This is a genomic window from Bacilli bacterium, assembly GCA_035326105.1.
Classification (GTDB): domain Bacteria; phylum Bacillota_I; class Bacilli_A; order RFN20; family CAG-826; genus UBA7706.
This window is the reverse complement of sequence record DAOKYO010000002.1, coordinates 519,043-576,713: the sequence shown is the minus strand read 5'-3', so window position 1 is coordinate 576,713 and position 57,671 is coordinate 519,043. Positions and strand designations below refer to the sequence as shown.

The 57,671-nt window shown below is 41.7% G+C and carries 56 protein-coding genes, 7 tRNA genes and 2 pseudogenes (2 of these 65 only partly in view); 59 read left to right on the top strand and 6 right to left on the bottom strand.

The window, feature by feature from the left end:
• A protein-coding gene (locus PKC96_07220; protein ID HMM01096.1) for a hypothetical protein crosses the window boundary here: on the bottom strand, window positions 1-245 show its 5' portion. The gene continues 334 nt to the left of window position 1, outside the view; 245 of the gene's 579 nt are visible here — the first part of the coding sequence; it begins with the start codon at window positions 243-245; its stop codon lies off the left edge, out of view.
• A gap of 333 nt (window positions 246-578) precedes the next feature.
• On the opposite strand from PKC96_07220, the gene PKC96_07215 reads away from it, so the two are divergent.
• The 3 genes from PKC96_07215 (at window position 579) to PKC96_07205 (ending at window position 2,338) form a co-directional block, all read left to right on the top strand.
• On the top strand, window positions 579-1,442 hold the full coding sequence (locus tag PKC96_07215; protein ID HMM01095.1) for a hypothetical protein: 864 nt from the start codon (window positions 579-581) through the stop codon (window positions 1,440-1,442).
• A gap of 104 nt (window positions 1,443-1,546) precedes the next feature.
• The gene (locus PKC96_07210; GenBank protein HMM01094.1) at window positions 1,547-2,050 is read left to right on the top strand and encodes a hypothetical protein; all 504 of its coding nucleotides are present in this window, start codon (window positions 1,547-1,549) and stop codon (window positions 2,048-2,050) included.
• Between the two features lie 87 nt (window positions 2,051-2,137).
• Window positions 2,138-2,338 (top strand): helix-turn-helix domain-containing protein, encoded by a 201-nt coding sequence (locus PKC96_07205; protein ID HMM01093.1) that lies wholly within the window; start codon window positions 2,138-2,140, stop codon window positions 2,336-2,338.
• A gap of 98 nt (window positions 2,339-2,436) precedes the next feature.
• On the opposite strand, the gene PKC96_07200 is transcribed toward PKC96_07205, so the two are convergent.
• The gene (locus PKC96_07200; GenBank protein HMM01092.1) at window positions 2,437-2,829 is read right to left on the bottom strand and encodes a metal-dependent transcriptional regulator; all 393 of its coding nucleotides are present in this window, start codon (window positions 2,827-2,829) and stop codon (window positions 2,437-2,439) included.
• Between the two features lie 395 nt (window positions 2,830-3,224).
• Here PKC96_07200 and PKC96_07195 point away from each other — a divergent pair, with 395 nt between their 5' ends.
• From PKC96_07195 to PKC96_06945, 51 genes and pseudogenes are all read left to right on the top strand, one after another.
• A complete protein-coding gene (locus PKC96_07195; GenBank protein ID HMM01091.1) occupies window positions 3,225-4,577 on the top strand; it encodes an FAD-dependent oxidoreductase in 1,353 nt (450 codons plus the stop codon).
• A 288-nt stretch (window positions 4,578-4,865) separates the two neighbouring features.
• Window positions 4,866-5,237: a NifB/NifX family molybdenum-iron cluster-binding protein gene (locus tag PKC96_07190; protein ID HMM01090.1), complete on the top strand. Its 372-nt coding sequence runs from the start codon at window positions 4,866-4,868 to the stop codon at window positions 5,235-5,237.
• Entirely contained in the window at window positions 5,234-6,064 is an 831-nt protein-coding gene (locus PKC96_07185; GenBank protein HMM01089.1) for an ATP-binding protein, read from the top strand. Before PKC96_07190 ends, PKC96_07185 begins: the two co-directional genes overlap by 4 nt.
• Window positions 6,061-6,921 (top strand): ATP-binding protein, encoded by an 861-nt coding sequence (locus PKC96_07180; GenBank protein HMM01088.1) that lies wholly within the window; start codon window positions 6,061-6,063, stop codon window positions 6,919-6,921. The genes PKC96_07185 and PKC96_07180 overlap by 4 nt, the downstream gene beginning before the upstream one ends.
• 20 nt (window positions 6,922-6,941) lie before the next feature.
• Window positions 6,942-7,166: pseudogene (locus tag PKC96_07175) on the top strand (NifB/NifX family molybdenum-iron cluster-binding protein).
• Between the two features lie 6 nt (window positions 7,167-7,172).
• Window positions 7,173-7,331 (top strand): hypothetical protein, encoded by a 159-nt coding sequence (locus PKC96_07170; protein HMM01087.1) that lies wholly within the window; start codon window positions 7,173-7,175, stop codon window positions 7,329-7,331.
• Window positions 7,332-7,343: 12 nt separating this feature from the next.
• On the top strand, window positions 7,344-7,571 hold the full coding sequence (locus PKC96_07165) for a DUF5320 domain-containing protein (protein ID HMM01086.1): 228 nt from the start codon (window positions 7,344-7,346) through the stop codon (window positions 7,569-7,571).
• 99 nt (window positions 7,572-7,670) lie between these two features.
• The gene (locus PKC96_07160) at window positions 7,671-8,000 is read left to right on the top strand and encodes a DUF5320 domain-containing protein (protein HMM01085.1); all 330 of its coding nucleotides are present in this window, start codon (window positions 7,671-7,673) and stop codon (window positions 7,998-8,000) included.
• 133 nt (window positions 8,001-8,133) lie between these two features.
• Window positions 8,134-9,060 (top strand): radical SAM protein, encoded by a 927-nt coding sequence (locus tag PKC96_07155; GenBank protein HMM01084.1) that lies wholly within the window; start codon window positions 8,134-8,136, stop codon window positions 9,058-9,060.
• 23 nt (window positions 9,061-9,083) lie between these two features.
• Complete coding sequence (locus PKC96_07150; GenBank protein ID HMM01083.1) at window positions 9,084-9,947, top strand: ARMT1-like domain-containing protein; 864 nt, start codon at window positions 9,084-9,086, stop codon at window positions 9,945-9,947.
• A gap of 39 nt (window positions 9,948-9,986) precedes the next feature.
• A complete protein-coding gene (locus PKC96_07145; protein ID HMM01082.1) occupies window positions 9,987-10,457 on the top strand; it encodes a DUF134 domain-containing protein in 471 nt (156 codons plus the stop codon).
• 102 nt (window positions 10,458-10,559) lie between these two features.
• Window positions 10,560-10,754 carry a hypothetical protein gene (locus PKC96_07140; GenBank protein ID HMM01081.1) on the top strand — a complete coding sequence of 65 codons (195 nt, stop codon included), beginning with the start codon at window positions 10,560-10,562 and terminating at the stop codon, window positions 10,752-10,754.
• A 93-nt stretch (window positions 10,755-10,847) separates the two neighbouring features.
• Window positions 10,848-12,224, top strand: coding sequence for a thioether cross-link-forming SCIFF peptide maturase (gene scfB, locus PKC96_07135; protein HMM01080.1), 1,377 nt, complete (start codon window positions 10,848-10,850; stop codon window positions 12,222-12,224).
• A gap of 19 nt (window positions 12,225-12,243) precedes the next feature.
• Window positions 12,244-12,651 (top strand): iron-sulfur cluster assembly scaffold protein, encoded by a 408-nt coding sequence (locus PKC96_07130; GenBank protein HMM01079.1) that lies wholly within the window; start codon window positions 12,244-12,246, stop codon window positions 12,649-12,651.
• Window positions 12,644-13,483 carry an Mrp/NBP35 family ATP-binding protein gene (locus PKC96_07125; protein ID HMM01078.1) on the top strand — a complete coding sequence of 280 codons (840 nt, stop codon included), beginning with the start codon at window positions 12,644-12,646 and terminating at the stop codon, window positions 13,481-13,483. The genes PKC96_07130 and PKC96_07125 overlap by 8 nt, the downstream gene beginning before the upstream one ends.
• The gene (locus tag PKC96_07120; GenBank protein HMM01077.1) at window positions 13,476-13,913 is read left to right on the top strand and encodes a thioesterase family protein; all 438 of its coding nucleotides are present in this window, start codon (window positions 13,476-13,478) and stop codon (window positions 13,911-13,913) included. Before PKC96_07125 ends, PKC96_07120 begins: the two co-directional genes overlap by 8 nt.
• A gap of 66 nt (window positions 13,914-13,979) precedes the next feature.
• Window positions 13,980-14,423 carry a CGGC domain-containing protein gene (locus tag PKC96_07115; protein HMM01076.1) on the top strand — a complete coding sequence of 148 codons (444 nt, stop codon included), beginning with the start codon at window positions 13,980-13,982 and terminating at the stop codon, window positions 14,421-14,423.
• 15 nt (window positions 14,424-14,438) lie between these two features.
• Entirely contained in the window at window positions 14,439-14,930 is a 492-nt protein-coding gene (locus PKC96_07110; protein HMM01075.1) for a flavin reductase family protein, read from the top strand.
• A 209-nt stretch (window positions 14,931-15,139) separates the two neighbouring features.
• Window positions 15,140-15,688 carry a thioesterase gene (locus PKC96_07105; GenBank protein ID HMM01074.1) on the top strand — a complete coding sequence of 183 codons (549 nt, stop codon included), beginning with the start codon at window positions 15,140-15,142 and terminating at the stop codon, window positions 15,686-15,688.
• Window positions 15,689-15,693: 5 nt separating this feature from the next.
• Window positions 15,694-16,497: a ZIP family metal transporter gene (locus PKC96_07100; protein HMM01073.1), complete on the top strand. Its 804-nt coding sequence runs from the start codon at window positions 15,694-15,696 to the stop codon at window positions 16,495-16,497.
• A gap of 59 nt (window positions 16,498-16,556) precedes the next feature.
• Window positions 16,557-16,633 (top strand) — tRNA-Arg (locus tag PKC96_07095).
• Window positions 16,634-16,817: 184 nt separating this feature from the next.
• Window positions 16,818-17,147: a DUF1801 domain-containing protein gene (locus PKC96_07090; protein HMM01072.1), complete on the top strand. Its 330-nt coding sequence runs from the start codon at window positions 16,818-16,820 to the stop codon at window positions 17,145-17,147.
• Window positions 17,148-17,247: 100 nt separating this feature from the next.
• Window positions 17,248-17,333 (top strand) — tRNA-Leu (locus PKC96_07085).
• 6 nt (window positions 17,334-17,339) lie between these two features.
• Window positions 17,340-17,415, top strand: a tRNA-Thr gene (locus PKC96_07080).
• 136 nt (window positions 17,416-17,551) lie between these two features.
• Entirely contained in the window at window positions 17,552-18,481 is a 930-nt protein-coding gene (locus PKC96_07075; protein ID HMM01071.1) for an L-lactate dehydrogenase, read from the top strand.
• Window positions 18,482-18,639: 158 nt separating this feature from the next.
• Window positions 18,640-18,715, top strand: a tRNA-Val gene (locus PKC96_07070).
• Between the two features lie 185 nt (window positions 18,716-18,900).
• Entirely contained in the window at window positions 18,901-19,590 is a 690-nt protein-coding gene (locus tag PKC96_07065) for a tyrosine-protein phosphatase (protein ID HMM01070.1), read from the top strand.
• A 103-nt stretch (window positions 19,591-19,693) separates the two neighbouring features.
• Window positions 19,694-20,716, top strand: a complete 1,023-nt coding sequence (locus PKC96_07060) for a hypothetical protein (protein ID HMM01069.1) — start codon at window positions 19,694-19,696, stop codon at window positions 20,714-20,716.
• Between the two features lie 84 nt (window positions 20,717-20,800).
• Window positions 20,801-20,874: transfer RNA gene (locus PKC96_07055), tRNA-Gly, on the top strand.
• 414 nt (window positions 20,875-21,288) lie between these two features.
• Window positions 21,289-22,248, top strand: a complete 960-nt coding sequence (locus PKC96_07050) for a hypothetical protein (GenBank protein HMM01068.1) — start codon at window positions 21,289-21,291, stop codon at window positions 22,246-22,248.
• 14 nt (window positions 22,249-22,262) lie between these two features.
• A complete protein-coding gene (locus PKC96_07045; protein HMM01067.1) occupies window positions 22,263-22,889 on the top strand; it encodes a class I SAM-dependent methyltransferase in 627 nt (208 codons plus the stop codon).
• Window positions 22,890-23,084: 195 nt separating this feature from the next.
• Entirely contained in the window at window positions 23,085-23,585 is a 501-nt protein-coding gene (locus PKC96_07040) for a phosphatidylglycerophosphatase A (GenBank protein HMM01066.1), read from the top strand.
• Window positions 23,582-24,385, top strand: a complete 804-nt coding sequence (locus PKC96_07035) for a DNA integrity scanning protein DisA nucleotide-binding domain protein (protein ID HMM01065.1) — start codon at window positions 23,582-23,584, stop codon at window positions 24,383-24,385. Before PKC96_07040 ends, PKC96_07035 begins: the two co-directional genes overlap by 4 nt.
• Before the next feature lie 10 nt (window positions 24,386-24,395).
• Window positions 24,396-25,730, top strand: a complete 1,335-nt coding sequence (gene glmM / locus PKC96_07030; GenBank protein ID HMM01064.1) for a phosphoglucosamine mutase — start codon at window positions 24,396-24,398, stop codon at window positions 25,728-25,730.
• Window positions 25,731-26,336, top strand: coding sequence for an NUDIX hydrolase N-terminal domain-containing protein (locus PKC96_07025; protein ID HMM01063.1), 606 nt, complete (start codon window positions 25,731-25,733; stop codon window positions 26,334-26,336).
• Window positions 26,337-26,343: 7 nt separating this feature from the next.
• Window positions 26,344-28,068, top strand: a complete 1,725-nt coding sequence (locus PKC96_07020) for an alpha-glucosidase (protein HMM01062.1) — start codon at window positions 26,344-26,346, stop codon at window positions 28,066-28,068.
• Complete coding sequence (locus PKC96_07015; protein ID HMM01061.1) at window positions 28,068-28,637, top strand: helix-turn-helix domain-containing protein; 570 nt, start codon at window positions 28,068-28,070, stop codon at window positions 28,635-28,637. The genes PKC96_07020 and PKC96_07015 overlap by 1 nt, the downstream gene beginning before the upstream one ends.
• A 78-nt stretch (window positions 28,638-28,715) precedes the next feature.
• A pseudogene (locus tag PKC96_07010) lies at window positions 28,716-29,453 on the top strand (ATP-binding cassette domain-containing protein).
• A gap of 1,068 nt (window positions 29,454-30,521) precedes the next feature.
• Window positions 30,522-31,928: an extracellular solute-binding protein gene (locus PKC96_07005; protein ID HMM01060.1), complete on the top strand. Its 1,407-nt coding sequence runs from the start codon at window positions 30,522-30,524 to the stop codon at window positions 31,926-31,928.
• Between the two features lie 81 nt (window positions 31,929-32,009).
• The gene (locus PKC96_07000; protein ID HMM01059.1) at window positions 32,010-33,599 is read left to right on the top strand and encodes a sugar ABC transporter permease; all 1,590 of its coding nucleotides are present in this window, start codon (window positions 32,010-32,012) and stop codon (window positions 33,597-33,599) included.
• Window positions 33,600-33,679: 80 nt separating this feature from the next.
• Window positions 33,680-34,633, top strand: a complete 954-nt coding sequence (locus tag PKC96_06995; protein ID HMM01058.1) for a sugar ABC transporter permease — start codon at window positions 33,680-33,682, stop codon at window positions 34,631-34,633.
• Window positions 34,634-34,637: 4 nt separating this feature from the next.
• Window positions 34,638-36,281, top strand: coding sequence for an alpha-amylase family glycosyl hydrolase (locus tag PKC96_06990; protein HMM01057.1), 1,644 nt, complete (start codon window positions 34,638-34,640; stop codon window positions 36,279-36,281).
• A gap of 5 nt (window positions 36,282-36,286) precedes the next feature.
• On the top strand, window positions 36,287-37,759 hold the full coding sequence (malQ, locus tag PKC96_06985; GenBank protein ID HMM01056.1) for a 4-alpha-glucanotransferase: 1,473 nt from the start codon (window positions 36,287-36,289) through the stop codon (window positions 37,757-37,759).
• A 20-nt stretch (window positions 37,760-37,779) separates the two neighbouring features.
• Complete coding sequence (gene pulA / locus PKC96_06980) at window positions 37,780-40,608, top strand: type I pullulanase (protein HMM01055.1); 2,829 nt, start codon at window positions 37,780-37,782, stop codon at window positions 40,606-40,608.
• 205 nt (window positions 40,609-40,813) lie between these two features.
• Complete coding sequence (locus PKC96_06975) at window positions 40,814-42,280, top strand: InlB B-repeat-containing protein (GenBank protein HMM01054.1); 1,467 nt, start codon at window positions 40,814-40,816, stop codon at window positions 42,278-42,280.
• Between the two features lie 115 nt (window positions 42,281-42,395).
• Window positions 42,396-45,227 (top strand): type I pullulanase, encoded by a 2,832-nt coding sequence (gene pulA / locus PKC96_06970; GenBank protein ID HMM01053.1) that lies wholly within the window; start codon window positions 42,396-42,398, stop codon window positions 45,225-45,227.
• Window positions 45,228-45,229: 2 nt separating this feature from the next.
• Window positions 45,230-46,252 carry an RDD family protein gene (locus PKC96_06965; GenBank protein HMM01052.1) on the top strand — a complete coding sequence of 341 codons (1,023 nt, stop codon included), beginning with the start codon at window positions 45,230-45,232 and terminating at the stop codon, window positions 46,250-46,252.
• Window positions 46,253-46,330: 78 nt separating this feature from the next.
• Entirely contained in the window at window positions 46,331-46,852 is a 522-nt protein-coding gene (locus PKC96_06960; protein ID HMM01051.1) for a hypothetical protein, read from the top strand.
• A 121-nt stretch (window positions 46,853-46,973) separates the two neighbouring features.
• Complete coding sequence (gene deoD, locus PKC96_06955; protein HMM01050.1) at window positions 46,974-47,684, top strand: purine-nucleoside phosphorylase; 711 nt, start codon at window positions 46,974-46,976, stop codon at window positions 47,682-47,684.
• Window positions 47,685-47,722: 38 nt separating this feature from the next.
• The gene (locus PKC96_06950) at window positions 47,723-48,364 is read left to right on the top strand and encodes a hypothetical protein (GenBank protein HMM01049.1); all 642 of its coding nucleotides are present in this window, start codon (window positions 47,723-47,725) and stop codon (window positions 48,362-48,364) included.
• On the top strand, window positions 48,361-49,404 hold the full coding sequence (locus tag PKC96_06945) for a hypothetical protein (GenBank protein ID HMM01048.1): 1,044 nt from the start codon (window positions 48,361-48,363) through the stop codon (window positions 49,402-49,404). The genes PKC96_06950 and PKC96_06945 overlap by 4 nt, the downstream gene beginning before the upstream one ends.
• Here PKC96_06945 and PKC96_06940 read toward each other — a convergent pair.
• The 3 genes from PKC96_06940 to PKC96_06930 all read right to left on the bottom strand — a co-directional run bounded on the left by PKC96_06940 (window position 49,394) and on the right by PKC96_06930 (window position 51,761).
• Window positions 49,394-50,485 (bottom strand): hypothetical protein, encoded by a 1,092-nt coding sequence (locus PKC96_06940; GenBank protein HMM01047.1) that lies wholly within the window; start codon window positions 50,483-50,485, stop codon window positions 49,394-49,396. The two genes, PKC96_06945 and PKC96_06940, sit on opposite strands and share 11 nt — an antisense overlap.
• 3 nt (window positions 50,486-50,488) lie before the next feature.
• A complete protein-coding gene (locus PKC96_06935) occupies window positions 50,489-50,971 on the bottom strand; it encodes a hypothetical protein (protein HMM01046.1) in 483 nt (160 codons plus the stop codon).
• A gap of 716 nt (window positions 50,972-51,687) precedes the next feature.
• Window positions 51,688-51,761, bottom strand: a tRNA-Gly gene (locus tag PKC96_06930).
• 113 nt (window positions 51,762-51,874) lie between these two features.
• On the opposite strand from PKC96_06930, the gene gltX reads away from it, so the two are divergent.
• From gltX to PKC96_06915, 3 genes are all read left to right on the top strand, one after another.
• Window positions 51,875-53,539, top strand: a complete 1,665-nt coding sequence (gene gltX / locus PKC96_06925) for a glutamate--tRNA ligase (GenBank protein HMM01045.1) — start codon at window positions 51,875-51,877, stop codon at window positions 53,537-53,539.
• A gap of 23 nt (window positions 53,540-53,562) precedes the next feature.
• A tRNA-Glu gene (locus tag PKC96_06920) sits at window positions 53,563-53,639 on the top strand.
• A gap of 187 nt (window positions 53,640-53,826) precedes the next feature.
• Window positions 53,827-54,189, top strand: a complete 363-nt coding sequence (locus PKC96_06915) for a hypothetical protein (GenBank protein ID HMM01044.1) — start codon at window positions 53,827-53,829, stop codon at window positions 54,187-54,189.
• Window positions 54,190-54,349: 160 nt separating this feature from the next.
• On the opposite strand, the gene PKC96_06910 is transcribed toward PKC96_06915, so the two are convergent.
• Window positions 54,350-55,327: a magnesium transporter CorA family protein gene (locus PKC96_06910; protein ID HMM01043.1), complete on the bottom strand. Its 978-nt coding sequence runs from the start codon at window positions 55,325-55,327 to the stop codon at window positions 54,350-54,352.
• A 134-nt stretch (window positions 55,328-55,461) separates the two neighbouring features.
• Between PKC96_06910 and PKC96_06905 the strand changes: the two genes are divergently transcribed.
• Together PKC96_06905 and PKC96_06900 are read left to right on the top strand one after the other, a co-directional pair.
• The gene (locus tag PKC96_06905) at window positions 55,462-56,712 is read left to right on the top strand and encodes a hypothetical protein (protein ID HMM01042.1); all 1,251 of its coding nucleotides are present in this window, start codon (window positions 55,462-55,464) and stop codon (window positions 56,710-56,712) included.
• 347 nt (window positions 56,713-57,059) lie between these two features.
• Window positions 57,060-57,671: the 5' end (the start) of an anaerobic ribonucleoside triphosphate reductase gene (locus tag PKC96_06900; GenBank protein ID HMM01041.1), read on the top strand. The gene runs 1,734 nt beyond the window's last position; 612 of the gene's 2,346 nt are visible here — the first part of the coding sequence; it begins with the start codon at window positions 57,060-57,062; its stop codon lies beyond the right edge, outside the window.

The window sequence follows — 57,671 nt, the reverse complement described above, 5'->3', positions numbered from 1 at the left end:
TCCACACGCTCCTGCTTTTTACGATCGGCCGCATTGCGCTTTCCGAGGGCCTCTCCCAGAGGGCCGCGGGGAAGTCGTATGGCGTAACTTGCTTCAAGGTCGTACCACCAGCGGCGGAGATAAGGACAGTCAGGTGTCGGGTCTTCTGCCGGTGCAAAACACTCGTGCCTGGATACCTCGGTTTCGACTCCATCGGGAGTCATGGTGTAGTAGTGCCGGTAAAAAGGTTTTTGGTAATCTCGCATTTGATTTTTCCTCCTTATGGTTTTCAAAAATTGGTGGCTGCATAGTCACCACCAAGGAGGAGGGCGGGCGTTTGGGTGTGTTTTTTTCAACTATTGGCCTCCAGTGATTGACATTTGTTCTTGATGGTTGGTGGAGCAGGTGTTATACTGTTTCAGTTGGGTTTAGTCGGTGTTGCCGCGGAGCATGGATCTAGTGCTCGCCCTCGACGAAGCAATAAAAAAAACCCTGCGATCTCTCACAGGGGCTACATTGAAGTCCATAGGGTCGTGGGCAATTGTTAAAAGAGTCAATTCAGTCAATAGGGTCAATGAGTTACTATGGAGGCAAAGAGAGTGGCCAACGTTGGATATCCCATCTTATGTGGTGGTACGGTTTTCACATTGGTTCTCGAGGCACGTAGACAACGGACCAGTCAGCGTAGCCGGTATGAAGGTGAGCAGGACGGTTTATCGCAAACAGAAACACTTGCTGGCCTTGGCAGAGTGGTCTACACTGAATACGAACCGCCCAAAAATAGACAGACTTTTAGGACAAATGTGAACGCCTATAAGTCCTGTACTGATGAAGGAAGCAACCTTTCTTTTTTGTTTCCGGGCGCTAGGGACGCTTTTGACAATCGAGTGAAAACGGAATACCCGAAAGCGCTACGGGCAATGTGCAGTTTTGTCGATCAATTCCTCGAAGTTGGCACAAGCCTTAAGAATGAAGAAAAGCTTGTAAAAGCCCTGCTTGAGCTAATTGAGTCAGACACGAGCATTTCGGATCAACGAGAGTTCTTTATATGCGACAGCAGGAAAGGAATTCCCAAATCCACCATCAGGCTTATGAGCGATTTCACGCTGCAGCCTTTTCTTTTGGGAGTGTGGCACTATGTTGTGACAGAGCAGCTGAACAACAAGTTTGGGAAAGAAACTTTTGATGCCTGGTGTCCGCCGAAAGATCGTGCGGAGCGTAAGTATGAGGGCAATATGGGAAGTGGCATTATACGGGAAATAAACGTTGAAATGCTAACGACATTTACAGATGAAGCAATAGCCGAAGGTGAAACGGTGGTGACACAAGAGCCTGCAGCAGAGGAAACAGTGATGCCAGTACTTGACGCTGACCCCAAAAGGATCACTGTTAACAACTACGGTACCGTTCAAAACCAGAAGTTCATTTCTGTCGAGACGATGCATGGCGATATTCATCTGTGAGGAAAAGTGTAATGGCAAAAATTGACAACCACGGGGACGTTACGAACCAGAAAGTGATCAACATCCAGAACATGTTGGGGAATGTAGGCGTATCCTATGTGTTTATGTCTTCACAGTTCACAACTGCCGGCGGTATGATAAACACGGGCGTTTCCCTGAACACAAACTACTACAACTTATTCGTGATTGGTGAAGAAACATATAGCGATGGTCATTTTATCGTTCCGAAAGACCGTGCGTTAACAGAGAGCATGGCACCGGAAACAAAAACACTATTTTCTTCTTTAAGCGATGATGAAATCGCCCAAATTAAGACATTTCCATCACTCTTTGCGAGTGAGAATCGTGGATATGGTAAGACCGACGAAGATCATCAGGCTTGCTATGGTTTGGTTACAGACATTCGAGTTCAAGACAATGGCATTAAAATTCATTTCCAACCTCTATCTCCCATCTCACAACAACGGCTGAACGAGATCATCTATAAACTTGGCATTCAAGGAACGCCAAGTTTTAATGAACTGAATCGAACCCATTGGGCAATCAAGCGGGTGAATCTTATTGAGGAGTTGAAAGCAGCGGGAATCAGTGTGCTTGCCCCGACATAATTCACATAAAAACTATTAAAGTAAAACCAACATTTTTGTCCGAAGTTGGTTAAACAATTAGCTCGGATTAATCTTGGAGGATATAAAATGGCAAACGAACCTGAGAATATCATGCCTGAGAAATGGGTGAATCTTGAAGATATCGCCATCCATTTGAGCATGAGTGAAGATACCGTGCGTACTTGGGTTAAAGATGGTAAATTGCCCTTTTATAGGGCAGGCAAACGTTACAAATTTAAAATTTCAGAAGTTGATGAATGGATACGAGCAGGCAAAATTAAAGAATGATCCACTATTCGGTGATTCCACTATCAACCCGATCTTTTGTTTTTATGGCTATATCGATTTTCCCCGTTTCTGGTTTGGGAACCACGGTCAGATGTTTTTCATTCAGAAAGCTTTTTAAGCTGCCGGGCAATTTGATCTGCCGTTTCGGGGCTGATCAGGTGTTCCAATCGGCAGGCATCCTCTGCGGCAATGGAAGCTTCGACACCAAGGAAGTTATGAAGAAACCTTTTGAGTAATTCGTTTCTTTTTTTAACCTCGGCAGCCGCGTTTTGGCCATTCTTCGTTAAGGAGACAGTGCCATATTTTTCTTTGGTAACGTAACCCGCCTCTCTGAGAATATTCATCATGCTGCTAACGCTGGCTTTGGAAACACCAAGCGCATTTGCGATGTCAGTCGAACGTATGCCTTCCTTGCTGGGTAATTCCAGCATAACCTTCAAATAATTCTCTTTGGACGGAGTAAGCTTTCCTATGTAGCCATGCATCGTCATTTTCCTAATACCCCCTGATCATATTCCCGCACTTCGGGCAAACATCTTTGTGTTGTAAGCAAACGGCACCTTTCAAGTCGATCCAATCAGCCATAGAAATTCATCATCACGTATTACTTTACAAAATATTATTGGCATATGCTCATAACAATCATAAATCTGAATTGGGCATATGTCAATAACTATGCGTTCGAGATTCAAATAAATACTTTCGCCTATGCGTAGGTTCTAATGGCGGATTAATAAGGTACAAGAATAAGCAATTGGTTCGTTTATCTGGCTGAAACTATGAAAGGCATCATTTACGGGATCCAGAAACACGAAAAGTAATTTACATATGCTCATAATGGTGCTAGAATTGATGTGAAAAACAAATAGAAAGTGTGGATAGTGAAATGATCAAAACAGATGTACTGGTAATTGGTGGAAGCGCTACGGGCCTTGTGGCTGCAATGACAGCAAAATCAAATTATCCGGACAAAAGCGTAACGCTGATCCGAAAAGAAGAAAAGGTGATGATTCCCTGCGGGATACCCTATATATTCAGCACGGTTGAATGCAGTGACAATAACGTGCTGCCTGACGGCGGTCTTAAAAACCTCGGCGTTGAAATCATCATAGGCGAAGTAACAAGCGTGGATGCAAAAGCGAAAGTGTGCGCTGTAAAAAACGGCGAATCGATCGAATACGACAAGTTGATACTGGGTACGGGTTCACTCCCGTCCGTACCTGCCTGGCTGAAAGGCTCGAATTTACAGAACGTCTTCACCATTCCCAAGAACAAAACATACCTCGACGAACTGCATAAAAAGCTGGACGGCCTTGAAAAAGTCGTCGTGATCGGCGCGGGTTTTATCGGCGTTGAGATGTCCGATGAACTCAACAAAGCCGGGAAAAACGTTACCCTTGTAGAAATCCTGCCCCGTGTTCTTGGCGCTACGTTTGACGACGAATTTGCAGCCGAAGCGGAACGCTTGCTGGTCGAGCGCGGCGTCCATGTGAAAACGAACTGCGGCGTCAAAGAGATCATGGGTGATCAGAGCGTGAACAAAGTGACACTAAACAACGGCGAAACGCTGGATGCAGATGCTGTGATCCTTGCGCTGGGCTATCTCCCGAATACGGAACTGGCGAAGTCTATGGGGCTTGAGATCAATGATTTTGGGTTCATCAAGGCGGACCAGTACCGGCGTACAAGTATTAAGGACGTTTTTGCGGCAGGCGACTGCGCGGCCAAGATTGATTTCGCGACCGGTATGCCCAGCAGGATCATGCTCGCCTCGACGGCGTGTACCGAAGCAAGAACAGCCGGAATGAATATCTATGAGCTCAGTACAGTGAATACGTTCCGTGGTACAATTGGTATTTACTCTACCTGTATTGGAGAAACCGCGTTCGGCGTGGCAGGCCTGATTGAGCAGAACGCAATTGCTGAAGGATTTAAAATCGTGACCGGCTCGTTTACGGGCGTCAACAGGCACCCGGGCAAAATAGCGGATGCGCATAAAGAAACGGTCAAGCTGATTGTTTCCAAGCAGTCCGGCGTTATCCTGGGTGGCGAAGTCATGGGCGGCAAGTGCGCTGGACAACTTGTCAACGTGATCGGCGTTGCCATCCAAAGCCACATGACGGTCAACGACCTGCTGATGATGCAGATCGGAACACAGCCCATGCTGACTGCGTCGCCGGCCGGTTTCCCGTTGATCAAAGCTGCGGAAGCTGTGGCGAAAACGCTGAAACACTCCTAATCAACTGTATTTATCAGACAAGAGGGCACTAGCCCTCTTTTTCTATAACTCTGTACGCGTTTGCCAATGGCTATTCCGCGGAGAAATGTTACGATAATCTTCTAATGCCATTTGTAATATATGCTTATCACCGAAGCAGTGAAATGGAAGTAAGAAGATTGCACCTTTCATGATGCAAGAAAAAGTTCAAAATTATTATTGACATATGCCCATAATAGGATTATCATGAGTTATGGGCATAAGTCATTAACCGACTCGCAAACCTAATTGAAAAGGAGATTGATTTTCATGAAAATTGCAGTATCTGCAACAGGGATTACAATGGATAGCCAGATGGATCAGCGGTTCGGACGAGCGGCAAGCTTCATTATAGTTCAAACAGAAACGATGGAATTTGAAGCACTGGATAACACCGCGTCGGCATCTGCGGGCGGAGCCGGGATCTCGGCTGCTCAGATGATCGCGGATAAGGATGTCAAAGCGATTATCACGGGCAATGTCGGCCCTAACGCCATGAACGTGCTCAAAGCCGCAAGTATAGAAATATACAAAGGTCACAATGCTTCCGTAAAAGAGAATGTCGAACAATACAACAAAGGGACGCTCGAAAAAACCCAAACCACAGTACCGTCACACTTTGGCATGGGATTGAAATCATGAAGATAGCGGTACTAAGCGGAAAAGGCGGCACCGGGAAAACGACAGTCGCTGCAAGCCTTGCTGTTGCGCTGAGCAACAGCCAATATATTGATTGCGATGTTGAGGAACCCAACGGCGCACTGTTTTTAAGGCCTGAAATCAACGAAACAATTCCCGTCAATGTTCTGGTACCCAAGGTCGATGAAGAGAAATGCGATGGGTGTGGAGCCTGCGCAAAAGCTTGCCGGTTCAATGCCCTTGCAGTCGTTAAGAAAAAGGTGCTCCTATTTCCTGAGGTGTGTCATCACTGCGGCGCGTGTGCGATTGCATGTCCACAAAAAGCGATCACAGAAGTGCAAAGAGAAATCGGTGTTGTGGAAGCGGATAAAGACGGACATTTTTTGCAGGGCAGGCTCAATATCGGAGAGCCAATCACAATACCGATCATACAAAAATTAAAGCAATGTATGCGAAAGGACGCAATCAATATTCTTGATTGTTCTCCGGGTGCGTCCTGTACTGTCGTGCAAACAATCGACAGCTGCGATTATTGTATCCTGGTGACCGAACCGACACCTTTTGGTCTGCATGATCTGAAGATTGCTGTTGCGCTGGTAAGGAAAATGAACATACCTTTCGGCGTTGTACTGAATAAAGCAATGGATGAGGATCAAAGCATTCAAACCTATTGCATGCAAGAGAAAATACCCGTATTGATGGAGATACCGTTTTTACGGGAGATCGCTGAAAACTATTCAAAAGGTTTACTGCCAGTGCAGATGGATGCGGAATGGGGCTATCAATTCATGCAGATGTTTTCCAGGATCAATGGAGGTGAAGCGCTGTGAAGCAGGTCGTATTCATCAGCGGCAAAGGCGGAACGGGGAAAAGCACGATCGTCGCTTCGCTGAGCCTTCTCGTAAAGAATAAGATCATGGCGGACTGCGATGTGGACGCGCCTAATCTGCATCTGCTGATCAAAGGTGAACGGTTGCGTAAGAATGATTATTATGGCGCTGAGTGTGCAGTCATCGATACGGACAAGTGTATATCTTGTGGCATTTGCAGGGAAACATGCCGGTTTGACGCGATTTCTGATGACATAAAAATTGTGCCGATGAAATGCGAAGGATGCGGGGCTTGTACACTTGTTTGTCCGCAGGAAGCAATTTCACTGATGGATGTGAAAATCGGAAAAACCTATGTAGATTACACAGACCGCGGCATATTCTCCCATGCGCTTCTGGATATCGGCGCGGAAGGTTCCGGGAAACTGGTAACGGAGGTCAAGGAAAATCTATTCGCCTTTATCAACGGAGAAGAATGGGCGCTGATCGATGGTTCTCCGGGTATCGGATGTTCTGTTATTGCATCTATCACAGGTGCTGATGCGGTTGTTGCGGTATGCGAGCCTACGAAATCAGGGCAAAGCGATTTGGAAAGAGTGCTCGGCGTAGCAAGACATTTCGGGATTCCCGCATTTGTATGTATCAATAAGTATGACTTAAATCTCGAAATCACCGAAGAGATCCAAGCGTTTTGCGAAAGAAACGAGTTCTCTTTGATCGGTAAATTGCCATTCGAGCCAGCCATTGTAAAAGCGCTGCAGACGCTGAAAACTCCAGTTGAAGCCGGTATTGAAAATATCGTGACAGCGATTGAGCATGTATGGAGTGAATTGAAAACGCAGCTTGCCACGCAATAAAAATAGCAGGAGGAAATAACATGTATATCGCGATTGCAACAGACGGAGGCTCCGTATCGCCGCACTTTGGAAGATGCCAGACATATACGCTGGTCGATATTGCGGACGGCATAATAAAGTCTAAAAAGGAAGTCAACAACCCGGGGCACGAGCCAGGTGCCATCCCTCAGTATTTACACAACCTAGGCGCTAAATGCATTGTATGCGGCGGCATGGGAGGACGGGCCATGGGTTTTTTTGAAGAGCTTGGGATGGAAATACAGACTGGTGTGACGGGAAAGATTGATGAAGTGATTGATGCGCTTGGCAAAGGAACGCTTGCCGGAGGGAAAAGCGCGTGTACACCGGGTGCGGGACGTGGGTATGGCATTGAAAAAACGGAATGTGACCATCCCCATGAAGAAATATAAAGGAGGTTGAACATGATGCCAAGAGGAGATGGAACAGGCCCTATGGGTCAAGGTCCTGTCGGCGGGGGCAACGCAGGCAGGGGTGGTAGAATCGGCCGGATGGGAGGCAGTATGGCTGCAGGCCCCGGAGGAGTTTGCGTTTGCCCAAAATGCGGTGAGAAAGTATCGCATCAGGTGGGAACGTCTTGCACCTCGCTGTCTTGTCCAAAATGTGGAGCAAAGATGGTCAGAGGCCAGTAACTGCAAAACAGTAAGTGTTGAGTTAAACTAGCACGATTTGTCCCAAACGAAAGTATAGCGGAACCATATTCCGCTCAAAGAGCAAAGGAGGAAACAATTATGCCAAGGGGAGACGGAACCGGACCTATGGGAATGGGTCCGATGACAGGACGAGCCAGGGGCTACTGTGCGGGATTTGCAGCACCCGGATATACAAACATCGGGTTTGGTATGGGGCGCGGGCGTGGCTTCAGAAGGATTTACTTTGCAACCGGCACGCCAGGCTGGGCACGCTACGGTGCTAATCCAAGTGGATTTGCAGCGAATGCCTTTACAGGGGCGATGCCTGATGTGGACGAAAAGCAAGCTCTGCAAAGTCAAGCTGCCTTTTTGGAAAGCCAGTTAACGCAAATACGCAAACGATTGAAAGGCTTTGAAGAAGCCGAGTAACGCACGCAAGCAAAAGAAAAGGAGACGGGAACCCCTATCTCCTTTTCGCATATAGGGAAAGATGCAAATAACGCTGCGGTCTCTCGTAACACATTCAATATACTCTGAGAATCGAAAAGAAGGGGACGCAATTATGTTGGTATTTGGGCCTGTGCCATCTCGGCGGTTGGGGCAAAGTCTAGGCATCAATCACATCCCACCCAAAGCATGCCCCTATTCGTGTGTTTATTGTCAGCTCGGCCGGACAAACCATATGAGCACAAAAAGACGCGATTTTTATATGCCTGAAGAAATATACGCTCAAACCAAGCAAAAGCTATCCGATATAGGCGGGGAACATGTGGATTATCTGACCTTTGTTCCGGATGGCGAACCGACATTGGATATCCATTTAGGACGGCATCTTGATTTACTAAAACCATTTGGCATTAAAACTGCGGTCATCACTAACGCGTCGCTGTTATGGATGGATGACGTTCAAGAGGATTTGATCAAAGCCGACTGGGTATCTGTGAAAATTGACGCGGTCGATCAGGATATCTGGCATAAGATCGACAGACCGCATGGCGCGCTTAGATTGGATAGGATTTTACAGGGTGTGATGGATTTTGCACGAAAATTTGGAGGAACGCTTGTCACAGAAACGATGTTGGTTCATGGGTTGAATGACCATAAGGCGCATATCAAAGAAATCGCGGATTGTATCAGTTGCATCAAACCCGAAAAAGCATATCTGCTTGTTCCAACCAGACCGCCCGCAGAAACAAGCGTTTTTAAACCGACGGAAGAGTCGTTGCGAAATGCGTACGATATATTTCGTCAAAACGATCTTAAAGTGGAATGTATTGCAGGGGATGAAGGCGACAATTTCTATTTTTCAGATGATTTTATCAATGACTTATTGAGCATTACAGCAGTTCATCCGGTGAAAGAAGACGTCGTGCTTGATTTGCTGAAAAGGCAGGGTTTGGACAGATCGGTTATCGATCAGCTTGTCAGTAAACAGATGATCAATTCATACGAATATGAAGGAAAGCGGTTCTATAGAAGGAACCTGTAAATAATGATTGAGTAGGGATCGGTATGGAGATATTTCTTGAGTGCTTACCTTGCATACTGCGGCAGGCACTCCAAGCATCACGGATGTCAACGGATAATATTGCGTTGCAAACGATAATTATGGATGAAGCAATAAGCATCTTAAGCCAATACAAATCCTTTAGGAATTCGCCTGAGGTCGCCAGAGAAATACATCGGATTGTAAAAGAGCAGACAGGGAATGTAGATCCTTATTGTCAGATCAAGCGAAAAGATTTGCAGATGGCGCTTAGCCTCTATCCAAAACTAAAACTGTTCGTTGAAAGCAAAGAAGACCGTTTATATTGGGCGCTGAAAGCCGGTGCAATCGGAAATATGCTTGATTCTGCCTTAGGTTTCGGATACGATATAGAAGGAAGTATGGATGATGAACTGGGCAAGCCTTTTGCTGTTTGTGATGTGTCTATAATGAAACAACGATTAAAAACAGCGAAAAGCCTTTTGGTCATCGGGGATAACGTAGGCGAAACGGTGTTTGACTGTTTGCTTCTGCAACAGCTTCCAAGCCTTGAATTGACGTATGCGGTACGAAGCGCTCCCATCATCAACGACGCAACCATAGAGGACGCACAAGCATCCGGACTGGGTCAATATGCCAGAATTGTTACCACGGGGTGCGGTGCGCCGGGTGTGCTGCTGAATGAGTGCAGCGAAGCGTTCCTGGACATCTTTTACAACGCGGACATTGTGATCAGCAAAGGACAAGGCAATTACGAAACCCTTTCGGATTGTGACAGGGAATTATTCTTTCTGTTGAAAGCCAAGTGCCCGGTGATTGCAGAACTGTTAGGAGTGGGACTAAACGAGTTCGTTTTTAAGTTTATTGAATGTGAGAAAGCCAAAGAATAACACAGCGCTTGCTCAAAAGAATGAAAAGTGAGGTTTCATATGGCAAGACCAACAAAGTGGCGGCAGATTGAGTATATTCCAACTGTTGAGAACTTTATACCGTCGAATCAGCAGAGTACCCAATTTGATGAAAACATATTGAAGCTGGAGGAGCTGGAGGCCATCCGCCTAAAGGATCTGGAAGGCTTGGAACAGGAAGAGTGTGCGGAAAAAATGCAGGTGTCCCGGCCAACTTTCCAGCGGATACTCCTTTTGGCGAGAGAAAAGGTAGCGGATAGTCTGATTCACGGAAAGGCGATTCGTATTGAGGGCGGCAATTTTACGCGCAATATATGTCCGGTCCGATGTCTTGGCTGCGGTCATGAATGGACGGAGAGTTTTGAAAACATGGAGCAGATCGGTGCCGGAGACTATACATGCCCAAAGTGTGGTTCAAAGAATATTGTTTGCGGCCGTGGCAAAAGAGGCGAGTTTTGTAAGGGCCATTGTCACCGCCACGGAAGATATTGATCATCAGGCATACGGAATCATGATTGACATAGGCTCATCAGAATGATACCATAGTTATGGTCTTATGTTCATAATGCGCAGAAAAGTGTTGATGTATGATTGATGGTTTCGATTGCGACAGACGATTTTGTAAATAACGAAAGTATTCTTGCTGAGCATGGACATTCTTTTAATTTAGGTCATAACAAAATCAAGATGCTGTTTGATAACGGGCACCCAGCTGTTTATTACCCTAACGCAGCTATCATTGGAAGCGATCGGCAGAAGGAAATTGCATTGTACTTGCCTTATGGTTAAATGGAAAATGGGAAATTTCTTAAAGCGAATTACTTTATACAGGTTGCTTGAGACGTGTTGGATATTTAACAGCCAAATAAAGGAGCACCTTTCGTGATACATACGTTTTCTATGAACCATCTGAATTTTGTGGTCGACGGAAACAGCGGGAGCATTCATGTTGTGGACGATGTCGGGTTTGACATTATCCGGGATAAACAGGAGCTGCCTTGTGTAGACGAAGTCGTAAAGTCATTATGCAATCAATACAAAAAGGCGGATATTCTTGATGCCTTCACAGAAATAGAGCTGTTGATCAAAGAGGGTTCACTGTTCACGCCTGAAAGCAAGCTCAAAGCCGCCGCGGCATTGAAGCCTGAACATTCTGGAATCAAGGCTCTTTGCCTGCATGTTTCGCATGACTGCAATTTGCGGTGCGAATATTGCTTTGCGAGCAAGGGAGATTATCAAACCGGTCGAAAATTGATGCCAGAGGACGTTGCGTTGAAAGCCACGGATTATCTTGTTGAGCAATCCGGACATAGACATACGATTGAGATAGATTTCTTTGGTGGAGAGCCGCTGCTTAATTTTGAAACTGTAAAAGCTGTCGTTGCGTATGGCAGGGAATTGGAACATCATACAGGCAAGCGTTTCTACTTTACGATAACGACAAACGCAACCTTGCTGAATGATGAACGCATTGATTTCATCAATGAACATATGGACAATGTTGTCATCAGTATTGACGGCCGGAAGGAAATCCATGACGCAGTTCGTCATGATGCGCATGGAAGAGGCAGCTATGATGATATTATCCCGCTTGCCCAGAAGCTGGTGGCTGGAAGGAACGGGAAAAGTTATTTTGTAAGAGGTACCTTTACAACGAAAAACAAGGACTTTTCCCATGATGTCTTTCATTTGGCTGATCTCGGGTTCAAGGAAATATCCGTTGAACCTGTGGTGGGGTCTGGTGATGCAATGTTTATCAAGGAGTCGGACATCCCTGAGATCTTTTCGGAATATGAACGCTTGGCATTGCAGTATTTGGAAAGGATTCGAAACGGGAAACCATTCCGGTTTTATCACTTCAATCTGGATCTTTATAATGGGCCGTGTCTTTTTAAGAGGATCACATCCTGCGGTGCAGGCTTTGAATACTTAGCCGTATCGCCGGATGGAATTATCTATCCCTGTCATCAGTTTGTCGGGCAGGATGAGTTTGTTTTAGGGAATGTGTTTAACGGCATCGAGAATACAGAGTTAGCAGGGAAATTTAAGAATAATACCATTCTTGCCAAGAAGGCTTGTAGCAAGTGCTGGGCAAAACTTTTTTGTTCGGGTGGTTGCCACGCCAATGCTTGGTTTACAAATGGAGATCTGACAATGCCCAATGAAATGTCTTGTGTCCTGCAAAAGAAACGAATTGAATGCGCCATCATGATTCAGTACTTGCTTAAAGCTGAATGTAATGTAACAAATGCAATATAGAAGTAGAGGACGAAACTATATGGGATGCTTTGACTTTTCCGATATTGTGCTTGACCATTTTATGAATCCAAGAAATATTGGCGGCATGGATGATGCAAACGGTATTGGAGCCATTGGTGAACCCAGTTGTGGGGATGCATTAACGATATATATCCAGGTAAACGATAATGTGATTACAGATATCAGCTTTTTAGTCCATGGCTGTGTAGCGGCGATTGCAACAAGTAGTATGACAACAGTACTTGCCAAAGGAAAAACCTTAGAGGAAGCATATCAAATTACAGAAGAAAATATTACTGATGCTATGGGAGGATTACCCGATCATAAGCTTCATTGTTCTTTGCTTGGCCCTGAGGCGCTCAAGAAAGCGATTGACAATTATAGGCAGAATGAAGAACATGATGGTTGGAGGCGCGAGAATGCTTGAGGAAAATAAAAAACATGATAGCGAAAGCTATAAAATAAGTTCTGACTGTTTGCTGAAAAGCAAACACGAGCCTAATTCGATTAAGAACGTCATCGGTGTCGTAAGCGGTAAAGGTGGTGTTGGTAAATCGCTCATCACTTCCATGACAGCGGTGATGCTGCGCCGAAAAGGATATCAGGTCGGTGTCATGGATGCAGATATTACAGGACCTTCTATACCGAAAATATTTGGTGCAGAAGATCTTAAGCCGGATAATAGGGAAAAGGGTCTTTTCCCTATCCGCACACAAAGCGATATTAAACTGATGTCAATAAACCTGCTACTCAATAGAAAAGACGACCCTGTAATCTGGCGTGGCCCTCTAATTGCAAAAACGGTCAAACACTTTTGGACTGATGTAGTCTGGGGAAATTTAGATTATTTGCTGATCGATATGCCGCCGGGTACTGGTGATGTCCCTCTTACTATATTTCAATCAATTCCCCTCAACGGTATTATCATTGTCACTTCTCCTCAGGATCTTGTCTCGCTGATCGTCAGGAAAGCCTATAGAATGGCAAAGGTCATGAATATCCCGGTACTGGGATTCGTTGAAAACATGAGCTATGCAGTTTGTCCAAAGTGTGGTGATCATATTGATATCTTTGGAAAAAGCAAAGCAACAAGGGTTGCCCGAGAAATGGGAATTCCCTTACTTGGCCAAGTGCCGGTTGACCCGGAACTTGCTGCTATATGTGACAAGGGTGAGATTGAGATGATGCGAAAAAACTATCTGTGCGAAGTTGAGGAATTATTGGGCAACCTACATGCTGGGGGGAAAAATCATGAGTGAGCTGATGCCCAAAATTGAGACTGCAATAACGATAAGGTATGCTGAAACGGATCAAATGGGAATTGCCCATCACTCCAATTATCCGGTGTGGTTCGAAATCGGCAGAACGGATTTCTTCAGACAGATTGGGTTTCCTTATTCCGAAATTGAAAGCAACGGAATTCTTTTACCGCTTACGGATATGAAATGCAAATTCATAAAGCCGGCCAGGTTTGAGGATTCTCTTGTAATTCAAACTTTTATTTATCGTCTTTTACATGTCAGAGTTGGGTTTCATTATGATGTGTATCATAAAGAAACAGGGGCCATGATCGCTACCGGTGAAACAAACCATGGATGGACCGACCGTCAGTTACATCCGATCGGCATTGAAACACGCTTCCCCGCGCTGTATGAAGCGTTGCGGTTCAGCGTAAAAAATGAGTATTGACACTGCAATGCAATATGCATTCCGACCTTCATTATAAACCATCATACTTACATTGAAAGGGACAACATGAGAAAGATAGGGATTATCATATGCGCACGATACCAAAGCTGCGGTGGTGGGAAATGCTTGAGAGCGTTAAGGGAAAGGGTAGGCGGATTTTCGATATATTCTCCTGAAGAAGAAGTCGAGTTGGTTGGGTATTCCTTTTGCGGTGGTTGCCCGGGAGGAAATATTGAATACGTCCCGGAAGAGATGATCAAAAATGGAGCGGAAGCCATTCATCTTGCAACCGGACTCGTGGTAGGATACCCACCTTGCCCCTATATCATTGCATTCAAAGCTTTGATTGAATCAAAGCACCAAATAAAGGTTGTCGTGGGAACACATCCGATCCCTATGAAGTATGCTGTCGCGCATAGAAACCTGCCTTTTTGGGATGAAGCCAAAATGGATAGCGTTGCACCTGAACTCTTTCGTGACTCTGAGCCGGTCATGAAAGCCTACGATTAGTGAAAGGAAAACACAATGACAAAAAAAGCATCTAATTTCAGGTCTTGCCTCCAGCCAACAACCAAGGTCCTCGTTTCGTGCAGAGGATTGAATGGAGAAAACAATGCTCTGGCGGTCGGCTACTGCTGCAATTGCAGTTATGATCCGCCAATGGTGATGGTGGGGATTGTCCCTTCCCGTTATTCTTATAAGTTGATCAAGGAATCAGGGTGCTTCGTTGTCAATCTTGTGGGTAAAGACAACAAAGAGTTGTTTGACTATCTTGGATCCCATAGTGGCAGAGATGAGGATAAGCTTAAGGCAATCGGAGCCAAAATAGGGGAAGCGATAAAAATCAATGCACCCATACTCGAGGATTGTCCTGTCAATATTGAATGTACGATCGTTGATTCCCTCGTCACCGGTTCGCATCATATGTTTGTCGGCAAAGTGGACTATGTCCACGCTATTGAAGCCTTGGTAAAAGCAAATGGAGACTTGGATTTCAGCACAATGAAGTTTCTATAATTCTGAAGTTTTGATTGGGCTGTGACAGCAGGGCGAATGTCAGCACCTTCTCTTAACAATCCTTGACTTGTCACTCATTAACATAGCAATATAATGAAGGGTAATAGAGTTTTACGTGGCTTGGTGTAAAGAAAAATATACTATGCCAAAAATGGCACATTTACAGGCGTTGTGGTGCCTGATAAACTACTACCATACGGCTAAAACTCGTGGTCAAAAATGATATCACCAATCTGGATGAATTGATTGTTGAAACGTGGCCCTTACCGGCTGGACGGGCGGACTTTTTAAGATGCTATCGCCTAAGAAGACCAGATGGAACCTTATTAATTGAGGCGATTAGCCAATGGGTGATTATCGACAGTCGAAATAATATGATTCAAAGAGGATCGTGTGTTTCCTATGGAGAAGATAAAGAATTCTATGACGATATGGTTTTGGAGGGAAAGATAGATAAGCTCGATGATTTTGCTTTATCGAATAAGGGCGAAGAGTATACTTATGCTGTGGAATATGGAGATATCGATCATAATCTTCATATGAATAACACCAAGTATTGTTTGGCCATCAGTAATTTTCTTAAACCAAGTCCGGACGTCATTCTTAAAGAGTATCAAATTGACTATTTGCACGAGACGAGATATCAAGGAAAACTATCCTTTTTTAAATCTGTCGGGGAAAAGGTCGCATTGGTTGAAGGCTATCACGATGGCAAGATTTCTACGCGGGCCGAAATTCATTATCAGAAAGTGAAGTAGATAATATGAATGATTACACGATTACAATTATAGGTATTGTTGTTTTAGCCTTGTCAACCCCTCTAGGGGCGGCGATGATTTTCTTTTTTAAAAACCGAATTCCCCCTAAACTCGACACCATTTTTCTTGGCTTTGCGGCCGGAGTTATGATTGCCGCCTCGATATGGTCACTTCTTAATCCCGCCATTGAGCAAAGCAGTGCCTGGGGTCAATGGTCCTTTGTTCCGGCGGCTGGGGGATTTATTCTCGGAGGATTGTTTCTTCTTTTGATGGATAGAGTTATTCCGCATTTTCATAGTGCCACCAATGAAGAAGAAGGAATCTCCACAAAAAATTTAAAGCGGTCATGGAAACTTTTCTTGGCGATGACCATCCATAATATTCCTGAAGGATTGTCGGTTGGTTTTGCTTTTGGCGTGGCTTTAGCAATGAAGGATAACCCCAACCCTTCAGTAACTGTTTTAGGAGCGCTCGCGCTTTCAATCGGTATTTCCATTCAGAATTTCCCAGAGGGGGCCTCGGTATCTTTACCGATGGCGGATGTTCTCAAGAGTCGTAAGAAAGCATTTTTAATGGGCGCTCTCAGCGGAATCGTAGAACCAATTTTTGCTATTATTGGCGTTTTATTAGCTTCATCGATTACAGCATTGATGCCGTGGCTCCTCTCTTTTGCGGCCGGAGCGATGATGTTCGTGGTGGCGGAAGAATTGATTCCCGGTGCCCATATTGAAAAATACGAGCATCTCGGAACATTTGGCGTTATGGCAGGCTTCGTTATCATGATGATTTTAGATGTTGCTCTTGGATAAACAATCACAATATTTCATCTTTACCTTTACTCTAGTTGTGTTATTATTATCTAGCGCATGCGCCCGTAGCTCAGTTGGATAGAGTACAACCCTCCGAAGGTTGGGGTCACACGTTCGAATCGTGCCGGGCGCACCATTTAGACATTAAAGTATGCTATCCATCAGCATACTTTTTTATTTGATTCATAAAGTCATAAAATAGAAGTTAATGTAATGCATTTTATCACGGATTTAGCTTCTTAAATTTAGGTATATTTTGTTCTAAAACGTTGCTAATATAGTTCAAATCAACTAACCTTACAAAGGGAAGGAAAAATAAAATGATTGATCAAATTGAAGACAAACTTAGCAAGTTTGAATTGGATACACAAAAACTTTTTTTGAAACTTCGCAAACTCATATTTAAGTGTGAGCCTCAGGTGGAAGAACAGATGTGGGCGGGACTACCATCCTATTACTTTGGTGATTGTTTTATTCGACTGATTCCTTTTGCAAACTACGTGAATATCGAAGCGAGTGGCATTAGAAAGCACATAGAGGAATTAAGCGGTTATAAATTGACGCCCAAGAAAATGCTTAAATTAAGCACTGGTGAGAATATTCCTTGGGAATTAATGATTAAAATTTTCGATGAAACTTTGCATAAATAAATGCAAAATCACAAAAAAATCTTTTGATAAGCACTCAAATGAGTAATTGAATGTTTTTTCAATTGTTTAATTGATTTTTTTTATATATAATAATTCCGCTGCCTCCGTGGTGAAATTGGTAGACGCAATGGACTCAAAATCCATCGGTTAACAGCCATGCCGGTTCGACTCCGGCCGGAGGCACCATATCATGCCGACTTAGCTCAATCGGTAGAGCAACTGAATCGTAATCAGTAGGTTGGGGGTTCAATTCCTCTAGTCGGCACCATTAGTCTTGTGAACCGCCAAAAGGGCGGTTTTTTATATTAGTCAATATATTTGGCATAAGCACATTGTTAGTCATATTTAACTATCGCATCTATAATGACAATGTATTCATTATAAATAATGAATAAGGAGGAAATATGCGAAAAGGAAATAAGGTAAGCATCATTGGGGCGGGATTTGTCGGTAGTGCCATCACCTTTGCCATTATGGATTCAGGGCTAGCCAGTGATATTGTTCTTGTTGATATGAATAAGGAAAAGGCCGAAGGAGAAATAATGGATATTTCCCACGGAGCGGCCTTCGTCAAATCAGTTGATATGAAAGCAGGAGATTATCCTGATCTTACTAACAGTGATATTGTCATTATAACGGCTGGTGCCGCTCAAAAGCCGGGTGAAACAAGATTAGATTTAATCAATAAAAATGCGGCAATATTTAAATCTATTGTTCCACAAGTGGTTAAATATGCTCCGGAAGCAATTATACTAGTCGTCTCTAACCCGGTCGATGTTTTATCGTTTGTTGCCTACAAATTGAGCGGGCTCCCAGCCAACCGGGTGCTTGGAAGCGGAACGGTTCTTGATTCATCGCGTTTGCGCTTTGCTTTGGCTAAGGAATTTGATCTCGATGCCCGCAATGTCCATGCCCATATTGTCGGAGAACACGGAGATAGCGAATTTCCCAATTGGTCAGCGGCCCTAATTGGCAGCATGAAGTTGGCAGATTATTGCCAAGAACACAATATTAATCTTGCGAGTTTGGAGGAGCGCATTTCAAAACAGGTTCGAGAGTATGCTTATCGGATTATTGAGAAAAAAGGATACACAAATTATGCGATTGCGCTAGCGGTAAGAAGAATTGTTGAAGCGATATTGCGCGATGAGAATTCAGTATTGTCGGTTTCCACGCTGGATGAAACGGGATCGGCCTATTATTCCGTACCGACTGTTGTTGGTAAAAATGGGAAAATTATGAACCTAGTGCCAAAGATGAACGATGAAGAAAGTTTGAAACTTGCCGAAAGTCGCCAGGTGCTTAAGGAAACGATAGCCAAAATCGAACTTTAAAATAGTTAAATTCTAAATTTCGTTGATTAATATCATTGGAATTTTTATTCAATTGCTTTATTTAAATAACCTAGATTTACTTTTTATCCCTTTGGCAAAAATATCCTTGCAATGCGCTATATTAATATATATAATTACTAACGCAAGCCAGTTGCAATGGGTATTTAGCTCAGCTGGGAGAGCATCTGTTTGACGTACAGAAGGTCGGGGGTTCGATCCCCTCAGTACCCACCATTGAAGTCTTGTTCACTAATTTAGCGGTTGATAATCGATTTCTTAGTGATTAAATAATTAGGAAGGTCACCCGACCTTCCTTTTTTAGTCGGTAATGCAATCTTTTGTCAAATAAATGTAATTATTCACTAATGACAATGCAAGCCAAGTTGTTTTTTGCTAAAATCAGCATGTGAGGTTAATGTATGCCAGAACGTTATTTATTAGAATCAGTTTATAATTTTCGGGATATCGGGGGATATCCTTTATTAAATGGAAAACGTACAAAATACGGAGTTTTATTTCGCTCAGGATCACTCAGTTATGCAACAAAAGAAGACGTTAAGAAAATTGAAGATATCGGTATTAAAACGATTATCGATTTACGGGGCGATAAAGAGCACAATGAATTACCCGATCTAACTCAAGCCAGCAAAAAAATCACCGCGTATCATTTACCGGTTAATGGCGGGGGGCGCGTGCCGGTTGACGAAGATGATATGCTTGCGAGTTACATGGAAATGGTGGAAGAGCCGGTATCGGCCCGTGCAATTTTTTCTACGATTGCCCATGCCGAAAAGCCTATTCTCATTCACTGTACGGCCGGCAAAGATCGGACGGGTGTATTTACGGCCCTTTTGCTCGCTTTAGCAGGAGTTACCCACGATGACATCAATGCCGATTACTTACTATCGATTCCTTATCTACGGGCCATGATGAGCCTAACGCTAGACCGCCATCCCGATTTTCCCCGCGCCTGCCTTTTTCCCAAAGCCGATTTTCTCAGTAAATTTTGGAATGAGTTTAGAGGCCGATACGGACTGGTGAGCGAATATTTGGATTATATTGGCCTCAGTGGAGAAGAAATCGACATTTTGTCTCATCTATTAAAGTAAAAAATATAGTTAACGTTAAGCGCTTACTTAAATTGTTAAACTTTGCTTTTCCTCTTTTGTTTTTGTGATATAATTTTGATGAAAACAAATCGTGGAGGATTATATGAACAAAAAATGGCCGAAAATATTCGGTATTACTTTGGCTACTTTAGCTCTTACGGGATGTACTTTATTTACGAATGCCAACAACTATGCTAATTCATTTAACGAAACGGCTTTTAGATATGTGACGGCGACAGGATCATTATCTTTTTCCGCGGTGGGCGAAAATATAATCGTCTCTTTTACCGATGAAGATACAGGGTTAACTGTGCAACTTGATAATGAAGAGAAAGTGGCTTCATTCGGTATCGCCAAAGTCGCTTTTGATGACATGCGGTTTGATGGCAATGATTTGGTGGCTAAGGGAGACTACTCTCGTTTTTCTATCGTTGACAATGAACTTTTTTATAAGGATATTACCAGCATTGCCAAAACTAGTACTATCCCCTACACCCAATATAAATATTCCTCTAAAGAAGTGACTGTTTCCGATGCCCGTGCTTTACGGGTGACATGGGTAAACGATGATTTAAAAAGTTCTCTTCCCAATGGCTTTGGGGATTATACCAATGTTACTGTCGGCGATTATTTAAATATATACATTGAGACTTCAGCGACCGGGACAATTGGCGAAGAGGTAAAGCCGTTTATTTCCGAAGATATCGCCGGAGCTCTTTTCGCTGAAACGGTGACAACGGGAGACGAAAATGATGCGACCGTAGTTACCAATGTCTATTTTGCCGATGAAACGGATACTGCAAACAAGTTTCTACTGGAGGATCAAAGTTCGACGACCACGGTAATTGAATATCGCTACTTTGATTTAATCGATGCGGAAGGCAATGTTTTGCTTGCTAGTCCATCCAGTGCCAACTTTGAGATGGTAGAGGACAGTCTATATTACATTGTCAGCGATGGCACGACGGAAACAGCGCGTTATTCAATTTCGTTAACTGGAGCGGTTTTAGAAAAAATCGTTACCATTGATCCGATTGTTAATGGCTACCTAGTTGCTCCGGATACAACGCTGGTTGCGGGAGCGTTTAATGGAATTCATATTCTAGCTAGTTTGGTTGAAGCTTAACCCGACAATAAAATATTAAAAGGTCACTGTCGGTGACCTTTTCTTATTGCGCATATTTTTGTCAACATATATAATGGCTTTGCTGCAGTCGTAGTTCAGTGGTAGAACTTCAGCTTCCCAAGCTGACTATGCGGGTTCGATTCCCGTCGACTGCTCCAAAAACATATTGAATTAGTAATTAATTGGCAAAAATCAGTCAAAAGTGACTGATTTTTGGTTATTTAGGGCTTAATAATTATGGTTCAAATCCGACTTGCGGCAGACATCATTAATCAAAATGGGATTTGTGACACGGGTTTGAACTGAGGATGATTAAGTTCTGACACGAGTATGAACATATTTCATATGAAATATTAAAAATCCAAATTATTGAAACAAAATCGTCTAAAATCATGAAATAGACTATTATTTTGGATACCTGTCATTTTTATGAAAAAACCGCCTCTGATAGAGATTGTCCGTTATTAAATCACACATTTAATATTAATTAGTTTATAAACAATCTATACTTAACTGCCCTAGTAGTGGTTTTATGTTTTGTGTTAAAATATTGTCAAATATTGACAAGAAGCATGTTAAATAACAAAAATCTTATTATTAATTTTGAAAAAATGCTTTATATAGGATTACAATTTAGTAGCGATGAAATGGGAACAAAAATGAACTTAACCAATATTGAGCAACTGATTGATAAGCAAATAGACACAAATTACAAAATAAATATTTTTGAGCATGAATTGGCAGGCATTGATTCCGAATTAATCGCGGGTTTAAAAAAGTCTTTCTTATCGAAAGCGAGTAAGAAGGCCATTCTAGAATATTGCACGGCTCGTTTTATGCAAAAACTCTTTAAATACAATCAATATATCAATTTCAGTGATGATGATTTTGCCGCCTTAAGCGATGTATATGCAGAAACGCTAGAAGAAATAGTCCATAGAAAACGTCTATCTAAAAAAACAATCGAAAGCAATCATTTCTTAAGAATAGAAGCTTTTTTATTACGCACAAATCCATTTTTAAAAGAGATAAGCAAAGATGGAATTAAAACTTTTGCAAACGAAGAATACTCCGCTGGTTTTCAAGCGGAGATACTAGGTTTAGACAAGCATCATATAACGGGGCCAATTTTAGATATCGGATGTGGGCAAAACTTTAATTTAGTTAATCACCTAGAAGAATTAGGAATAGAAATATATGGCCTAGATCGATATGATTCAAAGCAAGAGAATATTTTAAAATCTAACTTCTTATCGTTTGATTATGGCACAAATAAATGGCAGTTTATTTTGTCTAACATGGCATTTTCAAATCATTTTAACCGCCATTTAGCTTTTAATGATGAAGAAGTTGAAAAATACGCTGAAGCATACTTCAAAATCCTTAATTCCTTGAAAGTTGGGGGAAAGTTTATTTATGCGCCAAGTATAATCGCAATCGAAAAATTATTAGACAAGAAAAAATTTTCTGTTTTTAATGAAGAGATTGGCTATGGTCTGTCTAGAACGATAATTGAAAAAGTAACAAATTAATGTCGGAGGTTGCAATGGACACAAAAAATAACATAAATATTGAATCGTATAATGCAATTGTCGATGATTGGGCTTCGATAAGAAATAGCAAGGAAGTAAACCAGTGCATTAAAGATTTTTGTAAACTTCTACCATCAAAGGCAAGCGTATTGGATGTCGGCTGTGGAACGGGAAAGCCCATAGACGTCTATCTTTCGGACAGCAAATTCAAGGTAGTGGGAATTGACATATCCAATAAGATGATAGATTTTGCTAAGGAATTGAATCTAGAGAACACCATATTTATTAATACGGACTTTTTAGACTATAAAAATGATGATAAATTTGACGCGATTATTGCTTTTGATAGTATTTGGCATATAGATCTTGATGACCAATTATCGATATACAAAAAGTTTGCTTCCCTATTAGTTGACGATGGCTATTTGCTTTTTACCCATGGAATTAGGCATGAAACTATTTTAGGAAAAATGTTTTCACATAGTTTTTCTTATAGTGCCTTGGCAAAAGATGAACTCAAAAAGGCCCTGATGGATAATAATTTTTCTATCATATCTTGGTATGAAAACTATGAAGAGAAAACAACGGGGACTAGAGATCTTTTAGTTATAGCTCAAAAAAGAACAAGTCATTTAAAATAACTAATCTAAGTCCGCAAAATATACCATAAATCCTTGCTACAATAATTATTGCATAGCTTTAAACAACTCAATTGTGCAAATTGACGAAAAAGTTCATTTATTTACGTAGAAAATATTTAATCATTTTTACTAATTTGCTAAACTTAAAATATAAACGTGAATAACTTGTTTAGTTACTCCGAATTGGAGGATGTTATGGAAAATTTTCGCGATCAATGTATCGATTTATTAGAGACCCGAGGGGTTACTTTGGAAGATATTGCTGAATGTGCCCGCTACTTACAGCAAGATTATCATATCGACTTAAAAAAAGAAGAATTGATGGATTCGGTTCTGAGCGTTATCGATAAACGAGAAGTTCAGTTTGCGATTATGACGGCAATCGAACTCGATATGCTGGCCGAGCAAAGAAAAATGAATAATCCGAAACTGCAGGAGCTGCTCTTGCGTGACGAAGGATTATATGGGGTAGATGAAGTAATAGCCTATGGGATATGCAACCTATATGGCTCCATAGCCCTAACCAATTTTGGCTTTATAGACAAAAACAAATACGGAGTAATCGATAAGCTGAATCGAGCCGGTAAAAACGGAGATCACTGCAATACTTTTATCGATGATATTGTTGGAGCGATTGCCGCATCCGCCGCTTCTCGCTTTGCCCATCGGTGGACAAAGAAAGGAGAAAGCAAATGATCAATATCCTTTATTTGGCCTTACCAAATACTCAATCATTAGATTTTTGGCTTGAATTTGGACTTTCTACGCTTCTTGTGGCCGCTTTGGTTATTTTTGTTTGGCTATTGGTGCGGCGTTGGTTTGCCCGCATCTTTTTTACCTTGGGGGCGGCCGTTTTTGAATTTGCGGTTTTCTTTTCACTTTCGAATTTAGCAATGGCCTCAATGCTCTTTTTGATTTTTCTGGCCACTTTAATTACAATCGCCAATGTTGGTGATTTTCGGATTTTTGCTGCTAACGCTCTTAAAGGGAAAAAATTATCTTTTTTTAGAGTAAAGGGGAAAAGTCGAAACTTTAAAGTCTTTGATAAGGAAGCTTTTTACCACGATATTTTTGCCGCTACTACCAGTCTTTCAAAATCAAAAACCGGAGCAATAATGACTTTTGAAAAAAAGAATCCACTCAATGATTTTATTAAAAACGGAACAATGGTTAATGCTCCAGTATCAAGTGAACTCCTAGTGACAATTTTTTATCCAGGGACGCGTCTTCATGATGGAGCCGTGGTCATTCGCGATAATGTCATTTTGGCGGCCAGTGTCTATTATACGGCGACGACTAAACCGCTGTCAGGAAAGTTTGGAAGCCGGCATCGGGCCGCGATTGGTATCAGTGAAATCACCGATTCCGTTACTGTTGTTGTCAGTGAAGAAACCGGGCGCATTTCAATCGCCTGCGCCGGAGAATTAGAATCGGTTAGCCTTGATAATTTTCCAAGAATATTTCGTGAATATATGGAAGAAGACGGAGACAAGTGATTAAGTTATCATGCAGAGCAAGTATTTTGGAACGGATGGAATCCGCGGCCTGGTCAACGAACAGTTGACGGTCGATATGGCTTATCGCATCGGCCGTTACATCGGTTGTTCATCCAAAAGCCAGCCTCGCCGCATTGTGATTGGACGCGACACTCGAGTCAGCGGTCAACTGCTTTTTAGTGCTCTGGTAACGGGAATTATTGCCAGTGGATCTTGGGTCTACGATATGGGTATTACCACTACTCCGAGTATTTCCTATATCACCCACAAACACCATTTTGATTTTGGTATCATGATAAGCGCCTCACATAACCCATATTATGATAACGGTATAAAAATATTCAGCCATGAGGGCGAAAAAATATCCTCCGCTTTGGAATGTCAAATTGATGAATATATTGACCGCTGCGATGATGACTTGCCTTTCGCCCGAAACGAAAAGATTGGAATTGTTATTGATGGCCTTTATCTAGTGAATGAGTATTTGGATTTTTTGATTGATAAAGCGCATAATTTTAGCAAATTGCGAGTCCTGGTCGATTGCGCTAACGGATCAGCCAGCAAACTGGCACCGATTCTCTTCGCTCGAATAGGCATTCAAACCGATTTTATAAACAACATACCGAATGGGCAGAACATCAATGATTTCTGCGGCTCAACGCACATAAGCACTCTTCAGGAGGCTATGCGAGCTAAAAAATATGATATTGGTTTTAGTTTTGACGGCGATGCCGATCGTCTTCTGGCGGTGGCTCCCAACGGACAAGTGGTCGATGGTGATGCCTTAATATATATCGCTGCCCGCAGTCTTCGCGCCCGCGACAAACTGAATCAAAACACGGTTGTCATGACGGTTATGAGTAATTATGGAACTAAAAAATCCTTAATTGATCAAGGCTTTGCGATTGAAGAAACCGATGTGGGCGACAAGTATGTTCAATCTCTGCTTAAGCAAAAACATCTTTCGCTCGGAGGCGAGCAGAGTGGGCACATTATCTTTATGGATGATTTAAACACGGGAGATGGCTTATTGACCGCGGTTAAAATTTTAAAGGTGATGTGTTCGGAAAATAAAAGTCTGTTGGAATTATTGGAAGGGCTTGAGTATTATCCGCAAAAGCTGATCAACGTTAAAGTCTTCAACAAAAATGCCGTGATGGCCAATGAAGGCCTTCAAAGCATCATTGAAGAAGAAAATAAAAAACTAAAAGGCAAGGGTCGAGTTCTAGTAAGACCGAGCGGAACCGAGCAGTTAATAAGAGTAATGGCGGAAACGCCTTCTATCGAAGAGACGGCCCGCGTTGTCGAGCATATCGCAAATTATATAAATGGACTGGATTATTAAATGGAAAGCAAAAACTACTATGATTTTTTACTAAAAATCAATTCAATCGCACGAATTGGTCTGACTTTCTCGACCGACCCTTACGCGTTGACCAATTATCAGACAATTCTTGATGAATCAAATATGATGATTGAAAGTTTTGAGCATGTCAACCTCACGCCCAATACCATCTTTGAGCGTAGAATTTATCCAACCCCGAACATCAGCGTCCGTACCATTTGTCTTAACGAAAAAGGGCAGGTGCTCTTAGTGCAAGAGGCGAAAGATCAAGGATATTCCCTTCCCGGAGGTTGGTGTGATCTATATGATTCCCCTAGCGAAGCCGCCCGCAATGAGTGTCGGCAAGAGGCGGGAGCCGATGTCGTTATCGAGCGCTTGGTTGGAGTGATTAATCGGACACCATTTGTAAGCCCGGTGAGTGTTCCTGAATATGCGCTTGTATTTAAGGGTAAAGTTCAAGGCTCGCTTCATGAACACGAATATGAAACATTGAATGTGGATTATTTTGATCCTAATGCCCTTCCTACCCTTTCTAAAAAGATGACGGAAGCAGAGATCAAGAGAATTATTTTTGCGGCAATAAACGGAGAAAGTATTTTTGACTGAGAGCAATATGGAAAAAAGAATTTGGTGGAAAAAGGCCGTTGGCTACGAGATATATCCCCAGACATTTGCCGATAGCAACAACGATGGTATCGGTGATTTGCCGGGTATAACTAGTAAACTTCATTATCTAAAAATGCTAGGCATCGATTTAATTTGGATTTGCCCATTTTTAGAGTCGCCGATGGATGATAATGGATACGATATTTCCGATTATTACCGCGTTAATCCATTGTTTGGCACGAATGACGATTTAAAAGAGTTGATCAAACAGGCGCATGAGCTCGGCATCCACGTTATTATGGACTTTGTTCTCAACCACACTTCGGATGAAAATGCTTGGTTTATCGAAGCCCGTAAAAATCGGCAATCGGAAGAACATGATTACTATATTTGGCAACCACCCCGATATGATGAAAAGGGTAATCGACAACCGCCGAATAATTGGCGGGGCTTTTTTAGCGACTCGGCGTGGGCGTATGACGAAGTGGCGGATGAGTATTACATGCGAATTTTCTCCAAGAAAATGCCGGATTTAAATTGGGAAAATCCCCTATTAAGAAAGAAAATCTACGAGATTGCCCGTCACTATTTAGATTTAGGCATTGATGGCTTTCGCCTGGATGCGATTGCCCACTTAGCTCGCGATCTTTCATTTGCCAATTCGACTCAAAATCCGGATTATGATGGATTGACTTTGGATGTAAGTAAGTTTTCTAATCGCGAGCGCCTATTTGATTACCTTCACGAATTTAAGAAAGCGGTATTGGAAGACTATCCCTTGGCTATGACGGTAGGCGAGGTCGGAGGAAGCTCCACTACGCTGACGGCTCTAAAGTATTCCCATAAGGATTATGGATCAATTAATATGGTTTTTAATTTTGATACCTGCTGGGAAAATGGAGCATATGGAAGTGAGACATTACGCGATGATCAAATCATTACTAATGTTTGGAATTTAAAACATAATTTTGCTCGTTGGTATAATGACTGCCATCGCGATGCCTGGCTCCCTTTATATTGGGTAAATCACGATCATCCGCGAGTTCTTAGTCAGTATGGTAATGTGGCTTTTCGAAAAGAATCAGGAAAGATGCTCGCATTAGTTCTCCTGTTTATGTATGGGACACCCTTTCTTTATCAAGGTGAAGAACTTGGAATGAGCAATGTTGACTATCAGTCTTTAGATGACTTTACAAGCGATGTCAGTGCGCGAAATTATATTTTTGATGCGCGTAAACGAGGACTCGATGATGAGCTAATATTACGGTTTTTGAGACGAACATCTCGTATTAACTCTCGCACCCCTATGCAATGGAAAAACGCCCCATATGCCGGATTTAGTCTAGTTCCTCCCCGTATTAAACCCGTGAATAACTATCAGGAAGTAAATGCGGAAGATGAGATAAAAGATCCGGATTCGATTTTTAATTTCTATCGCCAAGCAATCGCCTTACGTAAAGATATGGCAATTCTTGATTCGGTGACGATGAGTGATTTTGTTTTGGAAAATGAAGATGATCCGAATGTCTTTGCCTATCGTCACCCAGGAAAAAAGCACCTTTTTGTTGTGGCTAATTTTCGCCCGTATCCAGTTAATTTTAATTCAAGCTTCTTAGGATTTGAGCATCGTACATTACTCTGTAATTATCTTAATCCGAGTTTAATAGTGGGTGGCAATCAAATAAATTTAAGACCTTTCGAATGCTTCCTTTGGGAGATTGAGGATAATTGATGCGCTATTTTTATCACTTTTGGCTTCAGAAGACGATTGATAGCAACTTGCTATATGATTTCTTCTATGACAATTTTCAAGACAGTGATTTTCGTTTTCGCATGACGACAAAGCGCAATGGCTGCCTTGATACCGAAAGAAATATCGCTGTTGAACTTGAAGGGATAATTCCGATTTTGTCAAACGACTTAGGAACCGGGATCGTATTTGTCGCCTCGCCGATTGATAATGATGTTGCCCACCGGGCGATTATGAAAGCCCGTTCGCTTGGAAACGGACTTTACTTTTTAGCTGAGGTTTTAATTTTAATGCTTGCCGAGAGAGATTATGCCTTGGTACCGGTTCTGCGAAGTCAATTGGATGAAGTACCGCATGAATTAGTCAAAACCGCCGATATGTTTCTAAAATGCGGTCTTAATGCCAGCGACGCGGCTGATAAACTCTATATTCATCGCAATACATTCAATTACCGTCTTTCTAAGTTTATCTCGCTTACTGGGCTGGATATTCGCGATTATTGGACATCGCAGTACTATATGATTTTGAGCCGTATTTCCTCGTCAAAGTAAATTTGTGCACACTGCACTAATCATTTTAGAAATATTGTGATAAACTAAAAATAAAGAATTAAGCAAAGGAGTCATAATATGGCAGAAGTAATTCTTAAAGACGTTTGTAAGCGCTACGAGGGCAACCCGAAAAATTCCGTGACCGATTTTAATATCACGATTTCGGATAAGGAGTTTATCGTCTTCGTCGGCCCATCAGGTTGCGGTAAATCAACTACCCTCCGGATGATTGCTGGTCTAGAAGATATCACAAGTGGCGAATTATATATTGACGGACGACTCTGTAATGATGTTACGCCAAAAGATCGGGGAATCGCAATGGTCTTCCAATCTTATGCGTTATATCCCCATATGACGGTTTACGATAATATGGCATTCGGTTTAAAAATTCAGCATTTACCCAAGGCTGAAATTGATAGCCGGGTTAAAGAAGCCGCCCGGATTCTTGAGATTACCGAATATTTGCAAAGAAAACCGAAAGCTCTATCCGGCGGTCAAAGACAGCGGGTAGCTTTAGGAAGAGCGATTGTTCGTCATGCCAGCGTCGTTTTAATGGATGAGCCATTATCCAACCTTGACGCTAAACTGCGGGTACAAATGCGCTCGGAAATTATTCGTCTGCATGAGCAGATGAACGCGACGACCATTTATGTTACCCACGATCAGACCGAAGCTATGACAATGGCGACACGGATTGTGGTTATGAAGGACGGCTACATTCAGCAGATTGGTTCGCCAATTGAGATTTACCATAAGCCGCGTAATTTGTTTGTTGCCTCCTTTATCGGTAGCCCGGCGATGAATTTCTTTACCGGCATTGTCAAAGGAAGCAAGATTGAACTTGTTCGCCGCTATAAGGAAGATGTCGATGCCAAACTGGTTAAATTCATAAAGATTGAAGGCAATACCATCTATCGTCCAGTTGCTAAAATCAATGTCACCTTGACTGATGAAGAGCATAATGCGATTAAAGGGACTGCGGATGCCGTAGCTTCGCTGCCGGCATCGGTAAAAGAACGGTTGCCGGAAAAAGAAAAAGGTGCTGAAGGAGTGTGGACGGTCGAAGGTAAAGTTGCTTCCTTCATTAAGTATGAAGTAATCAGCGTTAAGAAGACCGATGCCAAATATATCAGCGTGATTGAAAATACAATCTTTGTTCCTTCCGCCGACGATCGGACTGTGCTGGATGTTCCATCTCAATTCCTCGATGCGCTTAAGCCTTATGAAGGCAATATGGTTATCTTCGGCATTCGTCCGGAAGATGTTCACTATAAAGAGAGTCAAGTGGCGCTCGACTACCCGTCAAGCAATTTGGAACTTGACGTAAGCGTTGCAGAATTACTCGGACATGAATACATTCTTCACGGTGGTTTCGCCGGCCAAAAATTAGTGGCTAAGATTCCTGTTGTAAGTGACAAAACCATTCACATCGGGGACAAAATCGACTTGGCTCTTGATTTAGGAAAAGCTCATTTCTTCAAGATTGACACCCCCGAAGAAGCAGAATCTTTGCCGGAATCAGAAAAAGGACTTTGCATTATTTAACGAAGCCGCTTTTAAAAAGCAGATTACTTAACACAACGCCTAGCTTTCATTGGGAAGCGGGCGTTTTTTTGCGTTATTTTTGACCTTTTTATTTACTTGTCATTTTTGGCTACTTAACAAAATAAGTAAAAGTTAAAAATTTGGCACTGAAATTGAAAAAAACGACCTTTTTATCATTTGAAACCGCTATCAAAAAAACTTTACAAGATTAACCTATTAAGTATAATGTAATTGTCATTAAACAAAATTACCGCGAAAAGGACCATTCGTTTAACGTTATTCGTCAGAAATTGTTTTTAATAACGGTCCTTCTCAAGCAAAAAGGAAAGGAGTGTAATTATGTTTAAAAAGTCAAAAGTTGCTGTTGTTGCTTTGACTTCGCTGCTCTTAGCAGCATGTGGCGGAACGCAAGCATCGACAATAACCAGTTCGACCACTAGCGATTCGACAAGTTTAGCTGACCCCGTTACAGTTACGGTTACCGATGACACGGTTAGGTCCACAATTGATAGCTCATTCTTACCGGGTGTTACGGCGCAGAGAGTTCGTCTGACCGTTTGGTCGGAAACAGAATCTCATCCGTTGTTCAAAGAATTGATTGGTGAATTCGCTAAACAATATTTTTATGATGAATCTTCAAATACAAAGTACGAATTTATTGTCACGATCGGTGATGAATTCTCCGATGCGGCGACCAAGATCACTCAAGATTTAGATGTTGCCCCTGATGTCTTTGGTTTCCCCGATGATCAACTCGGAAAATTGGTTGATGCGGGAGCCATTCAAGAAATCACTGGTTCTAATAAGACGTGGGTGAACGAAAACAATGTTCAAGCATCTGTTTCTTCTGCAACCTATAACAACAAATTATATGCATTTCCACAAACGGCTGATAACGGTTACTTCTTGTATTATAATAAGAATTATCTTACCGCCGATGATGTGAAAACATTTGATGGAATTCTTGCCAAACTTGAATCCACCAATCAGCAGATTGTTTTCCCGTTTGAAGATTCATGGTACATTCCATCTTTCTTCTTCAATCAAGGAAATATATCTTATGATCCGGCCACAAAGACGATGACTTGCGACTTTGATAACGCAGTTGGTCTTGAAGGGGCAAGAGGATTTGCCAAGATTGTTCAAGAACATACGGCGGCTCTAAGAATTGCTGACGTTAACGCAAACTCAGCTTTGTTTGCGACAACGGATAGTGAAGGAGCCCCGATTACTCCAGTCGCGGTCGCCGGTGTTACCGGAACTTGGAATGCCGGACCATTGAGAGCAGCTATGGGCAGTGGATATGCGGCTACCAAGTTGCCGACATTTACTCCTTATGATGAAAATGACGCCGCGCTTGCTCAACGTCAAATGGGCTCATTTGCCGGTTCAAAATTAATCGGCACCAAAGCTCAAGACGATCCAGATAAGTTATACTTCTCCAGTTTGCTTGCTAAGTATTTGACCAGTGAAGACGCTCAGGTTCGTCGTTTCCAATCTCAAGGATTTGGACCATCCAATATCATGGCCCAAAATGATCCGGCGGTTCTTGCCGATGTGGCCATCTCCGCGCTTAATGCTCAAGCTCCATATGCGGTTAGCCAATCGCGTTCAGTCGGCAATACCTTCTGGGATCCGACGGCGGCCTTTGGAAAATCGGTGGTCGCTAACGATTATGGCGAAGGATTGACTCTAGCCGATGCTTTAGCGGCTTGGGTAGCTGCCCTCACAACCCCAGCGGCTTAATTCGATTATTTTATGAAATGTATTTAGGGCGAGTGTCGGATTAACATTCGCCCTAAATTTCTATTATTAAGGGAGTTAATTATGAAAGAGCAAAATGTAAAAAAACTTGGCTTCTTTCCTTGGATCGGTCAATCAATTCTTGATTCAATAATCAAATTAGGAAAGTGGTTGCTTGATTTCCTTTGGACAATTATTAAAGCTTTCATCAACATCTTTGTCTTCGCATATAAAATCATTGTCAAAGTAGGTAAGGCGATTGGACTATGGTTTTATAATTACGTAAATCGTTTTATTAAAGGAAATTTTAAAACCCGATTATCCTATCTCTTCGTCGGTTTTGGTCATATTACTAATGGCCAAGTCGTCAAAGGAGTGGCTCTGCTGGTTTTAGAGGCCCTGTTTATTGTATTTATGGTTCTCCCTCAAGGAGGAGCGTATTGGCTTAGTCAAATAAATATATTTGGCCAAATTGGCGGCGATGGGATGCGTTGGATTGGCGACATAGGGACGACTTATAATTATGTCATAATATCCAAGTTCGGCGAGGTGCTCATTACGAAGACCACCGGATTTGCCTCAAATTCAATGCTGGTGATGCTCTACTCGATAGCCACACTATTGATTATTGCGGCCTTTTTTGCACTTTACACTTACGGAATCAGTGCTGCTTATTCGCTTCAACAGAAGAAAGAAGAGGGGACGCATATCGCCACCTTTAAGGAAGAGACACACGCCTTATTAGATCGTCGCTTTCATGTTACGGTTTTAAGTCTACCGACCTTAACGATACTGACGTTTACCATCCTTCCTTTGATATTCATGATTTTGCTGGCTTTTACGAATGCCAGTTTGTTTTATTTCCCCCCGTCAAGAAGATTTGCCTGGACCGGGCTTGATACTTTCGGTCAGCTTTTCGGCGGGAATGCCGGTTATTCGTTTGCCATCGGCGAGATTTTTAAGTGGACAATTTTGTGGGCGGTTTTGGCCACCTTCACCAATTATATTGGCGGAATGATTTTGGCATTACTCATCAACAAAAAAGGCATTAAATTCAAAAAGATTTGGCGGACATTATTTATTATATCAATCGCCATTCCGCAATTTATTTCCCTGTCGATGATGGCTAAATTCCTTGCTAAGGACGGGCCGATTTTTAATGCCTTGGATGCCTTGGGGTGGATGAAACCAATCAATATATTCAATGATACGCGTTCCGCGCGAACGAGTGTTGTCTTGATTAACATGTGGATTGGTATGCCTTATACAATGTTGATTACATCGGGAATATTAATGAATATTCCGGCGGACTTATATGAATCGGCGCGCATTGATGGCGCGGGTCCGGTAACGCAGTTCTTTAAGATTACTCTCCCCTATATGTTGTTTGTCACCGGTCCATATCTAATCACTCAGTTCATTGGCAACATAAATAACTTCAACGTTATCTTCTTTCTGACCGGCGGCGGCCCCGATATTACCACGCGTGGTATTACTTACGGTCGAACGGACTTGCTGATTACTTGGTTATATGATTTAACACTCGGCGGTTCTAAGCAGGAGTACGCGATCGGCTCGGCTATCGGCATCATAGTTTTCTTAATTTCGGCTTTTATCTCACTCGTTATGTATAGCAAGTCTTCAGCTAATGTTAATGAAGATGAGTTTCAATGATTGAAAGGAAGAACAAGAACATGGAATTACAAAATACTAATGTAGTCGCTAAACACAAAAAACCACTTTTCTTCCAAAGCATGCATTTTCGGCGCGGACTCGGGAATACGCTTATTTACCTTTTGCTCGGAGTTATGGCGGTCGTTTGGATGTTTCCGATTATTTGGCTCATGGCGCAATCTTTTCGGGCTCCGGTTTATTCCTATACGATTAATCCTTCCGGCCAGATGGTTATAACGGCGAGCAATCTTGGATTTACTCCGATCAGACCAAATCATTGGTGGGGATATATATTCCCGGAGAAGTGGAGTTTGGACAACTATTACTTGCTCTTTACCGATACGGCTAACTACGATTATCTGCATTACTTTCTCAACACTTTAATCGTGGCGATTTTTACCTGTATTATATCGACGGTTATCGTCTTGCTTACATCCTATGCCTTCTCTCGTCTGCGGTTTAAAGCCCGTAAGCCGATGATGAAACTTTTAATGATTCTCGGTATGTTTCCTGGATTTATGTCGATGATTGCTATTTACTTTATTCTCAAAGGAATCGGTTTACTACCAGGAGGTGGAAGAACAAGCGTTCCAACAGCCAATTATTTGATTGCGATTGTTTTGGTTAACATTTCTGGCGCAGCGATGGGATATTATGTTTCCAAGGGATATTTTGACACTATTTCCCGTTCAATTGATGAAGCTGCCGAAATTGATGGGGCAAATAAAGCACAGATTTTTTGGAACATTACTCTTCCACTTTCTAAACCGATTGTTATTTATCAAGCCTTAACGGCATTTATGGGGCCATGGGGCGATTATATTTTCAGTAGCACGATTACCCGGACAGAAAAACGTGCCTGGTTGGTTGCGCAGGGGCTATTTTCAATGATCGATGGATTAGGTGACTTAAACATATACTTCACTCGCTATGCCGCGGGATCGATTCTTCTATCGGTGCCGATTGTTATTCTCTTCATCTTCATGCAGAGATACTACGTTTCCGGTGTAACGGGTGGCGCGGTGAAAGGATAATGCCATGGCGAACAAGAAAAGTCGTTTAGCCATCGGTTTTATCGGTTTCACTTTGCTTCTCACCGGCTGTGGCAATAATCAAAATTCGCAATCCTCTTCTTCAGAGGAGACGACGAGTAATAGCACATCGCCTATTGACTATGAAATAGGCGATTATACCAATGCCGGAGGAACATTTTACGAAATTTTTGTCCGGGCATTTGCCGATAGCAATAATGATGGTATCGGCGATTTAAATGGCGTTAAAAATAAGATTTCTTATTTGAAAACGCTGGGCATATCCGGAATATGGTTGATGCCGGTTAATCCCTCCCCGAGTTATCACGGATATAATGTATCGAATTATTATGGCATTGAGTCGGACTACGGAACCCTCAGTGATTTTGAAAATCTTGTGAGCGTGGCCGACGAGAATGATATTTCGATAATTATCGATTTGGTCATCAACCACAGCGGAAGCGACAATCCTTATTTTCAAAAGTCGGCGGCCTATGTTACCGGAACTAATCGGAGCGCGGAAAATGCATCGTATGCGGACTGGTATACATGGCATGAAGGCGCGGTTACTCCCGATGAGAATTTGAAGGGAACCTATCGCCGATATCAGAGTACCAATTGGTACTATCTGGCTAATTTTGATTCATCGATGCCCGATTTTAATTTAGATAGCGAAGGCGTTCGCAATGAAATAACGAGTATTGCCTATTACTGGCTGGATAAAGGGGTAAGCGGATTTAGGCTTGATGCCACCACTTGGTTTTATGAAAACGATCATCAAAAGAACATCCAGTTTCTTTCTTGGTTCAATACCATGGTCAAAAATCACAAAAGCGATGCCTACATCGTTGGTGAAGCGTGGCTTGATAGTGCCGACTATAATAAACTGCCTGATTATTATGCCAGTGGGGTCGATAGTTTCTTCTACTTTGCCGGATCGCAAAGTACGGGCGCGTTTGCCACGGGAATTCAAAACACCAATGGTGAATGGCTGTCGTCAACGCTGGAAACCTATTATGACCAACTTTTTGCCAGCAGTCCCACGGCATTAAATGCCTCCTTCCTCAGCAATCATGATCAAGATCGCTCCAGCGGATATGCGGCATTTTATCAGATGTTAAAACGAAAATTAGGTGCCAGTGTGTATCTTCTCACTCCGGGCATTCCCTACCTCTATTACGGCGAGGAAATCGGCTTAAAGGGAAGCGGCGCGGATGAGAATAAACGTTTACCGATGATTTGGAGCGAACTTGACAAAAGTGAAGAATGCACTCCGGTTTCGGGCTATACATATGACTTATCGCGGCAAGTAACCGCGGGCGCCACGGATTTACTGCCGGAAAACTTTTCACTTTTAAATCATTATCGAAAGGTGATTTCAATTCGTAACCGTTATCCGGGAATTCAAAGCGCGCATATTGAAGCATTGGATTTAGGAAGGGTCCCGTTAATGGGAATAAAGTTGACCGAACCTTCACTTCCCGATGGAGAATTAGTAATAGTTCATAATTTTGCCGCTGAGGAGCAAACCTTTGCCACCAGTTTAATAGTTGCGGATGAGATTGATACCTCAGAAATTCGTCCGTTAGTCGATGGGGGAAACATCACCTTGGCCCCTTATTCTTCGGTTGTTCTTGTGAAAGGAAATTAATTTATATGCGTTTAGCTGGCATTCTTCAACCTGTAGCATCTCTACCCGCCAAGCATGGAATGGGAGATTTTGGGCCGACGGCCTATAAATTTGTCGATTTAATTAAAGAAAGCAAAGTAAGGATTTGGCAGATTCTTCCCCTCAATCCCTTGGGTTATGGCAATTCGCCTTATCAACCATATTCGAGTAAGGCATTAGATGAGGCTTATATTTCCTTAGAACTACTGCAGAAAGATGGACTTTTGCCTAAGCGCGTACCAACCTTTAATCGGCGACAGGAAGTGGTCGATTTTGATGGCGTGCATCAATTTAAAGATTATTGGCTACGCAGAGCATATGCCGATTTTATCAAACTTCATAAAAGGGGATTGGCGGCATTTAAAAAGAACAACTCATGGGTTTATTTCTATGCCGTATTTCGTCTTTTGAAATCGCAGAACGATGAAAAGTTATGGACAGAATGGCGTAAAGAAGACAAGGAGTGGATCATAGACCGTAAGCGGGATCTTACACCGTTTGAAAACGAAATCAACTACCTTATTTGGCTTCAGTATGTAGCTTGGAAACAATGGAATGACTTGCATTTATATACTAATGCCCAAGGGATAAAAATAATGGGCGATATTCCGATGTATGTCGGAATTGACAGCGACGATGTTTGGACTAATCAAGCGGCCTTTCTTCTCGATAAGGACGGGAATCCGTCATTTATTGCGGGGGTTCCACCGGATTATTTTTCAAAGACCGGGCAAAGATGGGGCAACCCGATTTATAACTGGGATTATTTGAAAGCGCATGGCTATTCTTTCTGGAATGAAAGACTAAGGTATAACTCCCAATTGTTTGATATCATCCGCATTGATCACTTTCGGGCTTTTGACACATATTGGAAAATCCCTGCGTCTTGCTTAACGGCTGTGGAGGGAGAATGGGTATTAGGTCCCAGATATGACTTCTTTGACGAATTATTCAAATTGATGCCAGATATTCAAATTGTGGCGGAAGATTTAGGCGATTTGCGACCCGAAGTGTTGGAACTGCGAGACCATTATCACTTCATGGGCATGAAGATTATCGAGTTTTCTTTTAATCCATATAATTTGGATGAGACAAGAAAAAATGATCGCCCCAATTTAATTGTCTATACCGGTACCCACGACAATGAAACGATTTTGGGCTGGTGGATGAATCGGGATCCGGAATATCAAAATCGGACCCTCGGCTACTTCTATGATTTAGGATATCGGGAGAACTTGCCTTCGATTACGGATAAATTTATTGCTTTTACACTTAATAATGTTGCCGACTGGGCTATTTTGCCAACGCAGGATATTCTTGGTCTCGACAATTCGGCACGGATAAATACTCCGGGAACCATTGGCTCGCCAAATTGGGAATGGAAGATGGCCGACTATCGTCTTTTAGAAGAAAGATTGAAATTTTTTAAAGGGCTTGTTTCCGATAGCAATCGGGGATGAGTTTTAAGGAGGAACACCGTATGAAAATTTGGAAAAAGATTAAAACGATAGGCGTTTTGGTTGGCGCTATTTTAACCTTAATTGTAGCGTCTAATTCGACCATCGTGTCTTCGAAAATGATAACTGCGACCAAAAGAAATGTCGCATATTCGGAACCGACAATCGTATTTCACTACCATCGCGCCGACAACAATTATACCAATTGGGATCTTTGGCTTTGGGAGTATGGCAAGGACGGGGTTGCGACCGCATTTACCGATGAGGATAGCTATGGTAAATATGTAGCTCTTCCCCTATCCACTTGGTCAAATACGGAATCGGTCTATGTTATCGCCCGTAAAACGGATTGGTCGGCGCAAACTTCGGACTTAGAGGTGGTATATAGCAATTTCACCTTATCGACCGACAATGCCTATGACATTTATATGGTCGATTTAGAGAATACGCTCTATGCCAGTGCGGAAGAGGCTTTGGCGGATAAAATTCTTAGTTCGCGTTTTGTCGAAGTTAATGCAGTCGAAGTGGTGACAAACTATTTCCCTTCCGTTTTTATCGTTAAAGAAAACGATAATTCCTTGACGAGTTCAAGTGGCACGCCGGTTTATAATGCAACTTCTTATTCCTACAAGACAACGGTGACGGTCGGAGATAGTGGTTTTGCAATGGACTTTAACAATAGCTACTCAGTTTTTGTTACTTTCCACGATAGCGGAGAGACAAAATCGGCTTCCGTATCGATTTCGGGCCTATTTGATACCTCCTATTTTAAGGAAAACTCGACTTATAGCGGCAGCGATTTAGGCGTAACTTATTCGTCAACATCGTCAATATTTAAAGTCTGGGCACCGACAAGCAGCCAAGTTGTACTCAGAATATACGAGAGCGGAACTCCAACAACGGTTGATTCCGTTTCAGGCGATAATAACTTTACCCCCTATGCGATGAGCAAGGGAGATTATGGAGTTTGGGCGGTAACTGTCAATGGTGATTTGAATGGCAAATATTACACCTTCTTTGTAACTAACGCGATGTTTCCTTCCGGTGTGGAGGCCGTTGACCCATATGCTAAAGCGGCAGGTGTAAATGGCGAAAGAGGAATGATCTTAGACTTTTCATCCACCGATCCAACCGGATGGGATGATGTAAACTTGCCGGAAATTGAGCCAACGCAAGCGGCGGTATACGAAATGCATGTAGCTGATTTAACAAGCGATTCAACCTGGAATGGTCACGAGAGTTCAAGAAAGAAATATCTTGGTCTTATTGAAGAGGGAACAACCTATACCCAAGATGGAATGACTGTAACCACCGGCTTTGACCATATTAAGGAACTCGGTGTCAATGTCGTGCAAATTCTTCCTTTCTTTGACCAGAGCAATGATGAGGTTAACGTCGCATTCAACTGGGGATATAATCCCAAAAATTACGATGTGCTGGAGGGGGCTTATAGCAGCAATCCCTATGATGGCGCCATCCGGGTCAATGAATTCAAACAAGTTGTTCAAGCCTATTCCCAGGCGGGAATTCGTATTGTGATGGACGTTGTTTATAACCATGTTGCCAGTGTCAGTTCTTCATCATTTAACAAAATTGTTCCCGAATACTACTTCCGTTATAAGGAAGACGGATCGCTTTCTAATGGATCGGGAGTTGGTAACGATACGGCTTCCGAACGCATTATGATGCAGCGTTTTATGACCGACAGCACTGCTTGGTGGACGGAAGAATACAAGATTGGCGGATTTCGTTTTGATCTCATGGGACTTCATGATGTGGAAACAATGAATGCAATTTCCGCGCGTGTTCATGCCATTGACAGCCATTCACTGATCTATGGTGAACCTTGGAAGTTATCAACCGTCACTGCGGTTGATACCACATTAGCTACCTATGACAATATTCCGCAAATAAGTAATGTCGGAGGATTTAACGATGCCTTCCGTGATGGGGTTAAAGGCAGTGTTTTTGATAAGACCGGTGTTGGATGGGTACAAAATGGCAGTCCCAGCGTCACCCAAACAACCAATGTTAAAAACGGACTCCTGGGTATTGAAACAGGCGGAAGCGACGATCCGGCACAGGTAGTCAACTATGTTGATTGCCATGATAACAACACTTTATTTGACAAAATGTCACTAACGACAGATTTAAACATTTACGATGAAAACACAATTTTGAAGCGGGTAACGCAGGCGGCCGCCATGACGTTGACCGCCGAAGGAATCAGCTTTTTTCAAGGCGGAACAGAGTTTTTAAGAACCAAGCCAAAAGATGGCGGAAAATTCGATGACAACTCATATCAATCCAGTTATGAAGTCAATGACTTTGACTGGGATCGGAAGATAACCTATCATCAACAATATGAAATTTTTAGAGAATTAGTGGCGCTTAAAACTGGAAACAGCCTTTTCCAATATGGTACGCGCGCCGCGGTTGATTCCCATGTTACCTATACGAGTGCGAGTGAATTGGGAATCGATGCTCCAATTATGAAATTATCCTATGTTGACGGCGATAACCAAATGGCAATTTATCATATCGGAACGACGACGCGGGTTACGGTCGATCTTACCGGTTACGAAGTGGTAGTTGACACAAGCGGAACTTTCGCGGTCGGGGAACGCCTCGGCAGTGAGCGCTTGCTGGGAAATACTACTTTAATCTTGAAACCGGTCTCCGGCAGTTCACCGTCAAGTGATTCGACTAGCGGCGGCAGTTCGTCCAACGGCGATGGCGATAACGGAGGGCTTTCCACTCTCGGCATCGTTTTGGCGGTCGGTGGGGGGCTGATTATTCTTGGCGGAGGTACGGCGTTGATACTTCTTCTTAAGAAAAAGAAACATTTTTAAGCAAAAAGTTAAGGCCTTGAAAAAAGGCCTTTTCTTTTTTGGCTAAAAAAGCGTATTTATTGTAAATGTGGATTAAAATTAAACTTAAATTAAACTTAAAATATTTTAGCCTAAAGTAAATATATGTTGACGAAAGCGCTACCATATAATAGAATTAAGTAGGTTATAAACCAACTTTTCAATTGATAAGGAGGAATGAACGTCAATGAAAAAGTTTGCGAGAACGTTGTTTGTCGCAGGTTTGTTGTTTGGAGTTGCCGGCTGTGGTGGCGGCACAAGTACATCTAGTGAACCATCATCAGAGCCATCGTCAGAAGTAGTCACTTACTTGGTTTCGTTTTGGAAGAACACGGATGGTGGCTTTCTAAGCGAAGTTGAAGTTAATGCTGGAGAAACAGTTGCTCGGCCAACCGATCCAACTTGGGAAGGCTACGATTTTGTCGGATGGTATACGGATAAAGCTTATACCGCCGAATACGATTTCGAAACTCCGGTGAATGGTGATCTGGATCTCTATGCGAAATGGAATATTCAATTCGTTCAAGATCCAACCGTTTATCACTTAATTGGTAGTTTTAAAAACACTGCCTATCCCGCCGAATGGGATGTCACCGATGAAACGACGATATTGGTTGATGAGGACTTAGAAGATGCGGCAAACATCTTCAGTATTGACATTGAACTTGGTCAATACGCGCAATTTAAGATCAAGGATATGTCGACGGGTTCCGCCTGGGATGACGGTGTCTATTGGGGTGTCGAATATGTCGATATGGAGTCTGGCAATGCGGCTGAGAATGTTCAAGCCGACAACCCGGATTCAGATAAAGAAAATATTACAATACTCCATGCAGGGGCATATCATATTGAACTTGAAACTCAATATGTAAACAATGCTCCAGTCTTATCAACGGCCGTCGTGCGGATCAATCGTACCGGTGATGCCGTTGGTGAAGGCGTTACTCCGGATGCTGATCCCGATGCGGTCGATACTTGGGGAATTATCGGCGGCTTTAACAGCTGGACCGAAGATGCTGTAAGTTTCGTCGCAACGACTGTTGCCGGAACAGAACTTTGGGTTCGCAATATGTTTATTCCGGCTGGAACCGAGTTTAAGGTTCGGGCCAATGGTGATTGGGTTAAACAATTCGCTTTTGGCGGATTAACGGTTGACGCAAGTGCCGAAGGATTGCTTATCGGTTCCTCGGAAATCACCGATGATCCAGAAACGGAAGAAGTTGAATCCGGATATGATCCGGCTTCCAATATCAAAGCGGCCGTTGATGGCATTTATAGTTTCCACATTGTGGTTACGGATGGCGTCGCCGCTCTAACCGGTTTCGGACATAGTTTAGCTGATGGCACGTTCTATCTTGCCGGCTCATTTGCGATTGGGACTTCTTGGAGTAACCAAGTAGCCTTAACTGCTGGTGAACCGGTGGTTGATGAGACAACCACGACTTATACTTATACAGCTACCGGATTAGCGCTTGTTACGAATAATGAACTTAAAGCTAAGTCGGAAAACACCTGGGAAATTTCATTTGGTACCGAAACAGGAAACTTAAAAGTGACCGAAGACGGAACCTATGATGTTACCTTGACGATTGTCGTTACGGAAGGCTCGGTTGTAGTCAGTTCAACGCTTGCCCTTTCGCCGACAGCCATCTAATTTATACGCATTTTATTGAAAGAAAAGCTCACCTTTACGGGTGAGTTTTTCATTTTATTATTCTTTTAACTATGTTAAAATAATAATAATTATATATTAGGCAGTGGTAAAAAAAATGAAAAAAAACAACACAATATATTTTTTAGGACTAATCGCCGTACTTTTTGTTTCTTCATGCGGCAAAAAAGATGGGTCATCTATCAACAGTGACACCAGCGTTGAATCCGTCACTAGTGAAAACACATCGGATAATTCGTCAACAAGTAACACATCGGCGACAACGAGCGAAACACCGATTACGGGAACGCCCACTTCGGTATCGCTGTTCTATCATCGCGATGATAATGGCTACAGCGATTATGGAATTTGGTATTGGACCGACAAAGTTACCGGCAGTCTACTTCCCTTTGAAACGTACGACGATAATTTTGCCGTAGTCGAAATACCGAGCACGATGTACGAGGGCGAAAACGGATTTTATTTAATTGTTCGAAAAAAATCGACATGGGATGGTCAAAGTCCGGATTTTTTTCTCGATTTTACTCAATATGCTTTAAATGCGGATTTGACAATGGATGTTTACATTATTTCAACGGAAACCCTTGATGTTGAGGCCTACCCAACAGCGAAGGAAGCCCTGGGTAATCGCATTGTAAGTGCCACATTTACCTCCTTTTCCACCATTAAAGCCACAGGAACCGCTCCCGCCAATCAATGGTCACTTTATTTGAATGACGAGCAAATTGATGAAAAATCCGGCTCGGATTCTAACGATGTGATTTTTAACTTATCAACCGATGCCGATCTTATAGACAAATACACGATAAAAGCTGTTTTTCCGGATGCTATGGATAAAGTGCGTTCCAAAGCGGTTTCGGCAACACCCCTGTTTGACACCAGCGAATTTGATTCACGCTACGCTTATAATAAGGATGACTTGGGGGCGACTTACAGTTCAGAGTCGACCACTTTTAAACTTTGGGCACCGACCAGTTATGAAGTCACCCTCTTTGTTTACAAAGTCGGCTATACCTCTAAGGAAACGGGGAATATTCTTCACGACGTTCCTCAAAAGCGGGTTCCTATGGAATATGCTGGCCAAGGCGTATATGTGGCTGTGGTGGCGGGTGATTTAGACAGGATGTATTACACTTACCTTGTTAATAACAGCAATGGGAAAAATGAGGTTATCGATCCATACGCTAAAAGTGCCGGGCCCAATGGTCATCGTGGGCAAATTTTGGATTTTGCTAAATATGAGCCGGAAAACTTCGCCGATACGACGTTTTCCGATATTGCTTCTCCCAATGATTTAATCGTTTATGAAATGCATGTCCAGGATTTAACCAGTGATTCCTCCTGGAACGGCGATGAGGCAAATCGCGGACATTTTCTGGGTTTAATCGAGTCGGGAACCACCTATACTGAGGGCCAAACTACGGTTGCCACCGGGTTTGATCATATTAAGGAATTAGGCATTAATGCCGTTCAGATTATGCCTTTTTATGATCAGAGTAATGACGAACTTAACCCGGCCTATAACTGGGGATATAATCCGGCCAACTATAATGTTCTTGAAGGTGGATATTCCTCCAATCCCAAATTAGGCGAAATCCGAGTTCAAGAATTTAAACAGGTTGTCGCCGGTTATGCTAACGCGGGCATTCGGATTATCATGGATGTTGTTTATAATCACGTGGCAAGTTTTTCCAGTTCGCAATTTCAAAAAATAGTTCCGGATTACTTTTTCCGTCGGAACGCGGATGGGACTTTAAAAAACGAATCGGGAGTGGGTAATGACATCAAAACTGAAGCCACGATGATGAGCAAGTACATCGTCGATTCAGTAAAGTTTTGGGCAAGCGAATACCACATCATGGGATTTAGGTTTGACTTGATGAGTTTAATTGACGATTCCACTTTGCAAAAAGTTGATTCCGCCCTCAAAGCGATTAACCCGGATATTGTCGTATGGGGTGAACCATGGAGCGGAGGCGGATACATGGGACCAGCCAAAGTCTATTCGCCGGCTCTTATGAATACCACCGTTGCGGCTTTTAATGATATTGGTCGAAATGCCATAAAGGGTGACAATAATCTGAATGGAAATGGATCCCAATATGGATGGCTTCAAAAAGAGCCGTTTCACAATCAGAGCAATGTCAGCTATTTAAACGGAGTAAAGGGAATGCTGGCCGGGTATATGGGCGATTACTATGCATCCACAAATTACACCGATCCAAGCAAGACGGTTAATTATGTCGATTGTCACGATAATTTTACAATTTTTGATCACTTGCTGGCTACAATGGGGAATAATCCCGATGTTTCGGCACGCGCAAGTTTGGTTGCCAACTCATTGGTTTTGACCTCATTTGGAACGCCGTTTTTCCAAGGCGGCGACGAAATAATGCGTTCAAAGGAATATGATCCAACCACGGAAATCGGCGCTGTTTTTCTTGCCACACATGGGGGCGAATCGGTTAAAATCGGCGATAAGTATTACTCGGGAAATTCATATAATTTGGAAAGTACTGTCAACTCTTTTAAGTGGGCGGATAAGATTAAATACAAAAGCTATTTTGAAAGTTACAAGAATCTGATTGCGCTAAGAAGAAATAACCTCGCTTACAAAATGTATGATAGCGATGATATTTCGGCTCATTTTGGGTATTGGAATAATGTTCAGGATTTATCTTATAGCGCAATTGCCAGTTATAACACAAAGGCATCCGAATCATCCGGCACGCTATATTCATTTTATACCGGAATGCTCTACGGCAGCAGCACGGCAAACACGAATCAAAACACCGAGCAAACGATTTCTTGGGGAGCGGGCGATTGCATTGTCCTATTTGATTCGACAGGAGAACTCACTGGTCAAACTATTTCTTCGTCTATTTCGCTTGGTTCTTTACAAACAGTTATTGTTCAGAGGTTATCCTAATCATGTTAAATGAAGGGAAAAGAGCAGCGATAAAGGCAACAGCAAAGGTGGCAGGCGGTTCTTTATGGAAACGACTGGTGGCGGCAATTATCGATTTTATCATTGCCTTTTTTATCGGTCTTTTACTTTATCAGGTGGCAGTTCATCCGCTTTGGTTTGATTACTTGGGTGGCTATCAAGATAACATGGTTCTTAATGAGATAAAAATCGACAGTGGGCTTTATGCTGGCTATGCCGAAGATCCTCTTCAGTATGTTGATAACGATGACATTGACCAAGCTATGCGGTCATTTTATCTTGATTGGGATGGTTTTGATTTTACCGAATCGAGTTTTTATGAAGATCATCCCGCCGGCTTTGAATATAATCGGGATGTGCTTCAAATGGATAGCGAGAATGCAATCATCCTCGATTATACGGTCGAAGACGGGCATTATACTTATATCTACCGAACTGATCTAGAAGAGGGAGCCATTGATTCATTCTGGTCAGCTTCCTATGCGGAAGCAATTAATAATTTGGAAGATATGCCGAGTTATTTTACGGCTCAAAAGCCGATTCGGAACTTTGTTTTTATCGGCGGAGCCATCTCTTACTTTTTATCCGGTTTTATTTTTCATTTGTGCATACCGCTATTTATCGATGATGGACGGACAATCGGCAAAATGGCAATGGGTCTAGCCGTAACCGATATAACCGGCTATCGCTTAAGCCATAAACAGATGGTTATTCGTTACCTTGTAACCGACATTTTTGAAACTATCGGTTCAATTCTATATTTGCTCCCTCTTTTCATATCCGTCGCGGTTATGACTTTGTCCAAGCGGCAGCGGCCTATTCACGATTGGGTGGCTTCGACCATGGTCGTTGATTGGAATACCTCGCAAATCTTTGCTTCGCAAGAAGAAGAAACCAAATATGATCTTGCATGCCAAATGCATGAGCCGATAGATATCTATCCGAGCGGGGGCCGAAGTGAGGCGGATAACCGAAGAAAAAAAGAAGCTTCCATCCGTAATGAGTAGGCGTTTAGACTATTTTACTAAGTTTGAATATGCTAAAATCATTTTAGCGAATCTATATATTTTGCTAGGAGGCAATTTATGAAAAAGCAATTCTTAAGCTTCGCATTTATCGCAGTTTCCGTTTTTGGACTAGCGAGCTGTGGCACAGGAGCTAACAGTAGCAGTGGCTATCCGACTGTCTTTCGTACCGAGGCAACAACCGGCAAACTTGAATTTGAAGTGGTTGCGGATCAAGTCGTCGTTTATTACATCAATGATTCGGAAATGAATGTTCGCTATGATGTATCCAACGCGGCTCGGTTTAATGTCGGCGAAAACACAGGTGTTGCCAGCAAGTTTACAGTAATTGATGATCGCGTATATTATCCCAATCCTGAAGTTAACCCCGATGATAAGACCGAGACCATTCTTGTTTATCGGGCTCTTAAGATGGATAAAGCGGCGGGAGAAAAGGTCATATTTATCGACGAAGCTTTATTTGAAGAATATAAAGACGCCCTAGCAGAAGATAACTTTGATAATCTGACTGTTGGCGATTATGCCGATATCGGTATCGACCTTGATTTTACCGTTCCAAGCGGTGGCTTAGCCACCGAGTGATTTTCCGGTTTCCCTAAGCAAAATTTGCTTTTTAGGCCCGGGGAGTTTGCGATTTGAAGGCTTTCAGCCTTCCCCCACAATTATTTAGCGATTTTCGCATTTGGTATTAGGAGGAAAAATTATGCCAACACCCCACATTAACGCAAAAGATGGTGCTTTTGCAAAAACAGTATTAATGCCTGGCGATCCATTGCGAGCAAAATGGATTGCCGATAACTATCTTGTAGACGCTCAACAAGTTACCGACGTAAGAAATATTTTTGGCTACACGGGGCATACCCGCGCGGGAAAATTAGTATCAGTTATGGCCAGCGGTATGGGTCAACCATCAATCGGCATCTATTCCCACGAGCTTTACACTCATTATGGAGTGGAAACAATTATCCGCGTTGGAACATGCGGAACTTATCAAGAGGATATTCATCTTTTTGATATCATTGTCGCCAGCGGCTCTTGCACGGATGGCAACTGGTCAGGACAGTTCAATCTTTTGGGCGGAACTTACTCTGCTATCAGTGATTTTGAATTAACCTTGTCCGCTTATCAAACCATTAAGAATCATCAATTGGTCCCTCACGTGGGAAATGTTTTAAGCAGCGATGTTTTTTATGATGTTGATCCCAACTCATGGATGAAATGGAAGAAACTTGGTGTCTTGGGCGTCGAGATGGAGAGCTATGCTCTTTACACGACCGCAGCGCGCCTTAACAAAAAGGCTCTTTGCCTGCTTACGGTTACGGATTCTTTTGTTGACCATAGTCGGCGGGCCACAGCGGAAGAAAGACAAAATGGTTTAGCCAAGATGATTGAAGTCGCACTTGAAATTGCCTAAGGGGCAAGAAAAAAATATATTTAAAGGGAGGTGATAACATGGATTTTTGGCAATGGCTTTTATTGGTCGTAGGAGTTATTTCGCTTGTTTTGCTTGCCATCTTTCTCTATCATCCTCTCCGCAAATATTATTATCAAAAAAATACGGTGCGTATTTTCTATCGCACGGTAAGAAAAGTTACTCTTTATTTTGATTTTTATTTGATCAATCAAATGATTTTAAAGTTGGATGCTAATTCAACGGCGAATATTGATCATATTGTTTTTGGCGATAAATATATTTATGTCATCAAAGATAGATATTATTCATTTTCACTCAAAGGCAGCGCCGCCGATCAAATGTTAATCAGTTATCAAAATAAAAAAGGTCGGTCGAAAAAGGAAGTTCCGATTGAGAACCCCTTGATGTGGAATCGACTTCGCATCGATAAGTTGGCCTTGATAACCGGTATTGATCATGATTTATTTATTTCGGTTGTTCTCGTCAATGATGATGTTAATGTTGACAATGTCGCCACGACATCAAAAACAGAGTATATTATTAACCGTCATGATTTATATCGTTTAGTTCAGGCAATTGAATCTCGTCCGGTTGAACCCTTAAATTCCGAGCAATTGCATGCGGCGGTGCATGATATCGACCGCATCAATAAGCGGCATGACCGGGAGAAGAAGAAATGAAGTATAGTGAATTCGCTCAGTATTATAAAAAGAACATCAGTCGTCCGAACGGACGACATTTTGCTTTAAGTTTTGCTCTTTATTCGGTAATAGCAATTTCGTTTATAATCGATTATTTCGTCCCGGGAATTATCATTCTTCTATTTCCGTTTTTAATTGTGCCTTTTCTTTTTACAATTCATCTTGCCAATGTCCGGGCTATGATGGACAGCAATTTTAAAAGGGGACTCTATCGGAATTTTTTAGCCGGGTATCAAGAAAAAATTTTCCACACATATCAACCGATAGGTACACTGCTTCGGGGCATTTTGATCTTTTTTGTCTCCCTCTTTGTTGAATCAATTATTCTCTCGCTTGTCAGTCCTTTATTTCCATCGGTCCAGTCGTTTATGAGCGAACTCGAGAGTATAATCCAAACCAGCGGTTTTGCCGGAGCATCGACCTATTTAAACACCAATTGGGATGTAATTCGCCCCTGGGCGATGGTTTTATATTTAATCGCTTTCCTAGTGACCACGGTTTACATCATCATTCGAACACTTATCCGCGGATTTTTTATCAACTATGCACTGGGACTTACGGTACTCACTTCCAGTCAGGTTAAACTGGAAATAACATCCCCCTATGCCGCGTTTAAAAAAGTTCATTATGCGGTTTTGTTTCGTGAATTATTACTTCCGTTTTTAACTTTTATCATCTTTTTTGCCGGGGGAGCTCTTTTATCCTATTTCCGGTTTCCGGATGATTTAAAATTGGCTTTTACTTTAGGAATGATTTTTGGCCTCTTACCATCAGTGTTTTTTATTTATCGTCTCTACACGGTTAGCGATGTACTATACGATATTTTCTTTCGCAATAACGCCAATTACTTTTTAAATGTTATTACTCGGGATGCCAACAGCCTTTTGTCGCGTCCGGACATTGATAGCGAAACGAAAAAAAAGATCGAGATCTATCTTATTACCCTAAGGACGCAAGTGGGATTCTCCATGAAAAAAGAAGGCCCAGATGTTGCGGAAGAAGAAAAAATCAATAAATAAAACTATAAAAGAAATCGTTGGCAACTAAACTATCTTTTTCGACGACAGTAATTTTTAAAGTATAACGACTACCACTGATGGGGGAAGAGGATAATTTGAAAATACGTTCAGTTATCCCCTCTTCGTTTTCATTTTCATCTAATAAAATTGACGTGTCATTGTCCTCTACAAAAAGTTCGGTTTTTTTCACCATATATTTGGCATCGTTGGCCAAAAAGTTTACATTATCTTTCAAAAGTGAGAAAGAGCAATAGTAATCAATAGTTGTTTCGGAGGAAACGATAACCTCTTCACTCGGCAAATTATCGTTTTCCAAAATGAAGAAAGACACGTTATTGATTAATGAGGTCTCCGGGGCACTGATGGGAGCCTCGTTGAAATAGTAGTAAAGAGTTCTAGTGTCGGTTTCTTCAGTTTCATTGTCGGTAAAACTAAAGGTTAAAGAACGAATGGTGTTATCGACAACGCGAATGCGAAAATTAGTTAAAGTGTGATCAACCGTATCGACTGAGTAGAAGAAACGTTCGCTAACCGAATCAAAGTAATCCGGCAGCAAATTATAGTAACCGCTGGCATTTTCATCGTAAACAAACATAGCTTCATCCAAAGCAGAGATGTTATAAATACCGAAATGGCTTAACCTCGACTCCGTAATCGGTAAATCGGATAAATCATGGCCGGTGGTTATCTGTTGTTGAAAAGAATAACCTAATCCAAAAGTGCCGTTATTTTTTTGATTGCTATAGTAATAGTAGTCAAAACCAGTCTCCTCATAGGCAAAATAAAAGCGTTCTAAATATTCTACATCGCTTAAGCCGATAAATGGATTATGGTAAACATCAAGGCGAATATCGCCTTTTTTGGTTATAAAGGCATCGGTCTCATGGGCTCCATAAGTGGCATCCTTGTCGTGCTTTTCATTGATGCGATAAAAGTTAAAAAGTGCGCTGTCAAGGGCTTGATCCAGCATTTGCTCATCATTGGGCCCTGAACTGATAGGTTCAATGATTCCTTGGCAAGCCGCTAATAGAGTCATCGTAGTTAATGATAAAACTAGGCTCTTTATTTTTTTGCTTTTCATTTTTTACCCTAGTCTCCTCATTTGATTTATAGCGATACCGGATGAGAATAAAATTCCGATAGAGGAAAATATAATTGCACAAACACTACCATATCCAAGGCGATAGTTATCGTATAAATAAACCTTTTCGCCATCAATAACACTATATACATAGGAGTCTCCCGAGGCAAAGATAACAATCGAGTAGGCAAAGGCAAAAACCAATCCAATAGCCAGAAGGGCTTTCCAAAAAGTTTTCTTGTTCACGAGAACATAAAAAAGAAAAATTACTTGGACCACAACAAACGGAAGAACAAAGGCAGATATTATTACCCAGTTGGCGGTTATATGCCCATTGTTGTTATAAATTTGAACGGCATTTATTCCAATTAAGGATGATTGATTCACCGGCTCATATAAATAATCACCGTAAATAAAAAGTCCGATGCCAATCGTTAATAGATAGGTTATGACAAGGAGAATGCGATCAAGGGATATTTTTTTCATAACAAAACTCCAGTGCATACATTTTAGGAAAAAAAGTTCTTTTTATCAATCGCTAATCGGTTATAAACAGAAAGATTTATATATTTTTTTTGATTTATGTGTGTGTTTATGGGCTAAAATGCTAGTTCTAAAATTAATTAACCTAGAAATAATAATTTTCAGTGGCAGTATATAGAAAAAATATCATCGCTCTCTTAAAACCAAACCATACAAAGTATTCATTGGAAAATTTTGCTCATAAAGAATCGACGATAGAGAATTTTTAACGTCCTTGTTTATAAGATATTCTCTTAAATATAATAGAGAAAAATATTTCTATGGTAATGATTTTCTTAAAGGGGAATCTTATGAAAGTAAAGAACCGAATTTTTCGGCTTTTGTTTCAGCCCGATGGGGATTATTCAATTACAAACCGGCAGTAGATGAAGCTGCTAGAATTGAAGAGGAAACAAATTCCATAAGTTCAGTGAATCCGACGGGAACGGAAGACTGAAAGATATATGCGGGATTGTTATCATAAAAGACGGAACCGAAGACAAAGCAATATAACCGGTTACAAGCAAATAGATGCAGTTATTTATTTTCGTATTTGATTGAGAAGACGGCTGATAAAAATTAAAATTTAATATATTTACCCATAAAAATAGAAAAAATCACCCAATTTTGAGTGATTTTAAACTATTTATATTTGCCTTCAAATAATAAAATCTAGAAACTGGAGCAGGTGACGGGAATCGAACCCGCGTATCTACCTTGGCAAGGTAGTGTTCTACCATTGAACTACACCTGCATTGATTGCGTTTTTTATTATATGAGAGCGGAAGATATATTGCAAGAACTTTTCGCTTAATATAATTACTTTATTTCTCGGCTATGGTATTATTATTAGGATTTGGAGGCATTATGGCAACGGCACACGAATTAGCAAATATTATTTTTCCGGACATAGCAGAGACGATTGACGATTTAGAAAAACAATTTCCCCCCCGCAAGTTGGAAACAGGGGCTATGGTAACTAGATTTGCTCCTTCTCCAACCGGGTTTTTACATACAGGATCGCTTTTTACTTCACTTATCGCCCGCAAGGTTGCATCCGATTCTCAAGGTGTGTTTTTTACCCGTCTCGAGGACACCGATAGTAAACGCGAAATTGTGGGCGCGGGCAATCTCTTGCTCAAAGAATTGAAAGCTTTTGGAATTGAACCTGATGAGGGCTATTTAGGTGATCAGCAACGTGGGGATTACGGACCTTATGTTCAAAGTCAAAGGGCCAATATTTATAAGATTGTTATTAAAAGCATGATTGAAAGAGACTTGGCTTATCCCTGTTTTTGTACTCCGGAAGAGTTAAGCGAAATGCGTAACCGGCAAGAACAAAGCAAAGTGATACCGGGCTACTACGGTCCTTATGCTCATTGCCGTTTTATTCCGCAGGAAGAAGCGTTAGAGCGCATTAAGAACAACGAACCTTATGTTATTCGGTTTAAGTCGCCGGGTAACCATAATCATAAAATTAAGGTCGTCGACCTGATTCGGGGAAAAATGGAATTAACCGAAAACGATCAGGATATTATTATTATGAAAAGTGACGGACTTCCAACCTATCACTTTGCCCACATTGTGGATGATCATTTTATGCGGACAAATTGCGTAACTCGGGGTGAAGAATGGTTATCGTCACTTCCGATTCATATTCAATTATTTGAGTCACTTGGCTGGGAAGCACCGGGATATGCCCATCTGCCGGTTATTAACAAATTGGATAACGGAAACAAACGGAAACTTAGCAAACGGAAAGATCCGGAAGCGGCGGTTAGTTTCTTTATCGAAAAAGGATATCCTTTAGAAGCGGTAAACACCTACCTATTAAGTATTGCAAATAGCAATTTCGAAGAGTGGTGGGCGCAGAATAAGAGCCAAAGCTTAGACCGGTTTAAGTTTAGTTTTTCTAAAATGTCATTGGATGGGGCATTGTTTGACCTCGATAAAGTCAATTATTTTGCTAAAGAAATATTGGGCCTTTTGGATGCGGAAACAATATCCAATCGGGCATTGAACTGGGCTAAATCTTACAATGCGGATTTTGCCTCCCTTATTGAAAGCAACCTCCCGTATTTTGTCAGTATTATGGGCATTGAAAGAGGAATTGCCAAACCAAGAAAAGATTATTCAACCTTCAGCGATATTTATCCGGCGATTAAGTTTTTTTATCGCCCATTTTATATTGAACTAACAAACGGTGATCTACCATTTAATTCCAATATTGAAAGTTTAGTTATTAAGGAATCCTTAAATGATGTTTTAAATGCAACGGACTTTAGCCTTGATGAACACGATTGGTTTGAAAGCCTTAAGCAAATAGCCTCGCGCCACCGTTTTGCTCCAAGTGGAAAATTATATAAAGCTAATCCTGCCGATTACGTTGGCAATATCGGTGATTTTGCAGAAATTTTACGGGTGGCTTTGACTGGTTTAAGACAATCTCCGAATCTTTATTATATTATTCAGGTCTTAGGACCAGAAGAATTTGCATTTCGTATTAAATACGTTATTGAAAAACTTCAATAATTATGGTTTAATTTAATGCGCTTGGTCCGTTGGAGAAGCGGCTTAACTCATATCCCTCTCAAGGATACATTCATGGGTTCGAATCCCATACGGATCACCATCGATGCGAACAAGACACTTTGTGCTTACAAAGTGTTTTTTTGTTAAACAATATTATGTTTAATAATCAAAAGAAATTATCGTAATTCTATCCTTTGCGAAGGGGTCCATAAATCAATTACAATTAATCCTAATGGAGTATAATAAATCAAATAGGATATGTTTTAAAACGAAGGAAAACTATAATTATGGTATTTAAGGGTGTAACAAGAGATTTCATCTTAACCGATGAGGCGCAGTATGATACAATTGGCAACTTTTGGAATGAAATGGCCCAAGTTTATGGATTGGAAAATTTACAAGGGCTGGGATATAAGTGGCGGGACAATATATTATCTTACGCAATTGGACTAAAAAACGGCGACATAAGTGGCTATAATTTAAGCATTAAGTTGCCGGATAATGGATGGGAAACGGTTGAAGGATATACCAGCAATTTAAAGTTAATCTATGATCGAATATATAAGAATGGACCTTTGGCCTTTGAAATTGAGACATTCTTTAATGATGGTAAATGTAGCGTAAAATATTTTCGAAGAAGAAAACTCTAGATATTAATTAATATCAAAAATAAAATGCTTGAAAAAGACACAAATTTACAGTGTCTTCTTCTTCTTAACAAATGAATACCGGGATTAGTTTTCCATCATTCTAATCGTAAATTTAATTAAAGCCACGATGACCCGATGGTGGCTTTTTAATATAAATGAGTTAGCGTTTGTGCCTTTTTTCAAAAACCATCAGCGCAATGCCCCCAATTAAAGCAAAGAAAGCACTGATTGCAATGATAATCCAAAAGGAATTAGGGGTGTCTTGAAGTGGCATCCCGGAAGTAATGTTCATTCCGTAGAAGGAGGCAATAAGCGTCGGAATCGAAAGGACGATAGTAAGAATGGCTAAAACCTTCATCACGATATTTAGATTATTCGAAATTATCGAGGCAAAAGCGTCCATCATGCCTGCCAAGATATCACGGTAAATCGAACACATTTCAATAGCTTGGTTTAGTTCGACCTGGACATCTTCCATCAAATCGTAGTCATCTTCATATTTTTTATAATCGGCAGTTTTCTTCAGTCTTTCGGATACGGCTTTGTCGGCATTGAGAGCAGTTGAAAAGTAAACCAACATCTTATTTAATTCCATAAGATCGAATAGTTCCTTGTTCTTCATTGAAGAATGTAGTCGACTTTCAATCGCCCGCGAGCGCGCATCAATTCTTTTTAAGCTGCCGATAAAATTTTGAGCTAAGGTAAAAAGAAGATGAAGAGTCATCCGCACATGTTTGTGAGGCTCAAGCAATTTACTCTTGATCACCAGTTGATTGATAAGATTACTCTCTTCTTGATGTAATGTAACATAGTAAGATTGATTGTATATAATTACAAAAGGGATGGTCTCAAATAATGGCTTCGTTTCCTTTTTTTCACTTTGAATTCGCTCCACAGGCGTATCTAAAACAATTAAAGTATTGCCTTCATCATAGTCAGCACGTGCAGATTCTTCACTGTCGAGCGCGCTGACTAAAAATTCCAAAGGCAAAGCAGTCAGTTTACTCAACTCTTTTAAGGTATCAAGCGAAGGGCTGGAAATATCAATCCATACATTTTCGGCGATCGCGGAAAAGTCATTATTTTCATGCGTTGACGAGACAAGGTGACCATTATCTTCTCTAAATACTTTTATCATAATGATTCCTCCGTTATTTAGTTCATTACTTCACAATACGCCAAGAGCAAGAAAAAAACAAACACAAAACAAAAGGCGTATTTTTTGCTTTTTCTATCTCTAATATTGTAAAATATAAAAAAGGAGATAGCAAAATGAAAAGAGCGCAAATTGTTTTTATTACTAGTTTTATTTTGTCATTTATAGCCTACTGTTTATTTTCAACTTTAATCATTTCGACCGGAAGCATCTTTTCCCTTATCCCCAACGCTTTTGTAGGAATGTATAATGCATTTTTAACTTTTGAATTTTCAAGTTTTCTTTATGATTTAATGATGTTTGTTGTCGTTTTTACTTTGGTATTCGTCATAGCTTGGTTAGTAAAACTAATTAGGCGTCGGGGAAATTGGACGGATATCATTGGGATAGTGATTTTTCTAGTCACGATGGCCAATTTGGGTGCGGTTTTGCTTTACCGTAACCAATGGGCGAATTCATTGGCTTCAACGGACGAGCACACACGCTTAATTACTATTTATGCGATTAGTATGATGGCTATTATGTCAGTAGCGGGTCTTTTGGTTGGATTTAATGGAATTACCATTGTTCGGGTTAAAAAGCCCAAAGGTCTTAAAGCTGAGGTTAAGGAACCAGATCTTCCTTTAAAAGAAGAAATGGTTTCGCAAGTGAGCGCATCGATTACAAACGACCAGGCTGTTGAAAAAGAAACTTCGGTGGCAAAAAATGAACTTACGCCATCGGTCGTTCACTCAATTGTGCGCGAGGAGTTGGACATTTATTTTAGAAATCATGAACCCTTAACATTAAATCGGGCTATCCTTGAAGAACCGATTTCAAATGAAAAAGCAACTGAAGCCGAGACCATTAAGCCGGCGGAAGAACCAATTGAAAAACCGACTGAAGAAGAACCTATAATTGAAGAGGAAGAAACTGTTCCCCCCGTGGAGTTGGAAACGGAGGAAAAGGAAGCGCAAGCAAAATCGAATGCGGTGGAAGAAGATGGCGGATTTCCTAAAATCGTATCTGTTCCCTTCGAAGAGAAACTAAAGATGATATCCGAGGAAGACAAGACTAGTTATGAGCAAATCAGAGATTACCTTTTAGCCTATGGGTTCCACAATCGAATTTCCCATACGGCTGAAACATTCAGACTTCATCGGCAAGAGATTGCCAAAATCGCAATTGGAGGCAAGACCGTTAAACTATTCTTGGCATTAAACCCCAAAGAATATGCCAACAGCACGATTCCGGTTCGCGATTCATCGGCAACCAAAGCCTATAGAGAAGTGCCCACGATGATAAAAATCAAGTCGGCTCTATCCGTCAAGCGGGCATTTATGCTTATTGATGATGTGGCCAAGGCTAATGGCCAAGCAAAAAAATAGCATTGTCTTATTTATAAATTTTTGAAGCCGCGAAATGCGGCTTTTTTTGTTCAGACGAGCAAATGTATAAAAATTGTGCAAAGTGCACAAGAAAATGCCTGAAAATTATTTTCAATTCATGTTAGTCGTTTTCTAGTAAAGAATAAAAAAGCCTTATAAAAACAAAATAAAACAATGGTTTTTGTTTTCATGGAAATTTTCAGAAAGCGCTATATTTTTTAATTCGTAAAAATCGGTTGTTAAAAATAAAACGCTTGCATATAATTGAATTACCAATTTGAGGAACAGAGCGTTTCAAGATTGAAGGCAGGGGAAAGCCTAATATTTTCCTATGCCAAGAGGAAGGAATTATGCGAAAAATTATTAAACGAGATGGTCGAAAAGAAGTATTTGATGAGCGGAAAATTTTCGTTGCCATCGATAAGGCTTTTAGTGCGGCGGATATCGACGATGATGCCAAGGTTGAATCGGTTGTCGATGATGTATTGGCTAAAATTGATGTCTTTTATAAGGACAACAAATTGCCAAAAGTTGAAGACATTCAGGATTTGATTGAGGATACTCTCATCGAACATGGAGAAAGTGCTGTTTCTAAGCGCTTTATTCTTTATCGGGCTGAGCGCACTCGGATTCGGGAAGCGAACACCAGTTTAATGCATACTTTGCATGATTTGACTTTCAAAGATGCTTCGGAAAATGATAACAAGCGGGAAAATGCCAATATCGATGGTGATACGGCAATGGGAACCATGCTTAAATACGGCAGCGAGTCAGCCAAAGAATTTTATGTGAGTCAGGTAATCGGCAAACCATTTGCTGATGCGCACAAAAATGGTGACATTCACATTCATGATATGGATTTTTATACCCTGACGATGACGTGCTGTCAGATTGATTTAACAAAGTTGTTCGAGGATGGCTTTTCAACGGGACATGGATTTTTACGTGAACCGAATTCC

What these genes read in the sequence shown, in the direction of transcription:
- malQ (HMM01056.1), top strand. Translation starts at nt 36,287, where the DNA reads ATGCGTTTAGCTGGCATTCTTCAACCTGTAGCATCTCTACCCGCCAAG.
- PKC96_07040 (HMM01066.1), top strand. Translation starts at nt 23,085, where the DNA reads ATGGAAAATTTTCGCGATCAATGTATCGATTTATTAGAGACCCGAGGG.
- PKC96_07000 (HMM01059.1), top strand. Translation starts at nt 32,010, where the DNA reads ATGAAAGAGCAAAATGTAAAAAAACTTGGCTTCTTTCCTTGGATCGGT.
- PKC96_07025 (HMM01063.1), top strand. Translation starts at nt 25,731, where the DNA reads ATGGAAAGCAAAAACTACTATGATTTTTTACTAAAAATCAATTCAATC.
- PKC96_06965 (HMM01052.1), top strand. Translation starts at nt 45,230, where the DNA reads ATGTTAAATGAAGGGAAAAGAGCAGCGATAAAGGCAACAGCAAAGGTG.
- PKC96_06990 (HMM01057.1), top strand. Translation starts at nt 34,638, where the DNA reads ATGGCGAACAAGAAAAGTCGTTTAGCCATCGGTTTTATCGGTTTCACT.
- PKC96_07035 (HMM01065.1), top strand. Translation starts at nt 23,582, where the DNA reads ATGATCAATATCCTTTATTTGGCCTTACCAAATACTCAATCATTAGAT.
- PKC96_07125 (HMM01078.1), top strand. Translation starts at nt 12,644, where the DNA reads ATGCTTGAGGAAAATAAAAAACATGATAGCGAAAGCTATAAAATAAGT.
- PKC96_07100 (HMM01073.1), top strand. Translation starts at nt 15,694, where the DNA reads ATGAATGATTACACGATTACAATTATAGGTATTGTTGTTTTAGCCTTG.
- glmM (HMM01064.1), top strand. Translation starts at nt 24,396, where the DNA reads ATGCAGAGCAAGTATTTTGGAACGGATGGAATCCGCGGCCTGGTCAAC.
- PKC96_07185 (HMM01089.1), top strand. Translation starts at nt 5,234, where the DNA reads ATGAAGATAGCGGTACTAAGCGGAAAAGGCGGCACCGGGAAAACGACA.
- pulA (HMM01053.1), top strand. Translation starts at nt 42,396, where the DNA reads ATGAAAAAAAACAACACAATATATTTTTTAGGACTAATCGCCGTACTT.
- PKC96_07170 (HMM01087.1), top strand. Translation starts at nt 7,173, where the DNA reads ATGGAAATACAGACTGGTGTGACGGGAAAGATTGATGAAGTGATTGAT.
- PKC96_06995 (HMM01058.1), top strand. Translation starts at nt 33,680, where the DNA reads ATGCATTTTCGGCGCGGACTCGGGAATACGCTTATTTACCTTTTGCTC.
- PKC96_07115 (HMM01076.1), top strand. Translation starts at nt 13,980, where the DNA reads ATGAGAAAGATAGGGATTATCATATGCGCACGATACCAAAGCTGCGGT.
- PKC96_06960 (HMM01051.1), top strand. Translation starts at nt 46,331, where the DNA reads ATGAAAAAGCAATTCTTAAGCTTCGCATTTATCGCAGTTTCCGTTTTT.
- PKC96_06905 (HMM01042.1), top strand. Translation starts at nt 55,462, where the DNA reads ATGAAAAGAGCGCAAATTGTTTTTATTACTAGTTTTATTTTGTCATTT.
- PKC96_07075 (HMM01071.1), top strand. Translation starts at nt 17,552, where the DNA reads ATGCGAAAAGGAAATAAGGTAAGCATCATTGGGGCGGGATTTGTCGGT.
- PKC96_07145 (HMM01082.1), top strand. Translation starts at nt 9,987, where the DNA reads ATGGCAAGACCAACAAAGTGGCGGCAGATTGAGTATATTCCAACTGTT.
- PKC96_06910 (HMM01043.1), bottom strand. Translation starts at nt 55,327, where the DNA reads ATGATAAAAGTATTTAGAGAAGATAATGGTCACCTTGTCTCGTCAACG.
- PKC96_07020 (HMM01062.1), top strand. Translation starts at nt 26,344, where the DNA reads ATGGAAAAAAGAATTTGGTGGAAAAAGGCCGTTGGCTACGAGATATAT.
- PKC96_06975 (HMM01054.1), top strand. Translation starts at nt 40,814, where the DNA reads ATGAAAAAGTTTGCGAGAACGTTGTTTGTCGCAGGTTTGTTGTTTGGA.
- PKC96_07120 (HMM01077.1), top strand. Translation starts at nt 13,476, where the DNA reads ATGAGTGAGCTGATGCCCAAAATTGAGACTGCAATAACGATAAGGTAT.
- PKC96_07090 (HMM01072.1), top strand. Translation starts at nt 16,818, where the DNA reads ATGATTGATCAAATTGAAGACAAACTTAGCAAGTTTGAATTGGATACA.
- PKC96_07005 (HMM01060.1), top strand. Translation starts at nt 30,522, where the DNA reads ATGTTTAAAAAGTCAAAAGTTGCTGTTGTTGCTTTGACTTCGCTGCTC.
- PKC96_06940 (HMM01047.1), bottom strand. Translation starts at nt 50,485, where the DNA reads ATGAAAAGCAAAAAAATAAAGAGCCTAGTTTTATCATTAACTACGATG.
- PKC96_06915 (HMM01044.1), top strand. Translation starts at nt 53,827, where the DNA reads ATGGTATTTAAGGGTGTAACAAGAGATTTCATCTTAACCGATGAGGCG.
- PKC96_06945 (HMM01048.1), top strand. Translation starts at nt 48,361, where the DNA reads ATGAAGTATAGTGAATTCGCTCAGTATTATAAAAAGAACATCAGTCGT.
- PKC96_07160 (HMM01085.1), top strand. Translation starts at nt 7,671, where the DNA reads ATGCCAAGGGGAGACGGAACCGGACCTATGGGAATGGGTCCGATGACA.
- deoD (HMM01050.1), top strand. Translation starts at nt 46,974, where the DNA reads ATGCCAACACCCCACATTAACGCAAAAGATGGTGCTTTTGCAAAAACA.
- PKC96_07210 (HMM01094.1), top strand. Translation starts at nt 1,547, where the DNA reads ATGTCTTCACAGTTCACAACTGCCGGCGGTATGATAAACACGGGCGTT.
- PKC96_07195 (HMM01091.1), top strand. Translation starts at nt 3,225, where the DNA reads ATGATCAAAACAGATGTACTGGTAATTGGTGGAAGCGCTACGGGCCTT.
- PKC96_07045 (HMM01067.1), top strand. Translation starts at nt 22,263, where the DNA reads ATGGACACAAAAAATAACATAAATATTGAATCGTATAATGCAATTGTC.
- PKC96_07150 (HMM01083.1), top strand. Translation starts at nt 9,084, where the DNA reads ATGGAGATATTTCTTGAGTGCTTACCTTGCATACTGCGGCAGGCACTC.
- PKC96_07110 (HMM01075.1), top strand. Translation starts at nt 14,439, where the DNA reads ATGACAAAAAAAGCATCTAATTTCAGGTCTTGCCTCCAGCCAACAACC.
- PKC96_07155 (HMM01084.1), top strand. Translation starts at nt 8,134, where the DNA reads ATGTTGGTATTTGGGCCTGTGCCATCTCGGCGGTTGGGGCAAAGTCTA.
- PKC96_06935 (HMM01046.1), bottom strand. Translation starts at nt 50,971, where the DNA reads ATGAAAAAAATATCCCTTGATCGCATTCTCCTTGTCATAACCTATCTA.
- PKC96_07060 (HMM01069.1), top strand. Translation starts at nt 19,694, where the DNA reads ATGAACAAAAAATGGCCGAAAATATTCGGTATTACTTTGGCTACTTTA.
- PKC96_07015 (HMM01061.1), top strand. Translation starts at nt 28,068, where the DNA reads ATGCGCTATTTTTATCACTTTTGGCTTCAGAAGACGATTGATAGCAAC.
- PKC96_07130 (HMM01079.1), top strand. Translation starts at nt 12,244, where the DNA reads ATGGGATGCTTTGACTTTTCCGATATTGTGCTTGACCATTTTATGAAT.
- gltX (HMM01045.1), top strand. Translation starts at nt 51,875, where the DNA reads ATGGCAACGGCACACGAATTAGCAAATATTATTTTTCCGGACATAGCA.
- PKC96_07140 (HMM01081.1), top strand. Translation starts at nt 10,560, where the DNA reads ATGGTTTCGATTGCGACAGACGATTTTGTAAATAACGAAAGTATTCTT.
- PKC96_07165 (HMM01086.1), top strand. Translation starts at nt 7,344, where the DNA reads ATGATGCCAAGAGGAGATGGAACAGGCCCTATGGGTCAAGGTCCTGTC.
- pulA (HMM01055.1), top strand. Translation starts at nt 37,780, where the DNA reads ATGAAAATTTGGAAAAAGATTAAAACGATAGGCGTTTTGGTTGGCGCT.
- PKC96_06950 (HMM01049.1), top strand. Translation starts at nt 47,723, where the DNA reads ATGGATTTTTGGCAATGGCTTTTATTGGTCGTAGGAGTTATTTCGCTT.
- PKC96_07190 (HMM01090.1), top strand. Translation starts at nt 4,866, where the DNA reads ATGAAAATTGCAGTATCTGCAACAGGGATTACAATGGATAGCCAGATG.
- PKC96_07205 (HMM01093.1), top strand. Translation starts at nt 2,138, where the DNA reads ATGGCAAACGAACCTGAGAATATCATGCCTGAGAAATGGGTGAATCTT.
- PKC96_07200 (HMM01092.1), bottom strand. Translation starts at nt 2,829, where the DNA reads ATGACGATGCATGGCTACATAGGAAAGCTTACTCCGTCCAAAGAGAAT.
- PKC96_07065 (HMM01070.1), top strand. Translation starts at nt 18,901, where the DNA reads ATGCCAGAACGTTATTTATTAGAATCAGTTTATAATTTTCGGGATATC.
- PKC96_07050 (HMM01068.1), top strand. Translation starts at nt 21,289, where the DNA reads ATGTTAAATAACAAAAATCTTATTATTAATTTTGAAAAAATGCTTTAT.